We start from the raw sequence: 57,671 nt of genomic DNA, 5'->3' as shown, positions 1-57,671 counted from the left end.
TCTATTTGTAGGGGGTTGACCGTTAGAGCGCGATGTTGGGTTCGTCTCATTTGCATGCTGGACTGCTTGTTGAAGTTTTTTACTCATTTTTTGATTAGGCATGTAGTATCCCTCCTTTGGATAATCTAAAATTAGCATTTCCTTTAAAGATAAAAAAATGCTTAAGTAGTTTTTTGATGTGAATGATTATGTTATATTGGATTTGTAGGAAGTCTGACAACTATTAATTTGAATGGAGGATTTTAAATGAGTATTCATATAGGAGCAAAAGAAAATGAAATCGCAGACACGGTATTATTACCAGGAGACCCACTCCGTGCAAAATATATTGCTGAAACGTTTCTAGAGGATGCACAATGCTATAACGAAGTAAGGAATATGTTTGGTTTTACAGGTACATATAAAGGAAAACGCATTTCTGTTCAAGGTACAGGTATGGGAATTCCATCCATTTCAATCTATATTACTGAATTAATGCAAAGTTACAATGTACAAAAGTTAATCCGTGTTGGTACTTGTGGAGCAATTCAAAAGGATGTAAAAGTAAGAGATGTCATTTTAGCTATGAGTTCGTCCACTGATTCACAAATAAACAGATTAACATTTGGTGGTATTGATTTCGCTCCAACTGCTAACTTTGAATTATTAAAAAATGCTTATGATATTGGTTTACAAAAAGGTTTAAATTTAAAAGTAGGTAATGTATTTACGGCAGATTTATTCTACAATGATAGTGCTGATTTAGAGAAATGGGCTCAACACGGAATTCTTGCTTTAGAAATGGAGACAACTGCATTATATACAATGGCAGCCAAATTTGGTCGTCAAGCACTTTCTGTTTTAACGGTAAGTGACCATATTCTTACTGGAGAAGAAACAACATCAGAAGAACGTCAATTAACTTTCAATGATATGATTGAAGTAGCTCTTGAAGCAGCAACTAAATAATAAAAATGAAAAGGTAAGCTTACAAAAAGCTTACTTTTTTCTTTTCTAAAATAATAATTAAGACCATAGACTCTTTGACGAATAGTGTTAAAATAGTTATATTGCAATTATGGGTAGAATGATTAAGAAAAGCGCGGGGCGCCTTAGACAGCCCCGACAAGCAAATGCTTCGCTAGCCGGAAAGTCGTTCTTTGACTTTTTGGCTGGCGAACATTTGACCTCGAGGTCGACAAGAGCTCGGGCGTCCGGTCGCATTGTCGACACTAGTACATCCTGTACGTCGGGGCTAGGACGCTTGCGCTGGACAATTTTCGAAGTCCGAAAATGTTATACTTTCTTATTTTTTTAAAGAGACAGGTGGAAGACATGAAGAAATTAATGTTATTTAGTACTACAACTATTTTACTCCTTTCATCAGGTTGTACTAGGTTGGATTCATATATTGATAAAATTCCTTTTTTTAGCGCAGAGAAGGAAGGGAAATATGTAAAAGAGGATGAACATCATTCTGCTGAACTAAAGGAAGAAGATTCTAATTCGAAACAAGCAAGTGACCCTACAGAAACGAATTCGAATAAAGAGCCAGTAACTTCTGTTGAAGAAGAAATGGAAAATGAAATCACATTAGAGGGAATCTTTTTTAATCAAATTAAAGAAGTGAATGGTTTGAATATTATTCAAAACCCTGAAAATACGATGGCATTAGTCAATAAACAATTTGGACTCCCAAACACTTTTTTACCAAATGATTTAATGCGTCCAGCAGTCACTTTCTCATTTGGTGACCAAAAGCTTGAAAAGAGTATGCTTAGAAAGAAAGCAGCAGTGGCATTAGAAGCTATGTTTGCTGACGCAAAGAATAATGGGATCGAACTTTTTGCGGTCTCTGGATACCGTTCATATGCCTATCAAGACATGTTATTTAAAGCGGAAGTAAAAAAGGTAGGGAAAGAAAAGGCAATGGAAGCAGTTGCTTACCCAGGTCAAAGTGAACATCAAACGGGACTATCAATGGATATATCTAGTAAAAGAGAAGAAATGCTTCTTACTGAAAACTTTGGAAATACACCGGAAGGGAAGTGGCTTGCAGAAAATGCCCACCGATTTGGTTTTATATTAAGATATCCTAAAGGAAAAGAATCTATCACCGGCTATCAATATGAACCATGGCATTTTCGATATGTAGGCACGGAAGCATCCGAAGATATATACGAAAATCAATGGACCCTTGAAGAATACTTTAACAACGTCAAAAAAATATAATAATTTAACGCGTTAAAGCACTGGGGGTCAGTCCCCCGGTGCTTTAATGTGTTAAAGTAAATGGTGTTTTTTTCTTTTTCATTTTTCTTTTTTATTTTAGGGTGAAAAATGTTATCCTAAAATGTAAGGACATTTTGTCTTTTAGTTTTGTTTGTTGAAAGTGGTGGGATATTTGGAAGATGAGAAATTAGAGAAACAGGAATCTCAAGATAAGCAAGAGCATCATGAACATGATGTGCCAGTCAGTAGCGCAGGTTTCGTGAAAATGAAAAGATTTTATTTTATTATGCTAATCTTTTTTATTATCTTTTTGAGTGCTGGTATTACAACATTTGTTTTAGCTTTTGGTGAGGAGAAAGCAGTTGATGTAGGAACGATAGAAAGAGACGAATTTAACAAGTTATTTTCTGCTTATGATTTGTTAAAAGAAAATTATTATAAACAATTGGATGAAGACAAAATTGTCAATGGAGCCATTAATGGTATGTTAGAAGCACTGGATGATCCTTATTCAGATTATATGAATGTCGAGGAAGCAGAAGGCTTTCATAATAGTATTTCTTCCTCTTTTGAAGGTATCGGAGCTGAAATTCAAGAAAAAGAAGGACATATTTCAATTGTCTCACCAATTAAAGGGTCACCTGCTGAAAAAGCAGGCTTAAAGCCAAATGACATTATCTTATCTGTGGATGGGAAAAGTATTCAAGGAATGAGTTCAACCGAAGCTGTTTTACTTATTCGTGGAAAAAAAGGTACAAAGGTTGAACTTACCATTCAACGCCCAGGAAATGAAGAGCCAATGAAAGTTCCACTTATTCGTGATACGATTCCTTTGCAAACTGTTTATGGTGAAATGGTTGATGATCGAGTAGCTAAAGTCGCGATAACTAGTTTTTCGGAAAATACATCAAAAGAGCTAGTTGAAACTTTGAACGACCTTCAAAAACAAGGAATGAAAGGGCTAGTCTTAGATCTGAGGCAGAATCCAGGTGGATTACTAAAGCAGGCTGTTCAAATTTCTAGCTTGTTTGTACCAGAAGGAAAAGTATTATTTAAAGTAGAAGATCGAAATGGAAATGTGGAAGAATATAAATCCCTTCATAAAGGTGATAAGCTTGATTTTCCATTAGTTGTAATCATTGATAAAGGTAGTGCGAGTGCATCCGAAATACTTGCTGCGGCAGTAAAAGAATCGGCCAATGTACCACTTGTTGGGGAAAAGTCATTCGGTAAAGGTACCGTTCAAAACGCACAAGACTTGCCAGACGGATCGAATATGAAATATACAACAGCTAAATGGTTAACGCCGAACGGAAATTGGATTCATCAAAAAGGAATCGAACCAGATTATAATGTTTCCTTACCTGAATATGCCAATTTACCATTTATTGATCCTGAAAAAGAGTTAACTTTATCCATATCGTCTTCAGATGTGAATTCAGCTGAGCAAATGCTAAAAGCGATAGGATATAATCCTGGTAAAATGGATAGCTTTTTTGATGAACAAATGAAGGTTGCAGTAATAAAGTTTCAAAAAGATAATAATTTGGAAGCTAATGGGATTCTAAAAGGTGACTCAACAATTAAATTGATTGAAAATGTCCGTGATACATTGGTGAAAAATGATCCACAGCTTCAGAAGGCTGTTGAAGTATTAAAGCAACAATTAAAATAATACAAAAAGAACTGTCTTTTTTCGGACAGTTCTTTTTATTATCAATGTATATTAGCTATCACTTTTTTCCAAAATGAATAATAGATCATTTTTGGAGTGATGAAATGAAAAAGTTAGTTCTTGTTCTTTTAGTGGGAGGTTTTATTGCGAGTAATTTAAACGCCCCTCAAAAGGATGTTAGTCAAAAGGATCATCCGCCTTTAGTGGATGAAGTAAATGGTACAGCTATTTTTGAAGGAATACCGGTTGATAATGGGGAACATCATATGCTTTTTGTTACATTAGAAAATGAAAAAGTAAAAAAAGCAGTTGTTTCTATTATGGATAGTAAGGCACAAACAATTGAAGTTGCTTCATTAACGGAAGAAAATATCGCACAATGCTTCGATGAAAAAATTTCAGGAACAAATAGATTAACTAAAAACGATTATTTGAAAAATAATTTAGAACGTTGTTTAGGTATTTCTATAAATAATATTGTTGCAGTAGAAAAGCAAGGATTCTCTGTTATGTATTCAAAAATTTTCCCAAAAGGAATGCCTTTACAATTAACAGCAAATATGAAAAAGGATTTACATATAAATGATAGCTCAGATATGTATTTTGTGGATTCAGATGAATTTATTAAAACGATGAAAATATTAAAACAAAATCCGAATTATAAGGATGAACTACATCAAATCGTGATACAAGCCTTTTACTCTCAATTTACAAAGCCTGAGATCGTTATGTCTATATTTACATTAATATCAGATTCGGATAAGTATCTATTCACTGATTTATCGTTTACAGATCTAATCACACTTGGTGTAAAAGTAATGAAGAATCCTATAAAGGATGTGCAAACATTAGATATACCAAATAAAGGGGAACAAAAAGTTTCTGATACCCTTCCTTCTGAATGGTATAGTTTTTAGAATAAAAGGTTCTCAATTATTAATGGGATGCCTCGCTCACCTAAATTATTTTTTCAGTTAAGATTGATTAAGTAAGTGGATTCCTATACAATTTTAGCGAAAGATTAGTTAAAGGGAGTCCAATAAATGACGAAATCGGAAATATATATATTATCAGGATTTTTAGGAAGTGGAAAATCGACATTACTGAAAAGATTGTTAGAGGATGAAAAGAAGAATAATCGAAAAGTAGCCGTAATGATGAATGAGTTGGGGAGTGTTTCCATTGATTCTAATATTGTAGAAGAAGACGTTGCCTTAAAAGAACTATTAGGTGGGTGTATTTGTTGTTCTATTCAAGATAAATTAGAGGCTCAAATACAATCACTACTATATAATGAAAAACCTGATGTCATCTATATTGAAACCACGGGTGCTGCACATCCTGTTGAGGTATTAGATGCCATCCTATCTCCTTACTTTGCCAATCAATTGCAAGTAAAAGGAATTATTACTATGATGGATGGTGCTAGATGGCTTACCCGCCACTCCTTATCTCCACAATTGCAACAATTATTACTAGAGCAAGTAAAGCACGCTGATCTTATCATTATAAACAAAACAGATACCTTATCGGATGCTGAGCAAGCTAAACTAACATTTGAAGTTCAAGGAATAAATCAAAACGCGAATTGTATTTTAACTTCCTATGCTAATGTGTCAAGTGATCAATTACGGATGCTCACCATGTTTACTAAAAAAGATACCAAAAAAGCAAATGTGAAATCGGATTTGCAATTCAGTACATTTGTGTACTCTTTTAAAAAGGCTGTAGATTTAGATCAATTTGAATTGTTTTTGCGGTCCCTGCCAGATACGATTTACCGAATGAAGGGGTATATTAAATTTAGCGAAGGGGATTATCCATATTTATTTCAATATTCTTATGGCATGCCGATTTATATGAAAGAGGATATGAATTACCCGTTAAATTTAGTTTTTATTGGAGAAAAAATGAATTGGACTGAAATTGAAAATAAACTTAATGAGTTGGAATGTTGAATGTTTTGACTAAGATAGGAGAAAAATAAAAAAAATTAAGGACAAAAGTTGAGTGATCAAAAAATGAAACTTTTTTCTATTATTTATTTTGTTTTCTCTTTCTTGACTGTGGGTCAGCTAGCAAGCACTAATGAGGATATTGGCTTGTCAATTGAAATCATGCCATGGGAAGAGGCTAATCAATTCTTACCAAAGTATAGTAAATTCACTGTCATGGATACCGAAACAGGGTTAAGCTTTAAGGTCCAAAGACGTGCTGGAAGTAACCATGCAGACGTGCAGCCACTTACTAGCAAAGACACGCAGGTTATGAAAAAAATATACAGTGGCAAATGGAGTTGGAAACGCAGGTCAATCATTGTTATACATAATGACAAATGGATAGCGGCTTCAATGCATGGAATGCCTCATGGTGGTGGTGCATTAAAAAATAACTTCCCAGGACATTTTTGTATCCATTTCTTTGGAAGTACTACACATCGAACGAATGAAATGGACCTATCCCATAAGCTTATGGTGCTTAAGGCAGCAGGGAAATTGGATGATCATCTAGCTTCAGCCGATCCATACGAGCTTGTCAATTCCTATATTGCTGGATTTAAACAACAGGATAAGGTTATTTTGAATCTCACTTCTCTGCAAAAAATGAAATGGAAACCAATCATTTCAAAGGTAGAAAACGTTCGAATAAGTCGTGTTTACATGCTTCCGCCTGAAGATTTAACGACTGAATTATATCTTTCAGTCCCAATTGAAGTCGATTGGTCAATTAACGGTATAGGAAGTAGATCCTTCAAAGGGGAAGTTCACTTAGTTCGCTTCACACCAATTGGAGCATGGAAAGTCGATAGCTTTCAATTTTTGAAAGGAAATCCTTTTTTGCAAAAGTAAAACACCTCAGGTTAAAGAGGTGTTTTCGCTTGTCTAAACATTGCGTTCTCCAAACTTTACAAATGTCAATTCATCCTCAATTAGCCCACAAGAACCACATTGAACTTTGTAGGATGGACCTCGGTATGGGATATGAAATGGTTCTAAGTTTTCACTCGTATACTCTTGGATAACATCGCCAGTTCGGGGGTCGATTTTAACCGAATGTGCTTCTTGTATAATCAGATTAAATCGGCTTCGATTTGTTTTACAATTTGGACAACAATAGGGTGCAGTCATAAAATATTCCCTCACTTTGTATGATTTTCCTTTATTTTTAGTAAAGTATCTTGAATTTATGTATGAATTGAAAAGAGGGTTAATTTTGAGTCAGCAATATGATCAATTACTTATTGAATATCGAAAAATATGGAATAATCGTCTCTTATTGTCAGATGAGAAAGATAGTAAAACGATTCTTTTAGAAGCAATAAATCGTGAATTAAACGACGAAAATTCACATCCAAGAATAAGACGAAGCAAATTTGAAAAATATTATTTAGCTACAAGAAGATTGTTAGACTCTCCTATTTCTGATGAATCAAAACTCAAATTAATTCAACTACATAATGAGTTAATGGAAAGATGAAAAAGCAGCCTCAGGCTGCTTTTTCATGTATTATATATCACTATAATGAGTCATTTATCTCAATTTCTGTATATTGCATATCAATTGCTTTCGGGATTTTAATTTCAAGAATGCCATCTTTATATGATGCAGTTGTACCTTTTTTTCGCACGAGTGTAGGCAGTGTGATATTTATTTTTTCATTTTCATCCGGTACATGCTCAACGATTAATTGGTTTGATGTATGATAGAGTTTCATTTGTTTTAACCATGATTCCTGTTTAATTGGAATCCGAATATAGACATGATTATGTGTTTCAAAAACTGAGTAGGGAAGTATTTGATCCGATGTTTTTCGAACTTCTCCTTCATTTTGTTGTGGATTCATTGTTTTCATCCAGTCTTGAGATTTCATCATATTTTGAAGGTTGTTCGGCATCATTTGACCCATCATGTTTTGCACAAATTTTTCTATTTCATTTTGATCAATTTGGCCCATTTGATTATTCATTTTTTTATTAAAAGGGGAAAAATTCCAAGGGAACATCTGATTCATCCTTTCAAGTGAGCCATCTATGCAATATTATCCTATGCAATAAAAATCTTGCCTGTTCATTAAATTTCAACGGAAAATTTTATCGAAATGAATTGCAAAAAAAAACTAGAATTCTTAATATTAGAACATGATACGGATTTTGAATTCCAAAAAGAAGAGGTATACGTATGTATAATAAAACGATTAAATTAACTCCATCTCAGCTTTTAACGCTTGTATTTCTCTTTTTTATTATAATTGGAACTATTTTTCTGAAATTCCCTGTTTCTACCACAAAGGATATAAGTTGGATTGATGCGTTATTTATATCAGTATCAGCTATGACAGTAACAGGCTTAGCAACTGTAGATCCCGGCACTACTTTTACCTTATTTGGGCAAGTGGTCATTATGGTATTAGTTCAATTAGGTGGATTGGGAATCATGTCGTTTGCTGTCTTAATCTTTATTATGTTAGGTAAAAAAATTGGAATAAAGCAAAGACTTATTCTTCAACAAGCATTAAATCAAGTGAATATTGGTGGAGTTATCAAATTAGTAAGAAATCTATTTATCTTCTCTCTTTCAATCGAGTTAATTGCAATGTTATTTCTAGCATTGAGATGGGTTCCAGAATTAGGTCTAAAAAAAGGTTTGTTTTATAGTTTATTTCATTCCATTTCTGCTTTTAACAATGCAGGGTTCGCATTATGGCCAGATAATTTGATTCGTTACGCAGGTGATCCAATCATTAATATTGTAATTAGTTTCTTATTTATTCTTGGCGGAATCGGATTTACTGTTCTTGTAGATTTAAAAGACAAGGGGACATTCTCTAAATTAAGTTTACATAGTAAGATGATGATTTTGGGGACATTAGGAATTAATGTAATCGCCATGTTTTTTGTTTTTATTTTAGAGTATACGAATCCAAAAACAATTGGAAATTTACCTCTATTTGATAAGCTTTGGACTTCTTATTTTCAAGCCGTTTCACCGAGAACGGCTGGTTTCAATACAATAGACTTGGCTAATTTAAATGAATCAACGATATTTCTAATTATTATATTAATGTTTATTGGTGCTGGAAGTGCCTCAACCGGTGGTGGGATTAAATTAACTACCTTTTTGGTTATCTGTCTTTCAACGATTTCTTTCATTCGAGGAAGGGAAGATATTAGGCTTTTTCGAAAGAATATTCCTTCCAATTATATTGCCCGTGTGTTAGCGATTGCGATGACAAGTGTAGTAACGGTCGTTGTCTCGTTATTTATTTTAAATATTATTGAAACGTTGCCATTTTTGACCTTGCTTTTTGAGGTAGTATCAGCTTTTGGAACAGTAGGATTATCGTTGGGGATAACCGCATCCTTAAGCTTTTTTGGCAAACTTGTCATCATCATAACCATGTTCGTTGGAAAAATTGGTCCATTAACATTAGCGTATTTAATGGCTAAACCACACAAAACAAAATTTAAATATCCAGATGAAGAGATCTTAACAGGTTGATGATGGGAAATGAAAAAAACTGGCCTTAAAAAAAGGTCAGTTTTTTTCATTAGAAACAGCGATAAATTTAGTCTTTTGTATTTGAATTAGTCTCGTAGATAAGCAAACGGCACCGACTGCAAGCCCAGCAATGAGTCCTACCCAATAGCCAAATGCTCCCATATCGGTATAATTTGCAAGGTAGTACCCAACAGGTAGTCCAATAATCCAATAGGAGATGAGTGACATAATAAAAGTAATATTGACATCCTTATATCCTCTAAGCGCTCCCTGAATAGGTGCTGCAATGGCATCGGAAAGCTGAAAAAATAAAGCAAATAATAAAAATTGAGTAGTTAATTGTAACACTTCAGGATCTACAGTATATAACCCTGCAATTTCTGTGCGAAGAAGTAATAGTACTAATCCAGATAAAATGGAGATGACAATGGCAATTGAAACACCGAGCCAACTATAAATTTTAGCATCCTTCATTCGTTTCGCTCCGACTTCAAATCCAACAACTATTGTTAAAGCCATCGAAATGCTAAGAGGAAACATATATAAAAAGGAGGCGAAATTTAACGCACTTTGATGGGAAGCAATGGTGACCGTATCAAAGGTACTCATTAAAAGAGTCACTGCCGCAAAAATACTTGTTTCAAAAAAAATGGCAAATCCAATCGGAACACCAATTTTTAATATTTCAGACCATTTCTTTAGGGAAATCGGGTGAAATTGATGAAAAATACGGAAATCAGAAAAAGGTTTCTGTTTTCCTATGATAATAAGAGCAATGATGGTAATCAGCCAGTAAGTAATCGCAGATGCATAACCTGCACCTACGCCTCCGAGCTTTGGAAATCCAAATTTACCGAAAATAAGCAAGTAATTAAATAGAATATTTACTGGTAAAGAAATTAAGGTTATGACCATCGAAACCCGAGTTTTCCCAAGTGCATCTATAAATGATCTAGCAACATTGTAAATAAATAGTGGAATGATTCCCACAGATAATGCGACTAAGTAGCCATGAGCGACTTTTTCTACTTTTGCTTCTAAGCTCATTTTATTTAAAATTGGTTCTAATACAAAGGATCCTAGAATAAAAACAATAATGGCCATTATTATGGATAAATAAATTCCTTGTAGAAAAGAATAAGCGGCATCCTGTTGTTTTTTTGCACCAACAAGTTGAGCAACTATTGGTGTAACGGCTAATAAAATCCCACTTAAACCTGTAAAAACTGGAACCCATAATGAGGAACCAATCGCGACACCAGCAAGATCTTGGCGACTAAAATGCCCAGACATCGTTGTATCAAAGAAATTCATCGAATACATCGTAAGCTGAGTAATTAATAATGGAAATAATATGTGTAAGAGTTGTATAATTTTTTCTTTCATACTGTTTGTTTGATTCATAATCTTTTCCTCATCGTTTCAAATAAATAATGAAATGAATTATACCATAGATATTAAATAGAAAATAGGAAAACATGCGGTATCTTTTGTTCATTCTCCGCATAAAGTGTATGGACAAGCACTTAAGGAGGATGAACTATGGCTTATTTTGGATCAAAAGGATGGTATGTAAAGGAATTAAAAAAACTTGGTGTAAGTAAACATCCTGTCGAACATCGAAAAATAGAGCTATATAAAACATATATCATCAGGAAAATTTATGAGCAACAATTCATAAAAAAATAATTTAACGATAATAATATTATGTAAACAAGAAAACCTTGAATATTTTCATGGTTTTTTTGTTTATAGAAAAATGTAAATTACTCGGATGGGAATCGATTCTTAACTTGTTTTGTCCACTTCCAGCTCCAGTGCCATTTGCTTATCGAGGCTAATCAAGGCTCTTGCGCATTGGTTATTTCAATTTTATGAACAATTTGATAAAGAAGAATGAAATAGATCATTTATGTGGAAAATAGAAATAAAAAGGTGAAGGGGCGATTTCTATGCATTTTAGATTAAATCGAATCAATCCAAATCAAACGCAAGTCTTCTATCACGATGGACGATTTGAAACATTAACAAATGAAGAAGTGGAAGATCTCATGCTACAAATGGGCGTCATCGAATTAGAGGATTCACTTGAACAAGGTTTAATCGATTGATAAAAAATAGCGACCTGAATGTAAAATCAGGTCGCTTTCCAATTTGAAAATTTTCTATTATGCTTCTAATAATTGTGCGGAATCAGTTTGTGGTAAGCCGTTTCTAAGCACATATAATGTATATAAATCCTTTGAAATTTCGTATAGATCGTAAATTTCGCCATCGACATTCAATTGGTCATAAATTGATTGACGTGAATCATTTGCTTTCATAACGTATGGTAGTTTTTCAGCCGCTTTCAGGGAACGGATATTGATTTTACGAATACGCATGTAAATCGTTTCAATACCTAGTTCATAAAAAAGCTCTTGAAAGAAAGCATCCTTTGCTAGCTGATTATAGCCTTTTCCGTGGTACGGTTTTCCGAGCCAAGTGCCTAGGAAGCCGGCATTATCAGCAATGTCAAACAAATTAATTGTCCCAATTGGAGTGCCCCATTCATCAAGAATTGTTCGCGAAATTAATTCACCACGTTCTTCAGCTTCAATTGTTTGTTTCGACAAAAAAAGAAATTCATCATATGAATTTGCCTTTTGACGTACAAAAGGGAAGACTTCTGGATGCGACATTAAGTCGAATAGTTCGTGGCATTCAAATAAATCACGTTTCTTGAGCATGTTGTTCCCCTCCAATTAAGGGTAGTCCAGACTTATCCCATGCCAAAGAGACAGGCCCACCCTCGAAATTTTTTGTATTGCTAAAAAATTTCGGGGTGGGAATCGAACCCACTAGAACCAGTATACCTGGTGGCGCACCATTTGCCTTCCCTAGATCATTTGATTGTAATGTTATTTTATGAAAACAATTCATTCGATAAATATTACTCACTTTACGTATAATACTAAAAAAAAATGTAAAAAGAAATAGTTATTCTATATATTTTTTGCGTCAAATTATTACAAATTTTTTACACCGATTGGTATACGATTTCTCCACCCATCATCGTCCATTTTGTTTTAGCGAGAAAATGAAAAGGGTGGTGAGACCAGAGAACTAAATCTGCATCTTTCCCGATTTCTATACTTCCAAGTCTATCCTCAATTCGAAGATTTCTAGCAGGTAATATCGTTAATCCTTCAAGCGCTTTTACTTCAGAAAGTCCTTCTCTAACAGCAATGGCAGCACAAACATTTAAATACTGAATGGGTGTATAAGGATGATCAGTTGTAATCGAAACCTCAATCCCATGTCTAGTTAATTCTTGATACGTGCGCCAAGTTTTATTTTTCAGTTCAACTTTTGATCTTCTCGTTAAAGTTGGACCGACAGAAACTTTTAGCCCCATTCCGGATAATTCATCTGCGACTAAATGACCTTCTGTACAATGTTCGATTCTAAAATCTAAATTAAATTCTTCCGCAAAACGTACGGCTGTAATAATATCATCTGCACGATGGGCATGGATTCTTACTGGAATTTCCCTTTTTAATGCTTTCACAATAGGTGCGATTCTTATATTATCCGGATTATCCGTATGGATAGCTCCGTAGAATGCTTCGCGAAGTAGTCCCATAATCCCCATTCTTGTCAGTGATTCATTATTTCCATGACTATGAATCCGTTTCGGATTTTCGCCTAAGGCAATTTTTAGTCCTGCCGTTTCTTGAATAATCATATTTTTAATATTTCGACCAGCTGTTTTAATAACAGATGTGGTCCCGCCAATTATATTGGCACTTCCTGGCATAATATGTGCAGTTGTAATTCCGAATTGTAATGCATCACCAAAAGCTGGGTCAAGGGGGTAGACTCCATCGATGGCACGTACATGAGGACTGAGTGCTTCAGTCGTCTCATTTGCATCATTCCCAGCCCAACCGGTTCCTTCGTCATACAACCCTAAGTGTGTATGGACATCAATAAATCCAGGTATTAAATATTCATTTCTACATTCAATCACTTGAGTATCCTCATCAGGTGTCAACCCTTCACCAATAGCAGCTATTTTTCCGTCCTGAATAAGCACGTCTCCGTTTTCAATCATTTTAGAAGTAATTGGGTAAATTTTAGCATTTTTCAAAAGAATTTTAGTCATAATCTTACCTTTCTTGATAATAGTTAATGTTTTTTATATATTTACTTATTTTATCAATTGGGTTTAAGAGAAGCTAATATTTTCTGAAAATATTTATTAGTAAAAAAGGAAAAACGCACCTATTTAGGTGCGTTCAGACTGTAGACAAACTCGAAGAATTTCGAGTTTGTCTACAGTTTTTTTCTATTAAAATAAGTTCATACTCAAAAACCGTTGATTTCCGCTACGGGCGAACGCTTTCCGCGGGGTGTGAGCTTTTAGCCTCCTCAGTCGCTTTGCTCCTTGCGGGGTCTCAAGGCTCACACTATTTCCCGCAGGAGTCGTCGCCCTTCGCTCCAATCAACTAGATAACCGAAAATATTTAAGAGGTTTTGTGAAGGATGTCCGTTTCTATCTCAGTGTACGGAAAGTAAATACCTCCAAAAGCTTATACAACGTCATATTTGGGAAGTTTACTTAGAAGAGGCCGAACATCTACGTCATAATGATGAAATTAAACAAATATACGCAAAACGCAAGGAGATGATTGAACGTATCTTTGCTGATGCGAAAGAGAAATATGGTATGCGATGGACAACCTTATGAGGTCTTAAAAAATTGTCTATGCAGGCGATGCTTACTTTTACTGCCATGAATTTGAAGAAAATAGCAAATTGGACTTGCAACCTGCTTGAGTGGGAGTCAAATTAGTTGATTGGAGCGGAAGGTGCTTGACTCCTGGGGGAGTAGCGTGACAGGCGAGACCCCGCACGAGCGATCAGCGAGGAGGAGGCTCGGCGCACGCCCCCCCCGGAAAGCAAGCACCTGGAGCGGAAATCAACGTATTTTAGCCATAATTCCATCCAGAAAGGACAAAAGACACCGAGAGGGAGTCCTCTCGATGCCTTTTGCCGACAATCTGACGCACTTATTTAGGTGCGTTAAAATGGAAAAGAATTAAATGATTTTAAGAAACTGCAGAGCTAATATGGAAAATCCAAGAGCCCAAACATAATAGGCAAATATTTTTAATGATTTTTGTTTAAGGAATTGAAGCATCCAGACTACAGCAAAATATCCGAATAAAGCAGATGAGATGGTAGCGATTAATAAGCTACTAAACGTCACAGCTTCCACTTTACCACTCAAAATATCACCAAATTCAATGACGATACCACCTGCAATGGCTGGGATGGATAATAAAAAAGAAAAATAAGCAGCTGTTTCTCTGTCCAGCTTTCGAAATAAACCTGCTGCAATTGTTAATCCAGATCTTGATACAGCTGGAAAAATAGCCAATGCTTGAAAACTACCGATGAATAAAGCATCGAAATAACGTAAATCTTCCATTTTCTTTCTTCCCTTTTTTACACTCTCAGCCATCCATAAAATAAATCCTGTAAAGAGAAACTCCCAGCCCAAGGTAATTCCTGATTTAGAAATAGCCTCGAATAAATGACTAAATAATAACCCAACGATGACTGCTGGTACAGTTCCTAAGATTAATAGTAAACTAAGCTTTCCGAAAGGTTTTTTTATGATAGTAAGCAATTCATCTTTATATATGACTAGGACAGCAATTAAGGTTCCAATATGAAGCATCGTATCGAGAAATAGTCCAGCTTCTTTTAATCCAAATAAAGTCCGTCCTAAAAATAAATGACCTGTACTTGAAATGGGGATAAATTCTGTAAGCCCCTGTATAATACCTAATATAAATGCTTCAAGTTTTGACATCATGATTGCATCACCCTCGAAAATAAACTCGACTACTTGTCTAATTAAATATGTATTCAATAACCGAGAAACAAGACCAATTTTGTCAGGTTCATCTAATTTGATAACACAAAATAATGAAATAAATGAAACTTTTCATTTTATTTAGCGTAATATTGGTATAGTAGGAAAAATTTTTTACTGAGAGGAGGAGACATATGCCTAATAATGATGAGCGTCTATTAGCAGCAGCTATTTATGTAAGTAGTTTTTTTACGACGATTATTGGACCTTTAGTGATTTGGTTATTAAAGAAAGATGAATCAGCATTAGTTAATTATCACGGTAAAGAATATTTGAACTTTATCATTTCTTATACGGTTTATTCGATTATTAGCGTGGTATTAATGATTGTCTTAATTGGTTTTATAACGATTTGGGTAGTTGGAATTGCAGGATTTGTTTTTACCATTATCGGTGCAATTAAAGCCTATGAAGGACAGGAATACCGCATACCACTCATTTTTCGCATCATAAAATAATGTTCATGGATCTCCTTTTTGATGAGGAGATTTTTTTTTTGAAAAAAATTTGAACGATTTGGATAGGATAAACGTCACATATTTGTAATTTGAAAAATGGAGGAATGAATTATGGAAATCATCGAAAACATACCTTGGGCGATTTTCGCTCCGATTTTCGCTATACAATTTATTTTATTATTAGTTTCAATTATTGATTTAGTTCGGATTGAGAAAACAAATGGGCCAAAATGGATGTGGGTATTGATCATTTTATTTATAAATATTTTAGGTCCGATTTTGTATTTTGTAATTGGAAGGAGAAATAACTAATGTCCATTGTACAAGTGAATGGATTGAAAAAAAGCTTTCAAGGATTAGAGATTATTAAAGGCTTGGATTTCAATCTTGAGGAGGGCAAATGTATTGCCCTCTTAGGTCCCAATGGGGCTGGGAAAACAACCACACTAAGAATGCTTTCTGGATTGATGAAGCCAAGCACTGGTACAATTAATTTCCAAAACAAACCAATTAATGATGACATTCGGAAGTATATTGGATACTTATCTCAGTACCCTGTATTTTACGATTGGATGACGGGCTTAGAGTTCTTGGAATATGTAGGGAAATTGGGGGGGCTTTCCAATAAAGAAGCTAAAACAAGATCCCTAGAACTATTAGAATTAGTGGGTATCATTGATGCTAAAAACCGAAAAGTGGGAAAATACTCAGGGGGTATGCGCCAAAGATTAGGAATCGCTCAAGCAATAATTCACCAACCCCAATTACTGATGCTGGATGAGCCAGTTTCCGCATTAGACCCATTTGGAAGAAGAGAAGTTCTTGAACTTCTTGAAAAGTTAAAGAAACAAATGACCATATTATTTTCCACTCATATATTAAATGATGCTGAAGAAGTATGTGATGAAATATTATTTTTACATAATGGGCTCATCGTCGAATCAGGGACACTGGATGATTTAAAGAATAGACATCAGAAATCGATGATTGATCTTGAGTTTAAAGAATTACCTGAAAAATATATTAGTCAATTAAATGAAAATAGTATATTTATATCAATGAATACAGATGGAAATCGGGTAAGTTTGTTGGTCACGAATCTAGAGGAAGCAAAAAAAGTTATTTTTCATCTCGCATCCGTTCATGATTGGCCACTAACAAAGTTTGAGATTAGTAGACTTACCTTGGAGGATTTGTTTATGGAGGTCGTGCAAAAATGAGCCAGTTTAGCGTCTTATTTCAAAAAGAAATACTTGAGTCTTGGCGAAATTTTAAATGGATTTGGATGCCTATTACCTTTATCTTATTAGGTGTGATGGATCCGTTAACACAGCATTTTTTACCACAAATACTCAATTCAGTCGGTGATTTGCCGGAGGGCGCTGTAATTGAGCTTCCAACTCCGTCAGCACCGGAAGTACTTACGATGAGTTTTGCTCAGTTTGATTTATTAGGCACACTTATTTTAGTTCTTGCTTCAATGGGAGTGATTGCAGGAGAGCGTAAGAGCGGAGTAGCCGCGATGATTTTGGTGAAACCGGTATCCTATTTTTCCTTTGTTACATCAAAATGGCTTTCTACCCTTTTTATTATGTGGGTTTCCTATTTTGTTGGGTCTATTGCAGCTTGGTATTATATTGGGGTATTATTTGAGTTTGTTCCATTTTCCGATTTTATTGTTGCCTTTTTCATTTATGGAAGCTGGCTGTCATTAGTGATTTCGCTTTCTATTTTTTATAATTCAATCTTAAAGTTACCTGGTTTAGTGGCGTTTCTAACGTTAGCAACCATCATCATTTTGAAAACTTTAAGCAGTACCTTATCAAAATGGTTATCGTGGAGTCCTGCTCAATTAATGAATTATTCGGGTCAATCTTTAGTAATCAGTGGTTTACCTGAAAATACAGTGCCTTCCTTAATTTTAACTTTTCTATTAATCATTATCTTGCTTATTTCGAGTGTCATTATTTTCCGGAAAAATGAACTAGCCGTATAATGGATATATCAAAGAGCAATCAAGTGTTGCTCTTTTTTCTATGTTTTTAATCATGAATCTCCTGAAAAATTAATAGAATAATATATCTATAATAAAAGGAGAAGTATATGGATATTCAAAAAACGTACTTGAAACAAGCTCATTTATTCATTAATTCCAGTATAATCGTGCTCATTCCAGCAATCATTTTGATAGTTTTCATTTTAACTTCCTTAAATAAATCGATTATTTTACTCATCATACCATTTCTTATTTATAGCATCTATTTGTTTCAAAGTTTTCTGTTAAGCTATAAAAGATATTTGAAAGTGGGGAAAAGATTAGAGAAAATGACATTCAAAAAAAATGATTTTATTTCTGATCTCCGATTTTTCCTATACAAAGATCAAGAGGCAAAGGAGTTATTGTTATTTCATGCATCGGGTGTAGTATTAGCAAAATTTATGAAGAAAAAAATGAAACCGTTTAGCAATCAATTTTTCCCATCAGAAATCATTTTAGTAGATGAAAGTGAAAAGGTACTAGCTTCATATTTTATTAAGGATGGGGTCATTGACGTATATCAATCTGAGAATGGATATATTGGTAGTTTTTCTTCCGAAAATGGCGAATTACTAGGATTATCTGGCATAATAATAGGAGTATTAAAAAAGAAAATGATCTTTACGGATGACAGGATTATAAATGAAAATGGTAGAAGTATTTTTCGTATTCAAAAAGGTTGGATGCCTTTGGAAAGCCAAAAACTTTTTCTAAATCCTAATACGCCAATGTTAACGTTAAGTTCGAATCTTCCAGAAAATGAGAAACTTCTCTGTTTTTCTGCAATAGTGAAAAGATATTTTTAACATGTTTTTATTTATTATTTAGAATATCGTCGAAATTTTGAATGAAATTTAATGTAGATGACATTTTTCGGCAAATATTGCACAAAACTTATTTTAATATATAAACTAAGAAATTGCCTCTGGGAGGAAAATACTTTCAGCCTTTCAGTGGTTATAGGGGTGGGTTAGAAATTGGAAGTGTTTGTTGCCAGACAACCGATATTTACTGACCGTGAAGAGGTGTTTGCCTATGAACTATTGTATCGGAATAATCAAAATAATCAATTTCCAGAGATAAACGGAGAAGAAGCAACAGCCGAAGTCATTATAAATAGTTTTTTAAATATCGGAATTGATGAATTATCGAATGGGAAACCATGTTTCATTAATTTTACTGAGAAATTATTGTTTCTAAAACTTCCAACCTATTTTCGTCCACGAGAAATAATTGTCGAAATATTAGAAACAGTAGAGCCAACTATAGAAATGATTGAAATTTGTAAGGAATTGAAAAGCCTAGGTTATAAAATAGCATTAGACGATTATGTATTTAATGGTCATAATGAATTATCATTTCAACTATTATCTTTAGTAGACATTATTAAAGTCGATTTCTTAAATACGACTGTAGAGATGAGAAAAAATATTGAAAGCGTTGCCAAAATGTTAAAATTGAAATTATTAGCAGAAAAAGTCGAGACCTATCAAGTTTTTGAAGAAGCTAAACTAAAAGGCTACGATTATTACCAAGGTTATTTTTTTGCCAAACCGGTTATCATTTCAACACATGATATTCCGACCTATTTTCATTCCTATTTTAAAGTAATCCAATCACTTACAGCTTCAGAGCCTAGTATTGAAACGATTACACAGTTAATTGAAAATGACCTATCTCTTTCCTATAAGCTGCTCAAATTAATCAATTCACCTGCATTTAGACCACGACAAAAAATTAATTCAATTAGACAAGCGATTGTATTATTAGGATTGATTGAAATTCAAAAATGGATCTATGTATTAGCTGTCAGGGATGCGGCTGGCACTAAAAAGGCTATTTCAAAGGAAATTGTTGGACTATGTTTAACAAGAGCAAAATTGTCTGAAAGAATAGCAACAGAAATAAAAAAGTCTTCTACTACTTCAGAGTTTTTTATTACTGGAATGTTCTCGCTTATGGATACTTTATTAAAAATACCAATGGACAAAATTTTGAAGGATCTCCCATTAGATGATCAAATATGTGGTGCATTAAAAGGACAAAATAATTTATTGAAAATCGTTTTAGATTTATCAATTGCTGTTGAAAAAGCAAACTGGTTAGAGGTTTCAACCCTTTGCCAAAGTTTACACTTAAATGAGTCTGATGTGTTTCAAATGTACACAGAAGCAATGTCATGGTCAAAAGACGTTTTAAGTTCAGATGCACAACAAAAACCTGTCTAACAAAATAGGCAGGTTTTTGATTTGAAATTATTTATTCAAGTTAACCTGTTCGAAACCATTTGTTTATTGATTAATATAATAAATTATGTCAATCTAGAGATACAATTTTTGTTTTGGAGGGTAATCGCATTGCAGATTGAAATATTGAAGGTACATGGATCAAGTAATGATTTTCTTTTAATAGATGAAATGACAAATCAATATTCATTTTCAGAAGAAGTGAGAAGAGACCTTGCCATCTTTCTGTGTGATCGTGAAAATGGTATTGGGGCAGACGGAATCCTGTTTACGATGAGTAGCAAGAGTGCTGATGCAAGAATGAGAGTATTTAACTCTGACGGTTCGGAAGCCTCCATGTGTGGGAATGGTTTACGTTGTGTTGCCCGCTATGTTTGTGAACATTTAGAAGTGGATAAGGCAATTATTGAAACAATGAAAGCGAATCTTTTTGTCAAAAAGCAGGAAGATATTTTTCCTAATGTTCCTACCTATCAAGTAGAAATCTCACCAGTTTCATTTCAACTTGAAGACTTACCTTTGAATATTTCGAAAGAAACGCTTATCAATGATAAAATTGAAGCTCTATCGAATGAATTAACATTTACAGCTGTCGCTGTTCCAAATCCTCATCTCATTTCAATAGTAGATGATCTAGATGAACAATATGATTTCCAAAAAGAAATGAGTGAATATGTAAATGGCCCGAATGATTTATTTCCCGATGGAGTTAATGTTAGTTTCGTAAAATCGTTAGAAAAGGGTCATATTTATGTTCGTACATTCGAAAGAGGAGTCGGCTTTACGAATGCATGTGGGACTGCGATGTCTGCTTCAAGTTTAGTCACTTGTTTATTGGATTTTAATCATGTAGAAGAAAAAATTCATGTTTATAATGATGGTGGTATGGTTAATTGTGTCGTACATAAAAATGGACAGTCTTTCCAAATTGATTTGATTGGAAATGCGACTTACGTTTTTAAAGCAAATGTTCAGATTGATGGTATGAAAACAATTCATATTACAGATAAAAATGAATTTGCAGGAGAAAATGAAAATTATAAACAATTACAGCAATTTGCTAGAGATTTTTTAAACGGCTTTAATAAAGGTCAACAATAGTTGACCTTTCAGATTGTCGACAAAAGGCATTGAGTACGTACTCTCGATGTCTTTTGTCATTTTTGATAGGATTTGAAGGTGAAATCGTTGATTTCCGCTCCAGGTGCTTGCTTTCCGGGGGGCGCTCGCTGAGCCTCCTCGTCACTATCGCTTCCTGCGGGGTCTCGCCTGAAACGCTAATCCCCCAGGAGTCAAGCGCCTTTCGCTCCAATTAACTTAGTATGCTGCTAATATTTGACTCGAAAACCTGATAAATATGACTTTTGAGTCCATATCAAGCAACTTGCCATGTCCAAGTCGCTAATTTCTTTAAATTCATGGCAGCGAAAGTAAGCATCGCCTGCATAGACAATTTTTTTAGCCCTCGTAGGGTTGTCCATCGCATACAATGCTTTTCCTTTGCATCTGCAAAGACGCGTTCAATTGTTTCTTTGCGTTTAGCATATATTTGTTTTATCTCGTCCGTGTGGCGTAAATGTTCTGCCACTTCCACATAAAACTCCCAAATATGACGTTGTATGAGCTTTTGATTATTTTTACTTTCCGTACACTGTGAAATAAACGGACAGTTGGCACAAATCGTTGGTTTCGATTTATATTGCCGATAACCTTCCTTCGTTGTTGTCGTGTATTTTAATTCCTGCCCTTGCGGGCAGAGATAACAATCATAATACTCATCGTAAACATAATCATTCTTTTTGAAGAATCCATCTTTTGTTTTTGGACGTGTATAAGGAAGAGCAGGGAGCATTTCATTCTCTAACAGAAAGTTCGTGATTGCCGGTGTTTTATAGGCTGCATCAGCTGCCACAGCTTGTGGCTTCTGTACTTTTTCTATCACTTTTTCAACAAGTGGCTGTAACACTTGACTATCATGTACACTTCCTGGAGTAACGATCGTACCTAATACGAATCCCTTTTCATCGGTGGCCGTATGAAACGAATAAGCAAACTGTTTGGTTCGTTCATCTTTTACATAGTACCCACTCTCAGGATCTGTCGTACTTTCCTTCATTTCTTTCCATTCGTCTTTTTCAAATTTCTCTGGAGGAAATGGCTTTTTACCGTGTTCCTCACGATCAAGATTAAGTTCCAACTGGAGTTTCTCTTCATAAGCACGAGCTTCCTTACGAACTACTTTCTTAACATACTTACGTTTATTAGCACTAGCTTTTACATGTGTGGAGTCCACGAATACATGATCAGCAGACAACAATCCTCTATCCATAATCACTTTTAGAATATGATAGAAGATGTTTTCAAATACATCGTTTTCATGATAGCGACGTTCATAATTTTTACCGAAAGTAGAGAAGTGAGGGACTTCTTTGAAGAAGCCATATCCTAAAAACCAGCGATATGCCATGTTGTATCAATTTCTTTAATGGTCTACCGCATGGAACGGATGCCAAATATGTATTGTATGAATACCATCTTAAACAAAACGACTGGATCGATACTTGGACGACCGATCTCTGAGTAAAGATTTTCAACCAAGGGATAAATGAATGAAAAATAAATGACAGACTCAAGTTACGTACTAGGTGATCTTTAGAAACTAAATGATCGATAGTCAACATTTCTAATTGTTCACGTTCTGTGGATTGATTTTTCGTCATCATGGTAGGACACCTCTTAATTATTTCTGATTACTTAGTTGATGGAGAGGAGGGCGACGACTCCTGCGGGAAATAGTGTGAGTCTTGAGACCCCGCAAGGAGCAAAGCGACTGAGGAGGCTAAAAGCTCACACCCCGCGGAAAGCGTTCGCCCGTAGCGGAAATCAACGGTTATTTAGTATAAACTAATTTTAATAGTAATAAGACTGTAGGCAATCTCGAAATTCTTCGAGTTTGTCTACAGTCTGAAAGGTCAACAATAGTTGACCTTTTTAGTCTTGATTTGTATCTATATATTTTGTTTTAAAAATTGTAAAACAGGTTTAAAGGGCTGTTGTTTTTTCAGCTTAAAATACTCTCTAAATGGACAACCTTGATTTTTGACTCTTCTTACTACGTTTTGGATTGTAAATTGTTCGATTTGTAGTTGTTCATCGACTTCCTCCCAAAATAATGGGGTTGCTACTGTTGCTTGTTCTCTTCCTCTAGCTGAATAAGGAGCAATAATTGTTTTTCCTTCCGCATGCTGAATATAGTCGATATACAGTCGATTGCCGCGATTTTTTTTCATTCGTTCAATTGTAAATAATTCTGGTTCCTTTGTAACAAGATACTCCGCGATAAAAGTTGTAAATAATCGTGTGTCATCATAGCTAAACGTATTTTCGGGTAATGGGATATGAATCTGCAATCCTTTACTACCAGATGTTTTTATAAATCCGATTAATTTTAGCTCATCAATGATTTCTTTAATATACTTAGCGGCTTTAATTGCTAAAGGAAATTCATTTTTTGAGGGAGGATCTAAATCAAAGACAATTTCACAAGGTTCTTTACTTCGAATGGTTTGAAAAGGAATATGGAATTCAATTGCCAACTGATTTCCTAACCAAATGAGCGTTTTTAAATCATTACATAGAATATAATTAATTTCCTCATGCAAATATGTTTCGATAAAGGGTGGAGCATAATCGGGACAATTTTTTTGATAAAATGGCTCCCCAAATAATCCATGCGGATATCGAATAACCGTTAGAAGATGATCTTTCAAAAAAGGCAGCATATAAGAGGATATTTCCCTTAAATAAAAGAGATATTCCATCTTATTAATCTTAGGTTTTTCCCAAAGTGGTTTTTCGGGATGTGTAATGGTTAATGCTTTCGGCAAGTTTTTTTGTTGAAAATAAAATTGTTCATATGTGCATTGATCTGGTGTCAAATCAAAGCGAAATTGGTGGAAATGTGGTTCACGTAATTGATTCTCATACCATTCTAAATATTTTATTTCTAAACAAATTCCAGGTGGTGCATAAATAAACTTGGCATCTTCATCATGTTTATTTTGTTTAACAGTTTGGGCTAATGCTTGCTTTTCCTCAGGTTTAAAACCAAACAAAACTAATCCTATCGGGAAAATAGAAGTCTCATGATAAACAGCTACATGAAAATAGCCATTCTCTTTATCATAAGCTGTGACAAAGCAAGATACCATTTTCCAATTCTTATGCTTGATCCATAAAGAACTCCGTTTTCCCTCTTCCCAAATACTATCCTCACGTTTGGCAATGATTCCTTCACCATCATAAAGGGTTATTTGATCCCACAATTTTTCTAAATCATTATGGCAGGGGATCATTTGTAAATTTTGATTACATTCCATGTTAGGATTTAAGGGCAATTCTAGTTCGGTAAATAATTTATGTAATAATTTTTTACGTTCTTTGTATGTCTTACTGAAGAGCTCTTTCCCTTTTAGCGATAACAAGTCAAAAACTAAAAGGGCTGCAGGTCTTTTTGCCACTTCTTCATTGATTTTATTTACTGAACGTAATCTACCCCTAATTTGAAGTCCGCCAAAATCAGCCTTATATACATTATCAAATAGAACGATTTCTCCATCTAAAACTAAAGGTAAATAGGGGTCCATTTTATTTTGAATGGAAGAAATATACTGTTTGATTTCTGGAAATTGTGGTAGTAATGTTTTTTCATTTCTACTATTTAGTAAAATGTCTTTTTGACTAATTGTGCAAATACAGCGGAACCCATCGTATTTGGTCTCATATACCCAATCTTTACCTTCTGGAGGGGCGAATTGTAAATTTGGCAGCATTGGTTTCATTAGCTCTTCCCTTTCTAAAGAGAATACTTGTATTTTGCCTTTTCGACATCTGAATTACTCATCTTCCAATTATTTATAAGAATGATGAACGTTATATTGTGAATATTAATAACAAAAGGATGGGATCAATATGCATACGATGTGGAAAGGTAGTATTAGTTTTGGATTAGTTAATATTCCTGTTAAACTTCATGCTGCAACAGAGGATAAAGATGTTAAATTGCGGACATTGCACAAAGAATGTCATTCACCAATTAAATACGAAAAGGTTTGTTCTTCATGTGAAATTGAAGTCAAACCAGAAGATATTGTAAAGGCATATGAATATACAAAGGGTAAATTTGTCGTTCTAGATGAAGAAGATTTAGAAAAAATTCGTAAGGAGAATGAAGAGAAGGCAGTAGAAATTATTGATTTTGTAAAAATTGCCGAAATTGACCCTATTTATTTTCATAAAAGCTATTACATGTCACCAAGCGAAGGAGGAGGAAAAGCTTACTCCTTATTACGAAAGGCATTGGAAGAGTCTCAAAAGGTAGGTTTGGCAAAAATAAATATTCGTTCGAAAGAGCAAATGGCTGTCATTAGGGTATATGAAAACACACTTGTAATGGAAACGATACATTATCCAGATGAAGTAAGGTCTGCAGGGGATGTTCCCAATGTACCGAATGAAGACAAGGTGACAAAAAAAGAACTAGACACTGCAATCTTACTCATTGATCAATTAACTTCAGTATTTGAGCCAACAAAGTATACAGATGAATACCGTACTGCCTTATTAGAATTAATCGAATCAAAACGAACGGAGAAGGATACAGTTACTCCAACAGAAAAAACGTCAGCAGTTTCTAATGTGACAGACCTAATGGCTGCACTGCAGGCATCAATTGATCGAACAAAACCAAAAGCTCCTGCGGCTAAAGCGAAAAAGAAATCTGCTACCCAAAAGGTACGAAAACAGGCATAATGATAAAAACCGATTTCCGAATAGGAGTCGGTTTTTAACATGTGTAAAAGCGCAAAAATCGTTGAATGATATTCATATTGTGAAAATCATTCATATGGTATTCTTTTGTTAAGGAGTTGCAAGAAATGGAGGGAGTTTGAGAAATGAAGTATAATATCCTCATGTTTGTAGATTCAGGTATAGATGATTCTTTTGCCCTCATGTATGCTTTATTAAATCCTAAATTAAATGTTGTAGGTGTGGTAAGTGGTTACGGAAATATTACAAAAGAGCAATCCATTGGTAATACTGCTTATTTGTTAAAGCTAGCAGGTAGAGAGGATATTCCTATCATAGCTGGAGTGGCAGGCCCTCTTTCAGGAGAAACATCTACGTATTACCCAGAAATTCATGGGGAAAAAGGGTTAGGTCCCATTCAACCACCACCTAATTTCGAAGGATTAGATGTATTTGACATTAATAAAATCATTGAAATCGTCAATAAATATAAGAATCATTTAATTATTGTTGCAGTAGGGAGACAAACAGATTTAGCCTTACCTTTTATCATTTATGGAAAAGATGCTTTAAAGGATGTATTAGCCTTTTATATCATGGGAGGAGCATTTTTAGTTCCTGGGAATGTTACGGCTGAAGCAGAAGCGAATATTTATGCAGATCCAATAGCGGCAGATTTGGTCTTTGAAAAGGCTCATAACATATTTTTACATCCACTAAATATAACAAATAAAGCTTTATTAATGCCAGAGGATATTGATTTCCTAGCTCAACATACAAAATCCCCCTTTAAAGAATTACTCAAACCCGCTTACGATTATTATTATAAAGCTTATCAGAATCTTGTCCCTGGAATTAAAGGGGCACCCCTCCATGATGTCGTTCCATTATTTGCGTTAACCAATCCAGGTGCTGTTCAATATGTACCGAAACGGGTACGTGTAGAATTATTTGGCAAATCTAGAGGAAAAACGATTGCTGATTTCCGGCCGAAACCAGATGTTGTAACAGAAGGTCAAAAAGACTGGATTGGAATGACAATTGATTTAGATAAATTTAAAGAAGATTTTATGCAAATTATTTTGGGGAAATAAGGGTTAAAAAAATTTACCGAGATTATTCGGTAAATTTTTTTCATTTTACAGGAATATTGTTTGAATTTGGCGAATTTTAGAGAGAAGAAAGAAAAAGGGGAGTTTAATAATATGAAGCAAGTACTTGTTTTAGGTGGAACGAAGTTTTTTGGTAAGAAGCTGGTCCAACTCTTGTTAGAAAAAGGGGCAGAGGTTACCATTGCAACAAGAGGAAAGGAATCAGATGAATTTGGTCATAAGGTAAAGCGGTTAATGATTGATCGTGAGAATAAAGCTTCCTTAGAGCAATCCTTCCAAGATCAAAGCTGGGACGTTGTATATGATCAATCCTGTTATTCACCACAAGAGGCGTTGGATACCGTTCAAGCATTAAATGGGAAGGTAAAACGTTATATTTTCACCTCTACAATGGCTGTATATGATTTTGGGCTGAATCGAATCGAGGAAGATTTCAATCCATATGAATTCAATTTTGAATATAAGTCTAGAAGTCAGTACCCTGGTTTTTACGGATATCAAGAAGCTAAACGTGCAGCAGAAGCAGTACTTTTTGCACAAAAAGATTTAGATGTCGTGGCAGTGAGGTTTCCAATCGTCATTAGTAAGGATGACTACACCGAGAGATTAAAATTTCATGTAGATAAAGTGCTAAATGGTGAATCAATTGGAATTCCGAATGTGCACGAGAGATTTAGTTTTATTTTGGCAAATGAGGCAGCACAGTTTTTGTATGAAATCGGAGCCTCTTCTTATACAGGACCAATTAATCCAGGTTCAAAAGGAAGTATTTCTTTAGCGGAAATTCTAAATAAAATCGAAACTGTTACCAATAAAAAGGCACTAGTTGAAGAGGAATTAACGAAAGAAAATGCATCCCCGTATGCAATGCCAGGTTCACTTGAAATTAATACAGATAAAGCAGTGGGAATGGGATCCCGTTTTTCGAATTTAAATGAAACGATCGATGAATTAATAGCTTACTATATAGAGAATCGATAGAATAAAAAGGCTCATCCATTATGATGAGCCTTTTTAATTTCCAAACTTAATTGGTAAAAAAGAATAAATTAAGAAGGTTAAATAGCTATGATTACTTTAAAGGTTCTTTAGTGTGTTACTCATATGTTTCTGTCTTTCAAATGATAAGTAACGTGTTCCTTGAAATGTTAAATGTCCATAATCGCCTTCTACGATTTGACCATAGTCGTGATCTTTGACCATAAACTCTAAACGATCCCCACTTTCAAATTCAAAGGTTAAATAATAACTAGTACTCGAATGATGGTGAATATGATTATTATTGTTATGGGAATGCCTACTTACATGTGTTCTTTTAGAAACCACTTTTGAATTTACCGTTAATACAGGTTGATGATTATTATAATTCCATTGCTTAACTCCTCTAAATAATTGAAAAAGAATCATGCCAAAGACAAAAATAAAAAAGAATGGAAAAATCGTTTGAAAGAAACTAAACATTGGATCAAAACCCACTTAATCTGCCCCCCTTTATAAAGGTCTATAATACATACGAAGAATATTTAGAAAGGTTTCAAATAGAGGGAAATCGGTTTTAAAAAAATAAAAGGCATAACAAAGGACAAAAGTTGTCCCATATGTTATGCCTCTAATTGTTTATCGCACATTTCTTTCACTAATGCTTCCTCATCATCTTCAAGACCAATATCAATAAACTTATTCGTCTCTTTTTCGTAAATGTGATAATGGGAAACTCGAGATCCTGTTTCATCAACAATATACAAAACTTTTATTAATAATCCATTTTCATGGAAAAGTTCATCATCTTCTGGTATTTCAAGATTAAAGAAAATCTCATACCGATCACCTGTTAATATTCCAAAAGGATCATTTAATTTTTCAACGGAATGTAAAGTTAAATTCATAATCATTTCCTTTCAATGACAAGTTCTTAAAATGATTTTTGTCTACACTCCATCATACATAATCTGATTGATTATTTCAAATGAACTTTAATTATAAAATAAACGATAGACGAAAGAATCATTACGTTCTATAATTTGTATATTCAAAAATTCAAATATACAACTATTCGAAAGAAGGATTAGAAAATGAAGGGAGTCAATTTAAAGCGTTTAAGCAATTATTCTTTCCAACATTTCAAAAAGGACCTATTTTCTGGTTTAATTGTTGGTATTATTGCCATTCCGCTTGGTATGGCATTTGCAATTGCTTCAGGGGTTAAGCCAGAGTATGGTATATATACAACAATTATTGCAGGTATTTTGATCTCACTTCTTGGTGGCTCGAAATTTCAAATTGGGGGTCCAACAGGTGCATTTGTCCCGATTTTACTTGGAATTGTAATGACATATGGGTATGAAAATTTATTAGTGGCTGGGCTTATGGCAGGAGTGATTTTATTATTAATGGGTCTTTTTAAACTGGGTTCATTAATCAAATTTATTCCACGTCCAGTAACGCTTGGATTTACTGCGGGAATTGCGATAATAATTTTCACCGGACAAATTGCTAATTTCTTAGGCTTAGTTGGGATCAAAAAACACGAAGATTTTATATCAAATATGAAAGAAATAATTTTTCATTTGGATTCTATAAATTTATACAGTTTAATGATTTCAATTATTTGTTTCGTATTAATCATTCTTACTCCTAAATATTTTCCTAAAGTACCCGGTCCGTTAATCGGTCTCATCATTACTAGTATAATAGCGACTTACTTGTTTCCAGAGAAGGTTGCCACGATCGGTTCAACTTATGGTAATATTCGGAGTGAACTTCCTAGCTTCCATTTACCTGAAATTACTATAGAGAAAATCCAGCAATTGCTACGTCCTGCCTTTGTTATTGCCATTCTTGGTGGAATTGAATCCTTGCTCTCAGCCGTTGTAGCTGACGGGATGACTGGTAATAAGCATAATAGTAATAAAGAGTTAATTGGACAAGGAATTGCGAATATGGTTACACCTCTTTTTGGCGGGATTCCTGCTACGGGTGCAATAGCGAGAACCGCAACCAATATTAAAAGTGGGGCAGTATCACCAATATCAGGGGTCATTCATGGGTTAATCGTATTAATCATATTATTGCTATTTGCCCCATATGCTTCAAAGATTCCATTAGCTAGCATGGCGCCGATACTCATGATTGTCTCTTGGAATATGAGTGAAAGAAAGGAATTTATTCATGTTCTTAAGACAAAAACTAGTGATTCTTTTATTCTTTCAATTACGTTTCTTTTAACCGTCTTTACGAACTTGACGATTGCAGTTGAGGTGGGGCTAATTTTAGCAGCTTCCCTTTTTGTAAAGAGAATGAGTGAAATTCTAACTGTTGAAAAAGTATTACCAGACCCATCAGAAAAAAATATGAAGGTAAGATCGAATGTTGTAAAAGACGGCCATGATTGTCCGCAAATTAGTATTTATACGATTGAAGGGGCACTTTTCTTCGGTGCAGCTCAATATTTTGAAAGTTCTATCTCAAGTGCCATTCATCACCAGCCAAAAGTATTAATTTTACGTATGGGTAAGGTTCCTTATATGGATACGACAGCTGAGGCAAATTTACGAAAGATCGTCCATCATTTTAGAAAAAATGGTGGAATGATTATGATTTCTGGAATTCAAAAGCAACCAAAAGAAGTTCTGAAAAAAACAGGTTTATTAAATGAAATAGGCAACCATTTTATCTTTGAACATACAGGGGATGCCATTCAAATAGCTATCTTAAATATTGAACAAAACAAATGTTTAGGCTGTAGGCATTTTGCTTTTCAAGAATGTGGCCATCTGTCTAGTGATAAAAAAATAGAATTAAAGGATTATGTAAATTTTATAAAGGTTAGATCCTAAATAAAGATTGGAGAGAACGATGAATTTAGAACTTCAACAATTTAAAGCAGATTTCTTTAAAGCCCTTGCACATCCACTGAGAATAAGGATACTTGAATTGTTGGCTGAGGGAGATAAAAATGTCAATGAGCTACAAACTTTGATTGGATCAGAGGGGTCAGCTGTATCCCAACAATTAAGTATTCTAAGGAATAAAAATATCGTGTATGGAACAAAAGAAGCAAATCGTGTCACATATTCACTTAGAGATCGTATGATTGTAGATTTGCTTCATATTGCTAGACAAATATTTAATAATCATCTTATCGATACGGCTTCAATGCTAAATAAATTTAGTGATGATTTTATTAACGACATCGAAGAGAAATAACACTAGTTTATTATTATTGATAAATTATCTTAAATTTTAATGTACACAAATCTTTTGAATACAGGATAAATCAAGTTTCCTATGTAAATTCCCAGCATATTCAAAATGAGGTCATCTACATCCAAGCTTCCACGATGGGTAGTAAATTGCATCAATTCAATCATTGTAATGGAGATCAACGGTAGAAAAATAATCTCAAATGGTGAGGCACCGAATTGTCTTTGTCTAATCATTAGAAATGTTCCATAGGGAATGAATAGCCCTATATTTGCAGCCAGATTATAAAATGAGACTAACCAATTAATTTCTCCAAAAAGGAATAACTCTATCGTGGAGAATGGGATTAGGTTCACTGAATGATAATTGGATCCGTTTGGACGAAAAAAAAGTAAGATCATTAATGCAATGGAATATACACTTAAAAGTTTCACTAATAATGAATAAGAAAGATGAATTGATTTTTTCTTTATAAAAAGCAATATAAAAAGCACACAAATAAATATACAAAATAATACAACGATTAAAACAATTGGATGAAGGTAATTGACTAATTTTATTAATATAGGAGATAAAAGTAGAAATGCTCCCAATGATATTAGGGAGGATAGAAATATGTTTTTTTTCATTTTAAAAGCACCTCAAGTTCATTATAACAATGATTTCTTATGAAAATCTTTGTGGTATTGACTCAAATAACTTTTTCCGCCCATTCTTTGGACTTCTATCCCGCATATTGTACATAAGGGAAGGGTTTATAGAAAGGGAGATGCTAAATATGTACAATAGTAGAAATTTTTCTAGTGGTTATCATGGGGGGCATCACGGAGGCGGACATGGAGGATCTCATGGAGGAGGACACTATGGGGGACATCACGGTGGAGGATATGGACATCATGGACATGGATACGGCGGTTTTGGTGCTCCATTTGTAGGAGGATTATTAGGTGGGTTAACTTTAGGAGCATTAGCATCACCTGGAGTTGGATATGGTGGATATCCTTATCCATACCCTACAACTTATCCTTACCCAGCACCTTATCCATATTCGACACCATATTATCCTTATAGCGGCTATCCATATTAAGAGTTCCATTATATTCCAACAATTTCGAGAGATTTCCTATTTATTAAGTTTATTTCAAGGCACTAATTACCTGGTAGTGTCTTTTCTTTTGGCTCTTTTCGTAAAGTTTGTGGCTTTTGTTAAGTTGAACAATAATAAAGGAAAATTATTACATTTAGTAGTATAATATTTATTAAGTTTGTTCAAGTAAAGTCAATAGACATATAGGAGGGGAATATATGAGGGTCTATATTAAACTTTTCTTACTTTCTTTAATATTGATGGGGGTAATTACTGGTTGTAGTAATGAAACTGTGAAACCTGATAATCCCGAAAATACCGCTCGGTTAATGAAATCAGCAATAGAAAATGATGATTATGCTAGTTTTGACTCATTGTTTGTTGACGGAAGGAAAGGCAGTATTTCCGAAAGTGATTTTAAGGAACTTAAAAAAATTACAACTACTCGTGCTGGTTACACAAGGTACCAATTAGTAACTTTTGATAATGGAGAAATGCTTTTGGTAAAGTTAAGCATTCCAAACCCTAATGAAAACAACGAAATTGAAATAGAAGATGTAATTGTTGTTCCAGATGATATGACGGAATTATTCAAATACTAAGAATTGATTGGCGAATACGGACTACAAAAAGTCATATCATTGATAAGGCTTTTTGTTTATACCTCTCGCAAATAACTAACTGTGATGTAATTCACTTTTTGGCAGGCACCTAAAAGCATACCCTTCACTCTTTCGTTTGTTGGTAACTTCTTATTCTGTTGTAAGAATTTGAACCAATAGAGATAGTTGTCGAGGTACTTAGTGGCTACTCCATTAAACCTATCCATCCACTCACCAAGTCGTTTATGAAAGTTATTAACATGCTGAACATGATATATTCCCATTTTGACATATCCCTCTTTGCTAACGTTAATTGTTTCGTGTTTTAGTCCCTTAACCAGAGCAAACTTTTTATAGTTCGTAGCTGTAACTGTGCATAACAAAGCAGAGGGGTCTATATATTCCACAATCACAGCATCTATTTCATCTGCTCTAACACGCCCACGACCAGCCTTCTGAACAACTACTTGACCATTGCGGTCTTGTGCTACCACAACCGCAATCTTAAGACCACTTATGCCTCTTTTTGGGTCTTTCCCACCACGTTTTTTAGGTTCTCTACTTTCAACTTTTCTCCCTTTAAAAGACTCCTTGAAAAAAGTCTCGTCACTTTCAACAATTCCCTTTAACCCTTGAAATCCTAACGAACGTAGTGCGAACAAAATCTTATGTCTCCAATAGAAACAAGTAGATATGTGGATTTCAAGCTCCTCAGCAATTTTGGGCAGGGTGTAACCCTCAATCATCATACGGAAGTATTTAGACCATTTTCCAAGATAACGTGAACCTGAAATTGGGGTATTGGTTAAGTCATTAAATGACTTGCAACAATCGCGGCAGAAGTAACGCTGTCTTCCACGATATTTACCATTGCGTTTAACCTTCACACTTCCGCAATGAACACAACCAAGACCTTCACTGAAACGAGTTTCCCTGATGGTGATATATGTATCTTCCATCTCATTTACTTCGTTAGAGAAGAACTCTTCCTTTAGACGATTAAATAGCTTAATTTGGTCTTGCTTAGGTAAAATCCGTAAAGTAAGCATAAACATCTTCTAGCATTCTTTAACCCCTCCCAAATCAGTATTTTAGTACCCTTTAGGAATATGGTCAAAAAAGCAACAATCTAGACGAAAAGAGCCTTTCTTTTTTATTCATAAACTGCACCTATCGCGAATACATATAATTGGTTCTTTCATTATCAGGGATAAGGGGGAGTAGTTTTGGCAAATCAGTATGAGGGTACAGCTCTATTCGAAAATGGATTTTGGCTTCAAATCTTAGGAGATCATGCAAGATTTATTCATGATTCATTAGCAGCAAATGAAGAAGATTCAATTGAAAAGGCAACCTATTTTATCAATGTGTTTGATGAACTTTTGCAAAATGTAAAAAATATAAATCCGATTGAACTAAGTCAATTGGCTGAAAGAGAAGTACTTCTACTTAAAGAGTTCAAATTAAACCTACTGGAACGATCACTTATTGGTAAAATAAAAATACATCTACCACCGACATTCATTAATCATATGATCAATGAACTTGAAGAGTATCAAAGAATATTAAACTATTTAAAAGCAGGGAAAGTTCCACCTATGATTCATGAACTCCACCATCACTTAATCTGGCTTGTTGATGCTGCTGGTCATGCAGGTGCCATCAATGATAATTTAGATAATGTTGAGAAGGTATTAAAGAAAACAACACATGAGTTTACAAAAACCTTTGAGGATTTTTACTTAAAAGCGGTAGAATTAACAGGATATTTACGAACAAATTTAGCTTCGTTCCCTGCATTGAAGAAATTTAATTCTGATGTTTATTTAGAGATGAAACTATTTAAAGGATTTCTTCATGAAATCGAGGAAATGGGTTTGACGAAAGAGATGTTAGGAACATTTGCACCGCTTATGGCTGATCATATGGCAAGAGAAGAATGTTATTATTTAACAAAATTATCTGAAGCGACAGAATTACCTCAGCCTGACTGTGACCCAACAAAGCCAAGATTAAAAGAAAGCTAATAAATGGAAAAAATCGCATTGAAGATCAATGCGATTTTTGTGCGCTTGGCTTTATTGCAAATAGAGTAATGATTGCCCCCAAAATACTTATACCACACAAAACAAAAAATAAGGCTTTTTCGTTATGCTTCATTAAAATAGCAATGATTGGTGGTCCCGCAGCGACACCAATAAATCGCATTGAACTGTAGATAGAAGTAATCGTCCCGCGTTCCTCTTTTTCAATACCAGCGGTAATTAAAGCATCTAAACATGGTAAACCAGCACCGATACCAATTCCACTAATAACAAACATTGAAATTAGATACCAAAGATCCTTGGAAAAGATTAATAAAGCACTTGAACCAGCTAACAGAACGATTCCAACTAATACGATCCATTTCATTAATAATTTATTCTTTTTGATGATTTTTCCTGTTATATAAGATGATAAACAGAGCGCCCCTAAGGGAATCGCTAAAAATAATCCTTTTTTGACATCCTTTATATTATATACTTTTTCAAACGTATCCGATAAATAAAAAAGAATCCCAAATAGGACGAACATTAAAACAGCGCCTACAAAAAAGATGGCATATAGCCAACGTCCTTTTTCGGTAAAAGTGTTTTTCACATTTGAAAAAAATTCTTTAAAAGGGATCTTCTTTTGATCATTTTTTGGTGAATTTACTAAAAATATCATTAAAATAATTGATATTGTACAAAAGATAGGAAAAGCAAAAAATGGGAGAAACCAAAAAAAACCAGCCAAGAAGGCTCCTAATATTGGGCTTAACACTTTACCAAGCGTATTAGATGTTTCAATAAGTCCCAATGTACTACTTACGTCTTCGTCATCTTTAAACATATCACCAATGAGTGGTAAAACAATCGGAGATGCACCTGCTGCACCTACTCCTTGTAAAGCTCTACCAACTAATATAAGCCAATATCCATCATTTAATTTCCATGAGGCGAATCCAGAAATCAGTCCACCAATTGCTGCAAAGATTAAACTTGGGATAATGACCTTCTTCCTCCCAAGATGGTCAGATATATAGCCAGCAACAGGGATTAGTAAAATAGCGACGATGGAATAAACCGTAATAATCATGCTAGCTTGAAAAGGAGAGATATTGAGTTTCTTTTCCATCGTTGTCAGAACGGGAATAAGCATCGAGTTTCCTAAAGTCATGATAAGTGGAATGGATGAAATAGAAACAATAGCCCATTTCTGTTTTCCAATTTCCCCGCTTGAAGAAGACTTATCTCTTCCCGTTATATTTAATTTTTCAATGTGTTCCATATCGTTTTTAACCGCCTCCTGCAATTATGTAACACTGTTCGTATTATCTGCAATAAACGTGTAAAAAACCTTTCAGACTAGCTGGTAATTTTTCCAGCATGTTATAATGAAAAATGAATGATTTTGTGGGGGAATGTATTTATGACTATAAATAAGCTTTCAATTGGTGGAATTAAAACGTATGAATGGAAAAATAGAATGGAGGACTCAGCGATTGGAAAAGAAGTAGTTCGTGAAGCGTTACTAACTTATAATGGATTTGTAGGTGATACGGTTGCCAACACTGATTTTCATGGTGGTCCAGATCGAGCTGTTTGTTTATACCCGTTGGAACATTATTCGCAATGGGAAAGAGAATTTGGACATAAAATAAATTCACCTGGTTTTGGTGAAAATATTTCTATCTTAGGAATGAAAGAAGATGAAGTTTTTATTGGTGATACATATGAAATAGGGGATGCAGTCATTCAAGTTTCTCAAGGCAGAATACCGTGTTCAACGATTTCAAAGTTCAACCAAATTGACGGATTATTAAATCGAGTTGTAGCAACTGGATTTACAGGTTATTTTTTCCGTGTATTAAAAGAGGGAACAATCAAAAATGATGATTTATTTAAGCTTGTCGATCGAAATGAACATCAAGTATCTGTCCTCTTTGCCAATCAAACATATTTTCATGATCGTGCAAATAAAATGGCCATTGAAAAAATACTTAAAGTTGATGAACTAGCTGAAGTTTGGAGAAATAAGCTTACAGCATTATTTTTGAAACAAAACAGTTAAAAAGAACTCTTTTTCAAAATAAGCGTGCAATTTATTTTGCACGCTTATTTTAGCCAATTTCGATGTCTTCCTTTAAGAAAGTAGTCTGAATTTTTTTTGCAAAAGCAACGGCGTGTTCTCCATCGCCGTGTAAGCAGATTGTGTCAGCCTGAATAGGGACAATTTCTCCTGTAACAGACGTAACATGCTTCTCTTTCACCATTTGTATGGTTTGAAGGATCGCTTGCTTTTCGTCTTTAATTAATGCATTGCTTTCTGTCCGTGGTGTTAATGTTCCATCTGGTTGATATGTGCGATCCGCAAAAACTTCTTGTAAAACGGTTAATCCATATTTCTTACCGGCAGAAACTAATTCGCTGTTAGCTAGTCCATAAAGTATAAGCGTAGAATCAAAATGATGGACGGCTTTTGCAACAGCATCAGCAAGAAGCGGATTGACTGCACACATATTATAAAGTGCACCATGAGGCTTTACATGGTTGAGTTTGGCACCTTTGGCAATGACAAAAGAATGTAGGGCACCAATCTGATAAAGAACAATGGCAAACACTTCATCAGGAGTAAGATTCATATTCCTTCTACCAAAGCCCATTAAATCGGGGAATCCGGGATGAGCACCAATCTTGACACCGTTTTGAAAAGCTAAATCCACTGTTTTTTGCATGATATAGGGATCTCCAGAATGAAAACCACATGCAATATTTGCAGAGGAAATATATTTCATCATTTCACTATCATGACCTACTTGGAAAACACCAAAACTTTCACCTAAATCACAATTCAAATCAACCTTTAACACTTATTTATGCACTCCTTCCATATATTCAAAATGATTTTTCGTAATGCTTTCAGCTCTTTCTCACGCTCGTATGCAAGCGCTTGAGCTTGCTTCATGGAAATTTCTGAAAATGAAACAGAATCACCAGGCTTAAGCTGAGCCAGTCGGGGGAGATCACAAGCTATAATTTGAGCGATTTTAGGATATCCCCCAGTCGGTTGTCTGTCTGCCATTAAGATGATTGGTTTACCGTTTGCTGGTACTTGAACTGAACCAAAAGTGACACCTTCTGTTAACATTTCTTGTTGATTAGTTAAAAGTAGCTCAGGTCCATTAAAACGATATCCAATACGATTAGCATCCTTTGATAAAATATAGGTTGATGTCGTAAAATTTCTTTTGCTTTCTTCTTTAAATAAATGGTATTGGCGACCTTTAATAAAGCGAATGGGATCCTGATTAAATACTATTTGTTGATAGTAGGAAGACAATCGCCATTTATGTATCGGTACATTTCGGTAATCAAAAGACTTTATGGTAAGAATGGCATTCCTCGTTAAAGGACCGCCATTTAACCCACCAAACTTTGCGGTAAGATGAGTACTTCTACTACCAAGCAGCTTAGGAACATGAATTCCACCTTTAAAAGCGACATAACTTCGGCAGCCAGATTGAATCGTGCCGAATGTTAATTTATCACCACTTTTAACAAAAATCGGTCGATGCATTTGGATCGGTATTTGGTTAATCATTGGGGATATATGAGCTCCGGTAATGGCGATAAAAGTATCGATGGTGAAAACAAGGGTAGGACCAATCAAAGTCACCTCTAAAACAGCTTCTCCATCATCATTGCCAACAAGAATATTCGCGAGTCTCATGGAAAGGGTATCCATTGCCCCAGAAACCATAATACCATCTCGTTGATAGCCACTTCTTCCTAGGTCTTGAACAGTAGTCAATAGTCCTGGCTTTTCAATGATTACTCCCACAGCGTATCCTCCCATTGCGTAAATTCCTTTTGTGAAATTGGGTAAAATTTGATTTGATCACCTGCTTTTATAAGGGTAGGGGGATGATGCTGAACATTAAATAATCTGACAGGCGTCCGTCCAATAATCTGCCAACCTCCAGGGGATGTAATTGGATATATTCCTGTCTGATTTCCAGCAATCCCAACGGACCCTTGTTCCACTTGTAACCGTGGACTTGTTTTTCTAGGAAAATGGAGTTTCTCATCAAGGCCAGTTAAAAAAGGAAAACCAGGTGAAAATCCAATAAAAACAACATCATAAATCATCGTTGTATGCATTTGTATCATTTCTTCAGAAGTGAGTCCTTTACTGATGGCTAACTCTTCTAAATCTGGTGCGAATTTAGCTTCATAGCACACTGGAAGTTCAAAATATCGTTTTTTGACGTATGAAATTTGATCATGTGTATGTAAAATTTGTTCAATTTGTTTTTTGACTATTTCGTAGGGAGAATAGTCATTCATTACATATGGGTCATAATAAATAGTTAATGTATTATAGGCTGGTACAAGTTCACGAAACCCTAGAAATGGTTTAGACTGAATCTTATTCATCGCTTTCTGAACATCGTGAATTTGTGCTTTTAAATTTTGATTTTTTGTCCCAAACTGTATGATGATTGAATCTTCACTTAATGGAAAAACCATGTATTGCAATTTAATGTCACCACCTGAAAATAATCCTACTTTAAAGATAACAAAAAAACATCGAAAATACTTACATTTATTTTCATGTAATCTTTGATTAAAATAATGATAGTTCATTATGGAATTGGTGAGGCGAAAAAATGTTTATTGAAATGACTGTAGAACAATTTTTAAAAGAAGATCGTGCAATTGCCGTGGATGTTCGTTCACCTATAGAATTTCATGAAGGTTCGATTCCTGGGGCAATTAATTTACCATTGTTTTCTAACGAAGAAAGAGCAGAAATAGGAACAATTTATAAACACAATGGGGAGGAAGCAGCTAAGTGGAGAGCTATGCAAATCGTTTCTCCTAAAATTCCATACTTGATGGAGTCTATAAAGAAGTTAGGTGAAAATGATCAAGTTCCTGTCATTCACTGTTGGCGTGGGGGAATGAGAAGTAAGGCGGTTTGTACTTTTTTGGAATTTTCAGGTATCCCTTCTATCAAATTAGCAGGAGGATATAAAAATTACCGTCAATATATTTTAGATAAGGTACAAGAGTATTTTCCAGAGAAAGCTATTGTCATTCATGGGAAAACAGGGGTAGGTAAAACAGAAATTCTCCATCAATTAAAAGCCAAAGGTTATCCCGTATTAGATTTAGAAGCCATCGCAGGACATCGTGGATCCATATTTGGTTCGATCGGATTAGGGAAAGGGAATAACCAAAAGAATTTTGATGCCTTGCTATTTTTAGAAATATCTAAGTTTAAAAAGGCTCCTTTTTTTCTAATGGAAGCTGAAAGTAAGCGGATTGGTCGAGTGGTCCAGCCTCAAGTACTTTTGAATAAGAAAGAAAGTGGTTTTCATTTACTTTTAGAAACATCGATTCCTAATAGGGTCAATCATATTATGAATGAATATGTTGAACCATTTTATAAATTTCCGTGGTTTAAAGAACAAGTTCAGAAGGGTATTGAAAAAATCACCAAAAGACTCCATGTAAATAGTCAAAAGGATATTCAACAATGCTTATTTGCTGAAGATTGGTTCACTCTTATTCAGAAATTATTAGAGGATTATTATGATCCGAGATACGATTATAAACGATCGGATTATAAAGGTGAATTTATTAACTTGAAATTTGAATCTATCGACAAAGCAGTAGAAGAAATTGAAAAATATTTATTACATATTGAAAATTCGATAAAAATATTTTAAATAGAAAAACCGCTGTTGAAAACAGCGGTTTATTACATTTACTTTCGCTTTTTAATCGGCTTTAATCCTCTTCTTCGAATCTCATCTTTTAAAACTATTATCCATTCTTTTTCCTTACCCGACTTTAATGCATCTCGATACGAAAACACCAATTGCTCGTTACTTAAAATTTTCACTTGCAAACCTCCTCGGATAGGATTGAATATTCAGTTTTTTCTATTGTAATCCTTTTATCCATGTTTGAGAACCCCTAATTTGTATATACCTAAAAGATTTTTCAAGGACAATTATAATTATCGAATATTGAATATTCTGACATATACGTGTTACGATTAATAAATATAAAATAATGAATCAAATCGTTGGGAGGAAACACAATTGCCAAATTTACTTCATACGACCATTGGAAAATTACTCGAAGAAAAGGCGAAGCTTCATCCGAATCATGAAGCTGTTGTTTATGCCGATCGAAATTTACGAATGACATATCTTGAATTTGATCATTACTGCCGAAAAATAGCCAAAGGCCTAATGAATCTTGGAATTGAGAAAGGTGAAAATATTGCTATCTGGGCATCTAACACACCAGAATGGCTAGCCTGCCAATTTGCTACTGGTAAAATGGGTGGAGTTTTAGTAACGGTTAATACAAATTATCGAAAGTCAGAATTAGAATATTTATTAAAGCAATCAGATTCAAATACGATTATTTTAATGGACCAATTTAAAGATACTTCATACATAGACATGCTGTATCAGATTGTGCCAGAATTAAAAAATTCAACACCTGGCAAACTGAAAAGTTCAAAACTGCCATTTTTAAAAAATGTCATAGTTTTAGGCAATCATTCTTATCCAGGTACGTTCAATTGGGATGATATCGTCAGAGTGGGTGAGAAATACCTTGATGAAAAATTGGATCAAAGAATGGCTTTACTCGATCCACACGATTGTATTAATATGCAATATACTTCAGGGACTACAGGTTTCCCGAAAGGGGTTATGTTGACCCATTCTAATATTATTAACAATGGCTTTAATATTGCCAATTGTATGAAATTAACAGTTGAAGATCGACTTTGTATTCCTGTGCCATTTTTTCATTGTTTTGGCTGTGTTCTAGGAACTATGGCATGTGTTTCAGTTGGTGCAACAATGGTTCCAGTTCAAGAATTCAATTCAAAGAAAGTATTACAAGTCGTTCAAGATGAAAGATGTACAGGATTACACGGGGTACCAACCATGTTCATCGCTGAATTAAATGATCCAGAATTCGACTCCTATGATCTATCCTCTTTACGTACTGGCATTATGGCTGGATCAAATTGTCCGATTGAAGTAATGAAGGCGGTGATTGAAAAAATGGGTGCAAGAGAAATAACAATCGCCTATGGACAAACGGAAGCATCCCCCGTCATTACTCAAACACGGACAGATGATCCAATTGAGATAAGAGTTGAAACGGTCGGACGCGCTCTACCAAATGTCGAAGTGAAAATTGTTCAGCCAGGTACTACTCATGAAGTAGCTAGAGGGGTTCAAGGTGAATTATGTACACGGGGTTATCATGTCATGAAAGGGTATTACAAGAATCCAGAAGCTACATTGGAAGCAATTGATGAAGACGGCTGGTTACATACGGGTGATTTAGCCGTTATGGATGAAAACGGATATTGTAAAATCACAGGCCGTCTAAAGGATATGATCATTCGTGGAGGTGAAAATATATACCCAAGAGAAATCGAAGAATTCCTATATCAGCATCCAAAAGTATTAGATGTTCAAGTTGTTGGCGTTCCTGATGAAGTTTATGGTGAAGAAGTGATGGCATGGATAATTTTAAAAGAGGGACAACATGCCACAAGTGAAGAAATAAGAGAATACTGTCAAGGAAAGATATCTAAACATAAAATTCCACGATATTTTCATTTTACAAGTCAGTTTCCAATGACAGCATCAGGTAAAATACAAAAGTTCCGTTTACGGGAAGATGCTTTGGAATTACTTCATTCAATGAAACCTCAGTCTTAAGTAGGAAAATTTTAACACCAAAGGTAGGAGTTACAATCATCCTCTTTGCCAATGTTTTCATTTTGTATTTTTCATATGATTAGAGTACAAATAAGAAAACATTTTAAAGGAGCGATTCGAATGTATGATCATTTCTATGTGATAGAAGAATTACAAAAACAAAGAGAACGCGAATTAATGAAATTAGTCGCTGAAACGAAGATGATAAATAATAGACCTTTCATCTGTTATGTACCAATATTAAAACAAAATAATCAGTGTAATTGTTATTAAGAGGCAGATTATTCTGTCTCTTTTTTTCTGGAAAAATGTTATTCTAGAGAAAAAGAGGAGTAGTGAGCATGGTTAAACAATTCGTATTTGTATATGGTACACTTCGGAAACATGAAAGAAATCATTTTTTACTAAAAGGTGCAATCCGTATTTCTGAACAAGCTTGGACCAATGGTGAATTATTTGATACAGGTAGAGGGTATCCAATGATGAGGCCTTCAGAAGATCAAAAGGTTTATGGTGAATTGTATGAAATAAACGGGGATCAATTAGAGAAACTTGACGAATTGGAAGATTATCAGGTTGGTAGAACGAATAATCTTTATGATCGAGTCGTTCAAATGATAAGAACGGATATTGGAGATTTTGAGGCCTTTGTTTACCTTTCGGAAGCAGAAAATGAAATTCGAATCCCTAACGGAGATTGGAAAGTCTATCAATTAACAGTGCAAAAACCTGAAACGGTTTATTATTATGCCTATGGTTCTTGTATGGATATGGACCGTTTTCAAAAGGCGAAAGTGGATCAATATTTCGAGAAAGTGGTTGGGGCAGCTACATTGGAAAATTATTCAATGAAGTATTTATTTACTTCAGCTGATGGTGGTCGTGCTGATATTATCGAAGATGGTGGTCTTACGGAAGGAATTCTTTATGAGACACCATATGATGCCGTCGAATATTTGTTTCATCGAGAAGGCTATCACACAGGTTGGTATAGAGCAACATTTGTAGATGTTCTTGTGGATGGAAGGGTCTACCAGGATGCGCTGACCTTCCATGTGTATGATAAAAAAGAAGAAATCGCTCCACCAGAACATTATGCAGTGGAAATATTAAGAGGTAGTAAGAATCGAGTAAGTGCTGGTTACTATAAAAAACTAGTTAAACAATTAAAAGATTTGAATACGCCTTTTGATTTAAGCGATTGGGAATAACCTCATTCTAAAGACCGAGAACAAGTTCAACCGTGCTAATGATTTTTTCAGTTTCGATAAGATTTATCATTAGAATAAAGATAAAGAAAGGAATGAAAAAATGATGAATGTGAACTTGTTTGAGGCACATTTAGGTACGAATAATTTAGAAAAGGCGATTCAATTTTATGAAAATTTAGGCTTAACTCTTGTGTACAAATTAGAAGAAAGAAGAGTAGCCTTTTTCCAATTTAATAAGGATAAGAAAATTGGCCAAATGTTAGGGATATGGGAAAAGAAAGAACCAATAATGCGTAATCACATTGCGTTTGGAGTTACATATGAAGAAATAATTAATGCGATTGATTGGTTGAAAGAAAAGGGAATTGAAGCGAGTGAGTCATTTGGCTTAGCACCTACTGAACCTGTTGTTCACTCATGGATGCCAGCTGCTTCTGTTTATTTTCCAGACCCAGATGGAAACTCATTAGAATTTATCACTGTGTTGGACGGAGAATCGAAACCTGAGCTTGGTGTCATTTATTTAAGTGAATGGCATTCGAAAAATAATATTGCGCATAGGTAATAGCATTCATTATACTAGGATAAAGAAGAAAGAGAAGGAGTGTCATCCATGTTACATCAAATATGGCAAAACAAAGAAACGGTTAAAAAGGTAAAATGCGTCCATACGGATGCAAAGAAATATATTGTTAACCATGCTTTAACAGTTGGTAAAGAATATGAAGTGAAAAACGAAACAGAGGAATTCTACTTTATAATCGATAACTCTGGTAAGGTAGGAGGCTTTTATAAGGAGTACTTCCAAGAAGGATAATGAAGTTTAACTAAAATTGACTAAGTCAGTATGCAAACACTTGCGTACTGATTTTTTTTGCTTAAAAGGTTGTATTTTCAAAAGAAACGAATATAATTAAACTGTACTAAGATATATAATACAGTTAATACACGTATAACAGTTATTTTGAGGGGAGGTTATTCGGTGTTTGATTTAGATGTGAGAAGTCGGATTCCCATTTATGAACAGCTTGTTGAAAAATTGAAGGAACTTATTATACATGAAGTGTTTAAGGTAGATGAACAATTACCTTCTGTAAGGACTTTATCGAAAGATTTAACGATTAATCCCAATACAATCCAGAAGGCATATCGAGAGCTTGAGTTACAAGGGTATATTTATTCGGTTCCAGGTAAGGGCAGTTTTGTCGCACCAACATTAAAAATGACAAATGAAAAGGTGGAGAAAATGAAGGAAGCTTTAGCAAAGCTCATATCGGAGGCATTATTTTTAGGAATTAAAAAGGAAGATATTGTTTCCTTACTTGACCAAGCTGTGGAAAGTATTAAAGGTGGTGAAAACCATGATTAAAGTAAGTGCTTTACATAAAAAATTTGAAGATATTGATGCTCTGAAAAATATTAATTTTCAAGTAAAAAAAGGGTCTATCTATGGTTTACTTGGAACAAATGGTGCTGGAAAAACAACGTTATTAAAAATTATTGCAGGGATATATAAAGAAGATAGTGGAGAAGTCAATATTGACGGGGAGCAAGTTTTTGAAAATATTTCATTAAAAAATCGAATCATTTATTTACCCGATTCACTTTACTTCTTCTCGCAATCAACCATTCGTCAAATGGCACATTTTTATCAATCGACTTACTCTAATTGGAATCAAGATCGTTTTGAATTATTGAAAGCTTCATTTCCAATCAACATCGATAAAAAAATTCATCGCCTTTCTAAGGGGATGCAGCGTCAAGTAGCATTTTGGTTAGCTTTTTGTGCAATGCCGGATATTATGATTCTTGATGAACCTTTAGATGGACTCGATGCTGTAATGCGTCAAAAAATAAAAAATTTACTTATTCAAGATGTGGCAGAACGAGAGATGACGATATTAATATCTTCCCATAATTTGAGAGAAGTAGAAGATCTTTGTGACCATATTGGCATTCTCCATAATGGCAAATTAGTTATTGAAAAAGAGTTAGATGAGTTGAAATCAGACATTCATAAAATTCAAGTGGCCTTCTCAAATCCAGTACATGCTTCCTTCCTAAAAGATTTTCAAATATTACACCGGGAAAGCAGAGGAAGTGTATCAATTTGGATTGTAAAAGGGGATCGAAATCAAATAGATACCTATGTTCGTAATCAGAAACCAGTAATCTTTGATTTATTGCCACTAACATTAGAAGAAATATTCATTTACGAAATGGGGGATATGGGGTATGCCATTGAAAACATTGTCGTTTAATAAAGGACTAATGCAACAAAATATAAGGAGTCTTAGCTGGATTGGAGTCATTTATTTTCTAATTCTACTCTTTATTTTACCGCTGCAGTTTATTTTGTCGTATGACGCTGAGCAAAGCCAATTCCGTAATTATTATGAAGAAAATTTATTTTACATTATGGATCCTATACAAGCATTTCTCATGTTTATTGTCCCTGTCATCTTAGCGATGGTGTTATTCCGTTATTTGCATATGAAAGGATCAGCTGATTTCTTCCACAGTTTACCTGTAAAACGTGAAGAGTTTTTTATCCAAAATGTATTATATGGAATGTTTATTTTGATCATTCCGGTTCTGATTACTGGGATAATATTAATTATGTTTTATGATGTAATCCATGTTTTCCCAACTATAACAGTTGGTGAGATCTTGAATTGGATAGGAATTACCATTCTTTTTAATCTTTTTGTTTTTTTTATAAGTGTATTTGTAGCCATGGTTACGGGAATATCAGCCGTACATGCTGTAATTACTTATATCCTATTCATTCTGCCTTTTGGGATATTTTCATTATCAGTCTTTAATCTTAAATATTTCTTTTTTGGCTATTCTTCTGAATATTATTTGAATGCAAATATTGAAAGACTTGTTCCTTTTGTAAGAGCAGTTGAACTTTCAAGACTGCCATTTACAGGCAAAGAAGCATGGGCTTATGGTGGAATAACGATATTATTGGCTATCTTTGCACTAGTCATATATAAATATCGAAAAATTGAATCAGCCCAACAACCAATTGCCTTTCGCAACTTACAGCCCATTTTTAAATATGGAGTGGCATTTTGTAGTTTACTTCTTGGTGGGTTTTATTTTGGAGGATCCAAAAACGAACTAGGATGGGCCTTATTTGGTATGGTAGTTGCTTCTCTAATTGGTTACTTGATAGCTGAAATGGTATTAGCAAAATCATGGAGAGTGTTCAGAAAGTGGAAGGGATATGTATTTTTCCTCACTTTTGTTGCTGTACTTGGGGTTTTATTCCAACTTACTGGTGCAAAGTTCGAACAAAAAGTGCCCGATTTAGCTAATGTCGATAGAGTTTACTTTGGGGATACAGTCTATTTTCTAAAAAACAAAGACAATCGAATCATTTATGATTATGATACAAATCAAACCTTTTTCCTTAAGAATCATAATAATTTAGTAAAAGTGCATGAATTACACAAAGAAATTATTAGTAAGAAAGAGCAATTAGAAGAAGCGCCTATTTATCAAACAAGGTCCGTCGTGATTGGATATGAAATGAAAAATGGTAAAATGCTTGTTCGTGATTATCGTATTCCAGTGGATATGTATAATGACTATATGAAAGAAATCGTTGTCACTGATGAATATAAGTATAATAACAATCCGCTTTTACACGTGAAGGATGTAAATGAAATAAAAAGAATTAGCTTCCATCCGAATGAATATATTCATAATTCTGTAGTTATAACGGATCAAACAAAAATATTCGAACTTGCGAGCATATTACAAGAAGAAATGTTAAATGAAGGTGCAGCTTCAATCCTAAATCCACAAGAATCATGGGCAGCAATGGAATTATTTATTTCACCTAAGAAGCAACTCCATTTGGATTGGAAAAAATCATATGAAAAAGTAGATAAATGGTTAAAAGAAAATGGACTGCAACAGCAAGCACGGATGACTGCTAGTGACATTTCTAAAATTATTGTCGATGTAAATGAGAATAATCAATATGATGTAAATAAGATGCCTTCTACAGAAGAATTACTGGATGAACTTGAGATGAAGCAGAACACACTTGTCATTACAGATCATAATAAAATCGAAGAATGCTTAAAAAAATCCAAATGGTATAATGAAGGTGATTATTTAGTTGGCATTTATTTTAAAGATGATAAACATAGACCAATGATCCAAAGTTTTTCTAAAAATAATTTACCTGAATTTGTCCGTGAACATTTTAAGTGAAAGCGTCATAGCTATCGGCCTATAGTGAATGATGTCTAAAACAACGGTTTGCAACCCAACCATATCGATAGAAAGCTGACTATTTAAGTCGGCTTTCTCTAGTTTTTAGAAAATTAATAAGATAGTTAAATAATAAATATGGTAAAATTAGTTTTATTTTATGGGAGAGCGATAGAGATGAAAATGTGGAGCGAAATTTTTGAGCTTATTGGGAATACTGTTAAATTAATACCAATGGAAGAATCTCACGTTTCTGATTTATGGGAAGCAGCGAAGCCTGAAGAAATTTGGGCATTTACGGCAGGGAAGATTAGGAGTTTGGGAACCGCTCGTAAAGTGGTGGAAAGCGCCATTGCTGATAGAGAACAAGGAATATCTTATCCGTTTGTCATCCAAGAGCAAGACACAAATCGTATGATTGGGAGTACAAGATTTTTGGATATTTCGCCAACACATAAAAGTGTTGAAATAGGTTGGACTTGGTATCATCCGAGTGTATGGCGGACCAGAGTAAATACAGAATGCAAATTTTTATTACTCCAACATGCTTTTGAAACATGGGATTTGAATCGGGTTCAGTTGAAGACAGACTTGCGTAATATTAGATCGCAAAAAGCGATTGAGCGGATTGGTGGAGTAAAAGAAGGTGTATTCCGCAAGGATCGTATCATAGATGATGGTTACATAAGGGATACTGTGTTTTATAGTATTTTAAAAGAAGAATGGCCAGAAGTTAAAGCTCAACTTTTGATAAAATTGCAAAAGTGATTCTGTGAAAATTCGAGGTGGTAAAAATGATTTATGTGTATGTAGGATTAGGAGGTGCGATCGGAAGTTTTTTAAGATTTTTTGTGTCGCATATCTCACTACCGCACTGGAATCAATTCCCTCTTGGGACACTTATCGTTAATTTACTTGGATCTTTTATACTGGGGTGGTTTGCTGCTCGAATGATGCCGCTACATACGATTAGTAAAGAGTTGAAAACGGCTTTTTCAACGGGTGTAATCGGTTCTTTTACTACTTTTTCAACTTTAAGTGTAGAGTCAGTTCAATTATTTGAAGAATCACATTTTGGAATATTGTTTGTTTATTTATTCTTAAGTATATTCGTTGGAATGCTGATTACGGCTTTTGGATATTTTCTAGGTATTCGTAAGGCGGTAAGTCAATGACGATTTGTTACGTTTTACTGGGTGGATTTCTAGGATCAATTTCAAGATTCTATATTACAAAAAAATTAAATCATCGACTGCCATATGGCACTTTTTTAGTTAATATGATTGGTTCATTTTTATTAGGGTATTTCATTGGAGAAGGATATTCGAAAACGACGTTGGCTTTTTTAGCTAGTGGATTTTGCGGAGCATTTACCACTTTTTCAACATTAAATTTAGAATCATTTAAATTATATATTGAAAAGCGTCAAATCTCAGCGATTGCCTATTTATTATTAAGTTATATTGTTGGAATATTATTAGCATTTGTTGGATTGATGCTTGGTAAATAAGAAGAGCCTGCTACAGGCTTTTCTTTTTTTATGGACAATCTTGTAAATACTTGATCATTTCACAAAATGGGTTCTTTCATCATATTTTACTTAGAGAACTTTAATATTGGAGGATGCCATGATTATACATGTTGTACAAAGAGGAGAAGCTTTATGGCAAATTGCTAATCGGTATCAAGTAAGCATTGCACAAATGGTAACGGTTAATGGCTTAGAAAAGCCAAATCAGTTAGTTGTCGGTCAAGCATTAATTGTACCAATAAACGATTTAATTCATACCGTGAAATCCGGTGAGGCTTTATGGATGATTGCCGGGAGATATGGAACAACCGTTGATGCGATAATGAGAGCAAATCAAATCTCGAATCCAGCAGTCATTTATCCAGGAGCAACATTACGGATTCCTCCAACTCAACATACCGTTCAATCAGGTGAAACGCTTTGGCAAATCGCTCAACGCTATCAAACGACCATCCAAGAAATAATAAAAGCCAATCGAATTCAAAATCCCAATTCATTATATATAGGTATGGTTTTGACGATACCGAAAAGAAAGCCAATAATTGAATCCAATGCTTTTACGTATCATTCAGGCGAAGCCGCCGTTCAGATGGTTGGAGAGGTAGCAGAACATTTAACCTACCTTGCTCCCTTTGCATATGTCATTCAAGAAGACGGATCTTTGGTGCTTTATATGAAGGATGATACACAAGCAATTCAAACTGGGTTATCAAAACATGCAGTTCCAATGATGTCAATTACGAATTTCACCTCCTCTTCCACAGGGCATAATATTGCACATTCAGTTTTGGCAAGTGAGGAACATAGATCAAAATTATTAGAAAATATTTTAAAAATAATGAAAGACAAGGGATATAAAGGATTGAATATTGACTTTGAGAATGTTCTTCCACAGGACCGTGAATTATATAATCAATTTTTACAACGTGCGGTTGATGTTTTACACAAAGATGGCTATTTTGTTTCGACATCATTAGCACCAAAGGAATCTGCTGAACAAAAAGGATTATTATATGAAGCGCATGATTATGCCGCTCACGGTAGAATCGCTGATTTTGTTGTGTTAATGACTTATGAATGGGGTTATAGATTCGGAGCTCCACAAGCCGTTTCTCCTTTGAATAAAATTAAGCAGGTTTTAGATTATGCAGTAACCGTCATTCCGAGAAATAAAATTTTAATGGGCTTTCAGTTATATGCTAGAGACTGGGTCATTCCACATGTTCAAGGAAAGGAAGCAGAAACATATAGTCCCCAGGAAGCAGTTGCACGTGCGGTAAAATACGGAGCAATAATTCAATATGATCCTGTTGCGGCATCACCATTCTTTAATTATAAAGATGAACAAGGTAGAAACCATATTGTATGGTTTGAGGATGCTAGAAGTGCTCAAGCAAAATTTGATACGATAAAAGACTATAATTTAAGAGGAGTTAGTTATTGGGTATTAGGCTATCCTTATCCGCAAAATTGGGTGTTGTTAGAAGATAATTTTACGATTAAAAAATTAATGTGAAAATGCCAAGGCTATGCCCTGGCATTTTTTCTATGATTGTTGTTTTTCAGGTAACTCCTCTTGTTTCACTGATGGATACATTTTTCTACCTATTATCGTTTGAATAATTAAGAAAACTCCACCGACTGTCCAATATAATGGAAGAGCAGCTGGTGCTTTAAAGGAGAAAACAACGATCATAATAGGTGAGAGAAGTCCCATAAATTTCATCTGTTGTTGCTGTTGAATCGGCATATTTGCTTGAGACACTTTGAACTGAAAATAATAAGCGACTCCTGCAATTAGAGTAATCACGATATCTGGTTGCCCAAGACTAAACCATAAAAAGGAATGAGAGGCAATTTCTTCAGAACCGCGAATAGCATAGTAGAAGCCCATAAGAATTGGCATCTGTAATAATAACGGCAAGCACCCAATTGACATGGGATTGACATTGTGTTTTTTATATAATCCAAACATTTCCCTTTGGATTTCTTGTTGTTTTAATTTGTCTTTTTCAGCTTTTAATCGTTTTTGGATGTCATCCATTTCTGGTTTTAAACGATCCATTTTTCCCTTCATTTCCGCCTGATTTTTATACTGTTTTAGCATCAATGGTAGAAGGGCAAAACGAACAGCTAAAGTTAGTAAAATGATTGCGATCCCAAAGCTTCCACCAAAAAGGTTTGCGGTAAAATGTATCGCTGATTTAAATGGCCCGACTAAAAAGTGTTGAAAAAATGATGGATCGTTTCCACTTTGTGCTGAGCAACCTGTAAGGGTGAAGATAAGAATTGTCATCATTACTACGTAATATTTTTTCATATGTTTCCATTTCCTCCTAAAATAAAATAATTTTAATAGAAGAAAATAGAGTGGTTCGTTTCGTCAGAAGATGTTGCGTCTTTTCGACGGACGATTTGAATGATCCATATGAATAATAAATGGGATTTAGTTCGGAACTTTTTTAAAATGATTTGATGATCGTTTTTTTTATATTCGTAAGATTGATTTGCAAAGGAAGTATCTTCCCAGCTTTCAAAATTGATTGTCCAAATATATTTTAAGATAAGACTTAGAATTATCCCTGTATAGATGGCATAGATGGCATTGAGTTCAGTTAATTCACCAAAAAGTTCTAAAATAAGTCTCACCTCATTATTACACGAATGTATATAGTGTAATCGCGATCAAGAAATTATACAATAGAAGATTTTTACCTTTTACTTTAACACATTAAAGCACCGGGGGACTGTCCCCTAGTGCTTTAATGTGTTAAAGAGTTAATCTTCTATTTTTTGAAGCTTGCGATTTAGGGTTTGATAAAAACGATCTGCTTCGTCAACGGAAATCAGAAGACGATCTACTTTTTTTGTAAAGCCATATAGAAGGCTAGCTGTTATTTGATTATTTAATGCAATTTCAAACATCGGTTTCTCTTGAATGAAATCATTTACACGTGCATCAAAAGTATGTTCAAGCTCCTTTTTACTTAATTTCTCAGGACCGTTGTAATAGTTAAATTGAGAAATCGCTTGGAAAGGAACTTTAATTCTTTTCATTAGTCCAATCTGGACGATAAGATAATCTGAATTTATTTGAATAGGGGAGAGACGTGTCGCTTGAATCTCTGCCAAAAATAATAAAACTGAATACACGTTTAAAAATAAAAGTATATACGAAAGAATTGGATTTACTTGATGTAAGAAATAATGAATTCCAATCGTTTCAATAACAATGGCATGTATTAACATGATGTTTAATGCAATAACACTTGTTTTTTGATGATATGTAAAGGTTTCAACATTAACAGGTGCAAAAGGCTTCTTCCGATACGAAAATAATGAATAAAAATAAATAGACATTTCTGTTGACATTATTTTTTTTATTTGAGATTTTGGCATAACTGATTCTAAGGTAATGCTTATATTTTCGAAAAAATAAATCCCTTCAGTTGTACGTTTCTTAAAATCATTAATAAGAGTCGGCAGTTTTGTGAGGACTTTATAGAGAATAAATAATTCAAGTCCTATAATACAAACTTCGATTCCAATAACAATCCAAGTAATCTGTGAATATGTTTGCAGTAAGTCTTGTGGAATAATATAGTGTGCCGCTGCATAACCGCCAAGTATGGGAATGCAGATTGCCTTTATCGAATATTTTTTACGAATAATGAAAAAATATGTCATGATCGGAATGACAATAATAAAATCAATGAGAGAAGCAATAACGACATTTTTATCAAAAGGTAAGAAAATTGGTTGATGATACAAAGTGTAATTGGCAATTAAGATTAAAAATAATAAAGTTAGATAGATCCCCCATTTAGTCTTAGAAGTCTGATAAACCATATAAATCACCTCTATTTCCATTATATAGAATATGTATAAGGAATCAAATAAAAAAAGCTACACATTTTATGTGCAGCATCTAAATAGGGGGAGTTAAACAAATTAAGAAGTAAACTGACACTTCTTAGATAAGATATGCAGAGCGTTTTCTACTTGTGCATCAGTAGGTGGTTCAACATCTTTCAAAGGGTATTCTAGACCAAGTGCCTCCCATTTATAAACTCCCAACTTGTGATAGGGGAGAACTTCGATTTTCTGCACATTTTTTAAAGTACTGATAAAATCTCCCATCTTATTCAAATCCGTTATATCGTCTGTGACACTTGGAACAAGTACATGTCTAATCCAAATAGGTACTTGTTGTTCTGAAAGATGATGGGCAAATTCCAGAATATGATCATTGGGCAATCCAGTAAGTTGAATATGTTTTTTTCGATTAATATGTTTTAAATCTAGTAATATTAAATCCGTGTATTGGAGTAATTCCGATAATTGCTCTTGGAAGAGCTTTGCGTTTGAATAACATCCACCTGATGAATCTATGGTTGTATGGATTCCTTTTTTTTTGCATTCTTTAAAAAGCTCAATTAAAAAAGGAATCTGTAAGAGAGGTTCACCTCCACTTACTGTAATACCACCGTTTGAAGCTTGAATAAACGGAAGATAAGAAATCAAATCGTTCATGATATCGGAAACAGACATTTGCTTTCCAGTCCCAATTTCCCATGTGTCTGCATTATGACAAAACTGACAGCGTAAGAGACACCCTTGTGTAAAAACGACATATCGGATTCCCGGTCCATCTACTGTGCCTAGTGTCTCAATTGAATGAATGTTTCCGTTCATGATGAAAATCTCCTTTCGTTTAACAAGATGTGGACATTTATTTAGTCTTTTTTATAACGATTCATGGAATGTTCGATTAATCACATCTAATTGCTGTTCACGTGTTAGTTTAATAAAGTTTACTGCGTATCCAGAGACACGTATCGTTAATTGAGGATACAATTCTGGATGTTCCATCGCATCCATTAATGTCTCACGATTAAATACGTTTACATTTAAATGATGACCAGACTTTAATGAATATCCATCTAAGATAGATACGAGATTTCGAATTTGGCTTTCTTCTTCTTTTCCTAACGCCTTTGGTACAATAGAAAATGTGTTTGATATTCCATCTAATGCGTAATCATATGGTAACTTGGCAACCGATGACAGTGAGGCTAAAGTTCCTTTTGTGTCACGTCCGTGCATAGGGTTCGCACCAGGTGCAAATGGTTCTCCAGCTAAGCGTCCATCAGGAGTATTCCCTGTTTTCTTTCCGTAAACGACGTTTGAAGTAATCGTAAGAATAGATAAAGTATGGACAGAGTTACGGTACGTCAGATGTTTCCGAAGTTTTTTCACAAAGCTTTTAACCAATTCGACTGCTATTTCATCTACACGATCATCGTTGTTTCCGTATTTCGGATAATCACCTTTTGTTTCAAAATCAATGACGATACCATTCTCATCTCTGATTACTTTCACTTCACCATATTTTATTGCGCTTAAAGAATCGGCAACTACACTAAGGCCAGCGATGCCAGTTGCCATTGTTCTCATCACTTCAGTATCATGTAGGGCCATTTCAATCCGTTCATAGCTATATTTATCATGCATATAATGGATGACGTTTAAAGTATTTATATATAAATCAGCTAACCATTCCATCATTTGATCGAATTTTTCCATTACCTCATCATAGTTTAATATTTCTGAAGTGATTGGAGCATAATTTGGACCCACTTGAATCTTTATCTGTTCATCCATTCCACCATTGATCGAGTATAGTAGCGCTTTGGCTAAATTAGCACGTGCTCCGAAAAATTGCATCTGCTTACCGATTTCCATCGCGGAAACGCAGCAGGCAATACCGTAATCATCGCCATATTCTGGACGCATAATATCATCATTTTCATATTGGATGGAACTTGTTTTAATAGACATTTTCGCACAATATTTTTTAAAGTTTTCTGGTAGCTGTGGCGACCAAAGAACCGTTAAGTTTGGTTCTGGTGCTGGACCGAGATTATTTAAAGTGTGTAAAAAACGGAAGCTATTCTTTGTTACGAGTGGGCGTCCGTCTAATGCGATTCCGCCAATTGATTCTGTCACCCAAGTTGGATCACCGCTGAATAACTCGTTGTAATCTGGTGTGCGGGCAAATTTCACAAGCCTTAGCTTCATGATGAAATGATCAACCAGCTCTTGGGCAGCTTCTTCTGTTAAAGTGCCGTTCTGTAAATCACGTTCAATGTATATATCTAAGAATGTAGACACTCTTCCTAGACTCATTGCAGCTCCATTTTGTTCTTTAATTGCAGCTAAATAGCCGAAGTATAACCATTGAAATGCTTCCTTTGCGTTACAAGCTGACTCGGAAATATCAAATCCGTAGATATTTGCTAATTGTTTTAATTCATTAAGTGCACGAATTTGCTCCGAAATTTCTTCTCGTAGACGCATATTCTCTTCAGTCATAACTTTACTTGTTGTGGCAAGGTCCTTTTTCTTTTCGTTAATTAAGAAATCAACCCCATATAGGGCGACTCGACGGTAATCCCCAATAATACGTCCACGTCCGTATGCATCTGGTAGACCTGTAATGATACCAGCTTTCCTTGCAAGCATCATTTCATCTGTATAAGCATCAAAAACACCTTGATTATGGGTTTTGTGATAATCTGTAAAAATCTTTTCAACTTCTTTATTTAATTGATAACCATAAGCTTCACATGCTGACTTTGCCATTCGGATTCCACCAAAAGGCTGAAGCGAACGGTTAAAAGGTTTATCCGTCTGAACACCTACAATTTTTTCTAGCTCCTCATTTAAATATCCTGCTCCATGCGAGATGATGGTAGATACTGTTTCGGTATCCATCTCGAGAACTCCGCCTTTTTCTCGTTCTTGAGCTGTTAGCTCCATTACTTGTTCCCATAGCTTATTTGTAGCGGTAGTAGAACTTGTAAGAAAACGATCGTCACCATCGTATGGTTGGAAATTTTTTAAAATAAAATCTCTTACATTTACTTCATTTGTCCAAGTACCCTTAACAAATCCTGTCCACATATTCATGCATTCCACCTCATTTTAGATATAACAGATTTGATGGTTTTATCATAAAACTTATACTACAGATTATAGGTGATAAAAGTCACAATATACGATTGGAATTGTTAACAACTTGTGAAGTCAAAGTAAATTTCACATTTCAGACAAAAAGTCTTTATTATAACGAATGAAAACTATTAATTTCCTGAAACTGTACCATTATTTTTTTAATCAATTTATCTCTTCTGTTATATTTAAATTGTTTTAATAATTGCAAAAAGAAGAGACAGGAATAACTCTCCTGTCTCTTGTGTAAAAATTAGTCGACGACGATATAGGCAATCATTGGACCATTATGGTCTTTATCGGAATGTGTATCGCAAATTAAACGATAAGTACCTTCTTTATCAAAACTTAAAGGGACAACCGTTTCTTCACCTTTTTTAATCATTCCATTAATATTTGTTCCTTCGATTCTAAAAGGGTGTTCGTTCCCATTTACTCCGTAAATAATAAGATGAACTTTTTCGTCTTTCTCAAGGAAAATGGTTCCCGGATCCCAGCGGTAAGCTTCAATTACTTTTCCCTTGCTCGTTGTTGCTTTAAATTCCCCTGTGACCATATGGATTTCTCTAATCGCTTTTTCCGTATTTACGTTTGAAGCTGGAAGATCAGGTGATTTAATGATTAACCAAATTGATGCTGAAATAATGGAAATCCCAATTAAAAGGAATAAAAAGACAGTTCTTTTTTTCAAAACTAAAAATCCCACTCTATCACCTCCGTTCACTTGCTTTCTTAATGAAACTTCTTTAGCCATACATGTTGCTGTAATTCTTAAACTGCTTGTCTTTTAAACTATATGCTTAAAGGGTAGGGAAACTTGTCTAAGTTTTTCTAAAGATTCTTTACAAAAATGGTTTGGCAGATTAATAATGATGGAAGAAGGGGGGATCCGATGATTCATATCCTTATTGCAAATCGAGAACGTTATGAAACAAATGGGATGGAATGGTTGTTAAAATCAAATGACGCCTCGTTAAATATTGGACAAGCTAATAATCTATCCGAGTTGATTCATAAAATGGAAAGT

At 34.5% G+C, this 57,671-nt stretch carries 62 protein-coding genes and 3 pseudogenes (2 of these 65 running past the window's edge); 41 read left to right on the top strand and 24 right to left on the bottom strand.

The features are described 5' to 3' along the window. Window positions 1–102: the 5' portion of a hypothetical protein gene (locus ACFSO7_RS17190; RefSeq protein ID WP_377878568.1), read on the bottom strand. It extends 24 nt beyond the left edge of the window; only the first 102 of its 126 coding nucleotides appear in the window; the start codon lies at window positions 100–102; the stop codon falls past the left edge of the window. Window positions 103–246: 144 nt separating this feature from the next. Between ACFSO7_RS17190 and deoD the strand changes: the two genes are divergently transcribed. The 6 genes from deoD to ACFSO7_RS17160 all read left to right on the top strand — a co-directional run bounded on the left by deoD (window position 247) and on the right by ACFSO7_RS17160 (window position 6,735). After that, complete coding sequence (gene deoD / locus ACFSO7_RS17185; RefSeq protein ID WP_377878567.1) at window positions 247–948, top strand: purine-nucleoside phosphorylase; 702 nt, start codon at window positions 247–249, stop codon at window positions 946–948. Between the two features lie 366 nt (window positions 949–1,314). Next, window positions 1,315–2,211 (top strand): M15 family metallopeptidase, encoded by an 897-nt coding sequence (locus ACFSO7_RS17180; RefSeq protein ID WP_377878566.1) that lies wholly within the window; start codon window positions 1,315–1,317, stop codon window positions 2,209–2,211. A 172-nt stretch (window positions 2,212–2,383) separates the two neighbouring features. Beyond that, window positions 2,384–3,886, top strand: a complete 1,503-nt coding sequence (locus tag ACFSO7_RS17175) for a lmo1851 family serine protease (protein ID WP_377878565.1) — start codon at window positions 2,384–2,386, stop codon at window positions 3,884–3,886. Window positions 3,887–3,990: 104 nt separating this feature from the next. After that, on the top strand, window positions 3,991–4,803 hold the full coding sequence (locus ACFSO7_RS17170) for an LCP family protein (RefSeq protein ID WP_377878564.1): 813 nt from the start codon (window positions 3,991–3,993) through the stop codon (window positions 4,801–4,803). Window positions 4,804–4,929: 126 nt separating this feature from the next. Next, window positions 4,930–5,844: a CobW family GTP-binding protein gene (locus ACFSO7_RS17165; RefSeq protein WP_377878563.1), complete on the top strand. Its 915-nt coding sequence runs from the start codon at window positions 4,930–4,932 to the stop codon at window positions 5,842–5,844. A 63-nt stretch (window positions 5,845–5,907) separates the two neighbouring features. After that, window positions 5,908–6,735: a hypothetical protein gene (locus ACFSO7_RS17160; protein WP_377878562.1), complete on the top strand. Its 828-nt coding sequence runs from the start codon at window positions 5,908–5,910 to the stop codon at window positions 6,733–6,735. Between the two features lie 33 nt (window positions 6,736–6,768). On the opposite strand, the gene ACFSO7_RS17155 is transcribed toward ACFSO7_RS17160, so the two are convergent. Beyond that, on the bottom strand, window positions 6,769–7,014 hold the full coding sequence (locus ACFSO7_RS17155; RefSeq protein ID WP_377878561.1) for a DNA alkylation repair protein: 246 nt from the start codon (window positions 7,012–7,014) through the stop codon (window positions 6,769–6,771). 85 nt (window positions 7,015–7,099) lie between these two features. On the opposite strand from ACFSO7_RS17155, the gene ACFSO7_RS17150 reads away from it, so the two are divergent. Then, the gene (locus tag ACFSO7_RS17150; RefSeq protein ID WP_377878560.1) at window positions 7,100–7,363 is read left to right on the top strand and encodes a hypothetical protein; all 264 of its coding nucleotides are present in this window, start codon (window positions 7,100–7,102) and stop codon (window positions 7,361–7,363) included. 40 nt (window positions 7,364–7,403) lie between these two features. On the opposite strand, the gene ACFSO7_RS17145 is transcribed toward ACFSO7_RS17150, so the two are convergent. Further along, window positions 7,404–7,889: an Hsp20/alpha crystallin family protein gene (locus ACFSO7_RS17145; RefSeq protein WP_377878559.1), complete on the bottom strand. Its 486-nt coding sequence runs from the start codon at window positions 7,887–7,889 to the stop codon at window positions 7,404–7,406. A gap of 176 nt (window positions 7,890–8,065) precedes the next feature. Here ACFSO7_RS17145 and ACFSO7_RS17140 point away from each other — a divergent pair, with 176 nt between their 5' ends. Further along, window positions 8,066–9,385, top strand: a complete 1,320-nt coding sequence (locus ACFSO7_RS17140; protein WP_377878558.1) for a TrkH family potassium uptake protein — start codon at window positions 8,066–8,068, stop codon at window positions 9,383–9,385. A 36-nt stretch (window positions 9,386–9,421) separates the two neighbouring features. On the opposite strand, the gene ACFSO7_RS17135 is transcribed toward ACFSO7_RS17140, so the two are convergent. Then, window positions 9,422–10,789, bottom strand: a complete 1,368-nt coding sequence (locus ACFSO7_RS17135) for an MATE family efflux transporter (protein WP_377878557.1) — start codon at window positions 10,787–10,789, stop codon at window positions 9,422–9,424. A gap of 138 nt (window positions 10,790–10,927) precedes the next feature. Between ACFSO7_RS17135 and ACFSO7_RS17130 the strand changes: the two genes are divergently transcribed. Both ACFSO7_RS17130 and ACFSO7_RS17125 read left to right on the top strand, forming a co-directional pair. Then, on the top strand, window positions 10,928–11,074 hold the full coding sequence (locus ACFSO7_RS17130; protein WP_377878556.1) for a DUF2639 domain-containing protein: 147 nt from the start codon (window positions 10,928–10,930) through the stop codon (window positions 11,072–11,074). Window positions 11,075–11,337: 263 nt separating this feature from the next. Next, window positions 11,338–11,496, top strand: a complete 159-nt coding sequence (locus tag ACFSO7_RS17125) for a hypothetical protein (protein WP_377878555.1) — start codon at window positions 11,338–11,340, stop codon at window positions 11,494–11,496. 57 nt (window positions 11,497–11,553) lie between these two features. On the opposite strand, the gene ACFSO7_RS17120 is transcribed toward ACFSO7_RS17125, so the two are convergent. Beyond that, entirely contained in the window at window positions 11,554–12,114 is a 561-nt protein-coding gene (locus tag ACFSO7_RS17120; RefSeq protein WP_377878553.1) for a GNAT family N-acetyltransferase, read from the bottom strand. A gap of 290 nt (window positions 12,115–12,404) precedes the next feature. Then, window positions 12,405–13,532: an amidohydrolase gene (locus tag ACFSO7_RS17115; protein WP_377878552.1), complete on the bottom strand. Its 1,128-nt coding sequence runs from the start codon at window positions 13,530–13,532 to the stop codon at window positions 12,405–12,407. Window positions 13,533–13,904: 372 nt separating this feature from the next. Between ACFSO7_RS17115 and ACFSO7_RS17110 the strand changes: the two are divergent. After that, window positions 13,905–14,222 (top strand): annotated as a pseudogene (locus tag ACFSO7_RS17110) (transposase); the annotation flags it as partial. 246 nt (window positions 14,223–14,468) lie between these two features. Here ACFSO7_RS17110 and ACFSO7_RS17105 read toward each other — a convergent pair. Beyond that, window positions 14,469–15,248, bottom strand: coding sequence for an undecaprenyl-diphosphate phosphatase (locus ACFSO7_RS17105; protein WP_377879459.1), 780 nt, complete (start codon window positions 15,246–15,248; stop codon window positions 14,469–14,471). 197 nt (window positions 15,249–15,445) lie between these two features. Between ACFSO7_RS17105 and ACFSO7_RS17100 the strand changes: the two genes are divergently transcribed. The 7 genes from ACFSO7_RS17100 (at window position 15,446) to dapF (ending at window position 21,154) form a co-directional block, all read left to right on the top strand. Continuing rightward, complete coding sequence (locus tag ACFSO7_RS17100) at window positions 15,446–15,769, top strand: DUF4870 domain-containing protein (protein ID WP_377878551.1); 324 nt, start codon at window positions 15,446–15,448, stop codon at window positions 15,767–15,769. 111 nt (window positions 15,770–15,880) lie between these two features. Then, window positions 15,881–16,081: a PLD nuclease N-terminal domain-containing protein gene (locus ACFSO7_RS17095; protein ID WP_377878550.1), complete on the top strand. Its 201-nt coding sequence runs from the start codon at window positions 15,881–15,883 to the stop codon at window positions 16,079–16,081. Continuing rightward, complete coding sequence (locus ACFSO7_RS17090; protein WP_377878548.1) at window positions 16,081–16,989, top strand: ABC transporter ATP-binding protein; 909 nt, start codon at window positions 16,081–16,083, stop codon at window positions 16,987–16,989. The genes ACFSO7_RS17095 and ACFSO7_RS17090 overlap by 1 nt, the downstream gene beginning before the upstream one ends. After that, window positions 16,986–17,765 (top strand): ABC transporter permease, encoded by a 780-nt coding sequence (locus ACFSO7_RS17085; RefSeq protein ID WP_377878547.1) that lies wholly within the window; start codon window positions 16,986–16,988, stop codon window positions 17,763–17,765. The genes ACFSO7_RS17090 and ACFSO7_RS17085 overlap by 4 nt, the downstream gene beginning before the upstream one ends. A 107-nt stretch (window positions 17,766–17,872) precedes the next feature. Then, entirely contained in the window at window positions 17,873–18,613 is a 741-nt protein-coding gene (locus tag ACFSO7_RS17080) for a hypothetical protein (protein WP_377878546.1), read from the top strand. Window positions 18,614–18,790: 177 nt separating this feature from the next. Further along, complete coding sequence (locus ACFSO7_RS17075; RefSeq protein WP_377879458.1) at window positions 18,791–20,035, top strand: EAL and HDOD domain-containing protein; 1,245 nt, start codon at window positions 18,791–18,793, stop codon at window positions 20,033–20,035. A 129-nt stretch (window positions 20,036–20,164) separates the two neighbouring features. Continuing rightward, entirely contained in the window at window positions 20,165–21,154 is a 990-nt protein-coding gene (gene dapF / locus ACFSO7_RS17070) for a diaminopimelate epimerase (RefSeq protein ID WP_377878545.1), read from the top strand. A gap of 274 nt (window positions 21,155–21,428) precedes the next feature. Here dapF and ACFSO7_RS17065 read toward each other — a convergent pair. Both ACFSO7_RS17065 and ACFSO7_RS17060 read right to left on the bottom strand, forming a co-directional pair. After that, a pseudogene (locus ACFSO7_RS17065) lies at window positions 21,429–22,776 on the bottom strand (IS1182 family transposase). Window positions 22,777–23,061: 285 nt separating this feature from the next. Continuing rightward, the gene (locus ACFSO7_RS17060) at window positions 23,062–24,894 is read right to left on the bottom strand and encodes a DNA ligase D (protein ID WP_377878544.1); all 1,833 of its coding nucleotides are present in this window, start codon (window positions 24,892–24,894) and stop codon (window positions 23,062–23,064) included. Between the two features lie 130 nt (window positions 24,895–25,024). Here ACFSO7_RS17060 and ku point away from each other — a divergent pair, with 130 nt between their 5' ends. The 3 genes from ku to ACFSO7_RS17045 all read left to right on the top strand — a co-directional run bounded on the left by ku (window position 25,025) and on the right by ACFSO7_RS17045 (window position 27,954). Continuing rightward, window positions 25,025–25,864, top strand: a complete 840-nt coding sequence (ku, locus tag ACFSO7_RS17055) for a non-homologous end joining protein Ku (protein ID WP_377878543.1) — start codon at window positions 25,025–25,027, stop codon at window positions 25,862–25,864. A 143-nt stretch (window positions 25,865–26,007) separates the two neighbouring features. Beyond that, window positions 26,008–26,955 carry a nucleoside hydrolase gene (locus tag ACFSO7_RS17050; protein WP_377878542.1) on the top strand — a complete coding sequence of 316 codons (948 nt, stop codon included), beginning with the start codon at window positions 26,008–26,010 and terminating at the stop codon, window positions 26,953–26,955. A gap of 111 nt (window positions 26,956–27,066) precedes the next feature. Continuing rightward, complete coding sequence (locus ACFSO7_RS17045; protein WP_377878541.1) at window positions 27,067–27,954, top strand: NAD-dependent epimerase/dehydratase family protein; 888 nt, start codon at window positions 27,067–27,069, stop codon at window positions 27,952–27,954. A 96-nt stretch (window positions 27,955–28,050) separates the two neighbouring features. On the opposite strand, the gene ACFSO7_RS17040 is transcribed toward ACFSO7_RS17045, so the two are convergent. Both ACFSO7_RS17040 and ACFSO7_RS17035 read right to left on the bottom strand, forming a co-directional pair. Then, window positions 28,051–28,449 (bottom strand): DUF2500 domain-containing protein, encoded by a 399-nt coding sequence (locus ACFSO7_RS17040; RefSeq protein WP_377878540.1) that lies wholly within the window; start codon window positions 28,447–28,449, stop codon window positions 28,051–28,053. Between the two features lie 125 nt (window positions 28,450–28,574). Further along, the gene (locus tag ACFSO7_RS17035; protein ID WP_377878539.1) at window positions 28,575–28,859 is read right to left on the bottom strand and encodes a DUF6509 family protein; all 285 of its coding nucleotides are present in this window, start codon (window positions 28,857–28,859) and stop codon (window positions 28,575–28,577) included. Window positions 28,860–29,045: 186 nt separating this feature from the next. Between ACFSO7_RS17035 and ACFSO7_RS17030 the strand changes: the two genes are divergently transcribed. Further along, complete coding sequence (locus ACFSO7_RS17030; protein ID WP_377878538.1) at window positions 29,046–30,809, top strand: SulP family inorganic anion transporter; 1,764 nt, start codon at window positions 29,046–29,048, stop codon at window positions 30,807–30,809. 19 nt (window positions 30,810–30,828) lie between these two features. Then, complete coding sequence (locus tag ACFSO7_RS17025; protein WP_377878537.1) at window positions 30,829–31,179, top strand: ArsR/SmtB family transcription factor; 351 nt, start codon at window positions 30,829–30,831, stop codon at window positions 31,177–31,179. A 29-nt stretch (window positions 31,180–31,208) separates the two neighbouring features. Here ACFSO7_RS17025 and ACFSO7_RS17020 read toward each other — a convergent pair whose 3' ends face one another. After that, complete coding sequence (locus ACFSO7_RS17020; protein WP_377878536.1) at window positions 31,209–31,805, bottom strand: VanZ family protein; 597 nt, start codon at window positions 31,803–31,805, stop codon at window positions 31,209–31,211. A 149-nt stretch (window positions 31,806–31,954) separates the two neighbouring features. Here ACFSO7_RS17020 and ACFSO7_RS17015 point away from each other — a divergent pair, with 149 nt between their 5' ends. Beyond that, entirely contained in the window at window positions 31,955–32,263 is a 309-nt protein-coding gene (locus ACFSO7_RS17015; protein ID WP_377878535.1) for a hypothetical protein, read from the top strand. Between the two features lie 218 nt (window positions 32,264–32,481). Further along, entirely contained in the window at window positions 32,482–32,865 is a 384-nt protein-coding gene (locus tag ACFSO7_RS17010) for a hypothetical protein (RefSeq protein WP_377878534.1), read from the top strand. Window positions 32,866–32,921: 56 nt separating this feature from the next. Here the strand turns inward: ACFSO7_RS17010 and ACFSO7_RS17005 are convergent. After that, window positions 32,922–33,930 (bottom strand): annotated as a pseudogene (locus ACFSO7_RS17005) (IS1595 family transposase). A 161-nt stretch (window positions 33,931–34,091) separates the two neighbouring features. Between ACFSO7_RS17005 and ACFSO7_RS17000 the strand changes: the two are divergent. After that, window positions 34,092–34,892, top strand: coding sequence for a DUF2935 domain-containing protein (locus ACFSO7_RS17000; RefSeq protein ID WP_377878533.1), 801 nt, complete (start codon window positions 34,092–34,094; stop codon window positions 34,890–34,892). A 25-nt stretch (window positions 34,893–34,917) separates the two neighbouring features. Here the strand turns inward: ACFSO7_RS17000 and bcbE are convergent, their stop codons facing one another. Next, on the bottom strand, window positions 34,918–36,177 hold the full coding sequence (gene bcbE, locus ACFSO7_RS16995; RefSeq protein WP_377878532.1) for a bacillibactin exporter BcbE: 1,260 nt from the start codon (window positions 36,175–36,177) through the stop codon (window positions 34,918–34,920). Window positions 36,178–36,318: 141 nt separating this feature from the next. On the opposite strand from bcbE, the gene ACFSO7_RS16990 reads away from it, so the two are divergent. Beyond that, entirely contained in the window at window positions 36,319–36,960 is a 642-nt protein-coding gene (locus ACFSO7_RS16990) for an MOSC domain-containing protein (protein ID WP_377878531.1), read from the top strand. Window positions 36,961–37,009: 49 nt separating this feature from the next. Here ACFSO7_RS16990 and ACFSO7_RS16985 read toward each other — a convergent pair whose 3' ends face one another. From ACFSO7_RS16985 to pxpB, 3 genes are read right to left on the bottom strand one after another with little or no spacing between them, the layout of a single operon-like run. Further along, window positions 37,010–37,759: a 5-oxoprolinase subunit PxpA gene (locus ACFSO7_RS16985; RefSeq protein WP_377878530.1), complete on the bottom strand. Its 750-nt coding sequence runs from the start codon at window positions 37,757–37,759 to the stop codon at window positions 37,010–37,012. Next, on the bottom strand, window positions 37,753–38,730 hold the full coding sequence (locus ACFSO7_RS16980; protein ID WP_377878529.1) for a 5-oxoprolinase subunit C family protein: 978 nt from the start codon (window positions 38,728–38,730) through the stop codon (window positions 37,753–37,755). The genes ACFSO7_RS16985 and ACFSO7_RS16980 overlap by 7 nt, the downstream gene beginning before the upstream one ends. Further along, window positions 38,721–39,419 (bottom strand): 5-oxoprolinase subunit PxpB, encoded by a 699-nt coding sequence (gene pxpB / locus ACFSO7_RS16975; protein WP_377879457.1) that lies wholly within the window; start codon window positions 39,417–39,419, stop codon window positions 38,721–38,723. Before pxpB ends, ACFSO7_RS16980 begins: the two co-directional genes overlap by 10 nt. A 140-nt stretch (window positions 39,420–39,559) precedes the next feature. Here pxpB and mnmH point away from each other — a divergent pair, with 140 nt between their 5' ends. After that, a complete protein-coding gene (gene mnmH, locus ACFSO7_RS16970; protein WP_377878527.1) occupies window positions 39,560–40,624 on the top strand; it encodes a tRNA 2-selenouridine(34) synthase MnmH in 1,065 nt (354 codons plus the stop codon). Window positions 40,625–40,662: 38 nt separating this feature from the next. On the opposite strand, the gene sda is transcribed toward mnmH, so the two are convergent. Then, window positions 40,663–40,800, bottom strand: coding sequence for a sporulation histidine kinase inhibitor Sda (gene sda, locus ACFSO7_RS16965; protein ID WP_377878526.1), 138 nt, complete (start codon window positions 40,798–40,800; stop codon window positions 40,663–40,665). A 202-nt stretch (window positions 40,801–41,002) separates the two neighbouring features. Between sda and ACFSO7_RS16960 the strand changes: the two genes are divergently transcribed. The 12 genes from ACFSO7_RS16960 (at window position 41,003) to ACFSO7_RS16905 (ending at window position 51,146) form a co-directional block, all read left to right on the top strand. Further along, window positions 41,003–42,655, top strand: coding sequence for an AMP-binding protein (locus ACFSO7_RS16960; protein WP_377878525.1), 1,653 nt, complete (start codon window positions 41,003–41,005; stop codon window positions 42,653–42,655). A 120-nt stretch (window positions 42,656–42,775) separates the two neighbouring features. Next, complete coding sequence (locus tag ACFSO7_RS16955; protein ID WP_377878524.1) at window positions 42,776–42,928, top strand: hypothetical protein; 153 nt, start codon at window positions 42,776–42,778, stop codon at window positions 42,926–42,928. A 68-nt stretch (window positions 42,929–42,996) separates the two neighbouring features. Further along, the gene (locus ACFSO7_RS16950) at window positions 42,997–43,866 is read left to right on the top strand and encodes a gamma-glutamylcyclotransferase family protein (RefSeq protein WP_377878523.1); all 870 of its coding nucleotides are present in this window, start codon (window positions 42,997–42,999) and stop codon (window positions 43,864–43,866) included. A 100-nt stretch (window positions 43,867–43,966) separates the two neighbouring features. Then, a complete protein-coding gene (locus tag ACFSO7_RS16945) occupies window positions 43,967–44,431 on the top strand; it encodes a VOC family protein (protein ID WP_377878522.1) in 465 nt (154 codons plus the stop codon). A 48-nt stretch (window positions 44,432–44,479) separates the two neighbouring features. Further along, a complete protein-coding gene (locus ACFSO7_RS16940) occupies window positions 44,480–44,683 on the top strand; it encodes a DUF6501 family protein (protein ID WP_377878520.1) in 204 nt (67 codons plus the stop codon). A gap of 165 nt (window positions 44,684–44,848) precedes the next feature. Further along, window positions 44,849–45,235, top strand: a complete 387-nt coding sequence (locus tag ACFSO7_RS16935; protein ID WP_377878519.1) for a GntR family transcriptional regulator — start codon at window positions 44,849–44,851, stop codon at window positions 45,233–45,235. Continuing rightward, window positions 45,228–46,127 carry an ABC transporter ATP-binding protein gene (locus tag ACFSO7_RS16930; RefSeq protein WP_377878518.1) on the top strand — a complete coding sequence of 300 codons (900 nt, stop codon included), beginning with the start codon at window positions 45,228–45,230 and terminating at the stop codon, window positions 46,125–46,127. The genes ACFSO7_RS16935 and ACFSO7_RS16930 overlap by 8 nt, the downstream gene beginning before the upstream one ends. Beyond that, window positions 46,102–48,099: a DUF6449 domain-containing protein gene (locus ACFSO7_RS16925; RefSeq protein ID WP_377878517.1), complete on the top strand. Its 1,998-nt coding sequence runs from the start codon at window positions 46,102–46,104 to the stop codon at window positions 48,097–48,099. The genes ACFSO7_RS16930 and ACFSO7_RS16925 overlap by 26 nt, the downstream gene beginning before the upstream one ends. Window positions 48,100–48,276: 177 nt before the next feature. Continuing rightward, entirely contained in the window at window positions 48,277–48,867 is a 591-nt protein-coding gene (locus tag ACFSO7_RS16920; RefSeq protein ID WP_377878516.1) for a GNAT family N-acetyltransferase, read from the top strand. 26 nt (window positions 48,868–48,893) lie between these two features. Continuing rightward, window positions 48,894–49,274 (top strand): fluoride efflux transporter CrcB, encoded by a 381-nt coding sequence (gene crcB, locus ACFSO7_RS16915; protein ID WP_377878515.1) that lies wholly within the window; start codon window positions 48,894–48,896, stop codon window positions 49,272–49,274. Next, the gene (locus ACFSO7_RS16910) at window positions 49,271–49,609 is read left to right on the top strand and encodes a fluoride efflux transporter FluC (RefSeq protein ID WP_377878514.1); all 339 of its coding nucleotides are present in this window, start codon (window positions 49,271–49,273) and stop codon (window positions 49,607–49,609) included. The genes crcB and ACFSO7_RS16910 overlap by 4 nt, the downstream gene beginning before the upstream one ends. Before the next feature lie 118 nt (window positions 49,610–49,727). Continuing rightward, complete coding sequence (locus tag ACFSO7_RS16905) at window positions 49,728–51,146, top strand: LysM peptidoglycan-binding domain-containing protein (protein WP_377878513.1); 1,419 nt, start codon at window positions 49,728–49,730, stop codon at window positions 51,144–51,146. Window positions 51,147–51,176: 30 nt separating this feature from the next. On the opposite strand, the gene yidC is transcribed toward ACFSO7_RS16905, so the two are convergent. The 6 genes from yidC to ACFSO7_RS16875 all read right to left on the bottom strand — a co-directional run bounded on the left by yidC (window position 51,177) and on the right by ACFSO7_RS16875 (window position 57,350). Next, window positions 51,177–51,950 (bottom strand): membrane protein insertase YidC, encoded by a 774-nt coding sequence (yidC, locus tag ACFSO7_RS16900; RefSeq protein WP_377878512.1) that lies wholly within the window; start codon window positions 51,948–51,950, stop codon window positions 51,177–51,179. Window positions 51,951–51,982: 32 nt separating this feature from the next. Next, window positions 51,983–52,279, bottom strand: coding sequence for a hypothetical protein (locus ACFSO7_RS16895; RefSeq protein WP_377878511.1), 297 nt, complete (start codon window positions 52,277–52,279; stop codon window positions 51,983–51,985). Window positions 52,280–52,408: 129 nt separating this feature from the next. Further along, the gene (locus ACFSO7_RS16890) at window positions 52,409–53,479 is read right to left on the bottom strand and encodes a hypothetical protein (protein WP_377878510.1); all 1,071 of its coding nucleotides are present in this window, start codon (window positions 53,477–53,479) and stop codon (window positions 52,409–52,411) included. 102 nt (window positions 53,480–53,581) lie between these two features. Continuing rightward, window positions 53,582–54,325: a pyruvate formate-lyase-activating protein gene (pflA, locus tag ACFSO7_RS16885; protein ID WP_377878509.1), complete on the bottom strand. Its 744-nt coding sequence runs from the start codon at window positions 54,323–54,325 to the stop codon at window positions 53,582–53,584. A gap of 51 nt (window positions 54,326–54,376) precedes the next feature. Further along, the gene (gene pflB / locus ACFSO7_RS16880) at window positions 54,377–56,602 is read right to left on the bottom strand and encodes a formate C-acetyltransferase (RefSeq protein ID WP_377878508.1); all 2,226 of its coding nucleotides are present in this window, start codon (window positions 56,600–56,602) and stop codon (window positions 54,377–54,379) included. A 295-nt stretch (window positions 56,603–56,897) separates the two neighbouring features. Then, the gene (locus ACFSO7_RS16875) at window positions 56,898–57,350 is read right to left on the bottom strand and encodes a cupredoxin domain-containing protein (protein ID WP_377878507.1); all 453 of its coding nucleotides are present in this window, start codon (window positions 57,348–57,350) and stop codon (window positions 56,898–56,900) included. Between the two features lie 186 nt (window positions 57,351–57,536). Here ACFSO7_RS16875 and ACFSO7_RS16870 point away from each other — a divergent pair, with 186 nt between their 5' ends. Next, window positions 57,537–57,671: the 5' portion of a helix-turn-helix domain-containing protein gene (locus ACFSO7_RS16870; protein WP_377878506.1), read on the top strand. It continues 1,329 nt past the right edge of the window; the window shows 135 of its 1,464 coding nt (coding positions 1–135); its start codon is at window positions 57,537–57,539; the stop codon falls past the right edge of the window.

Origin of the sequence: Bacillus sp. CGMCC 1.16607, assembly GCF_042683745.1 — a bacterium.
Taxonomy (GTDB): Bacteria; Bacillota; Bacilli; order Bacillales; family Cytobacillaceae; genus Pseudoneobacillus.
This window is presented reverse-complemented; position numbering and strand designations above follow the sequence as displayed.

Coding starts and splice junctions, on each gene's coding strand:
- deoD (WP_377878567.1), top strand. CDS start 247: ATGAGTATTCATATAGGAGCAAAAGAAAATGAAATCGCAGACACGGTA.
- ACFSO7_RS17180 (WP_377878566.1), top strand. CDS start 1,315: ATGAAGAAATTAATGTTATTTAGTACTACAACTATTTTACTCCTTTCA.
- ACFSO7_RS17170 (WP_377878564.1), top strand. CDS start 3,991: ATGAAAAAGTTAGTTCTTGTTCTTTTAGTGGGAGGTTTTATTGCGAGT.
- ACFSO7_RS17165 (WP_377878563.1), top strand. CDS start 4,930: ATGACGAAATCGGAAATATATATATTATCAGGATTTTTAGGAAGTGGA.
- ACFSO7_RS17160 (WP_377878562.1), top strand. CDS start 5,908: ATGAAACTTTTTTCTATTATTTATTTTGTTTTCTCTTTCTTGACTGTG.
- ACFSO7_RS17155 (WP_377878561.1), bottom strand. CDS start 7,014: ATGACTGCACCCTATTGTTGTCCAAATTGTAAAACAAATCGAAGCCGA.
- ACFSO7_RS17145 (WP_377878559.1), bottom strand. CDS start 7,889: ATGTTCCCTTGGAATTTTTCCCCTTTTAATAAAAAAATGAATAATCAA.
- ACFSO7_RS17140 (WP_377878558.1), top strand. CDS start 8,066: ATGTATAATAAAACGATTAAATTAACTCCATCTCAGCTTTTAACGCTT.
- ACFSO7_RS17135 (WP_377878557.1), bottom strand. CDS start 10,789: ATGAATCAAACAAACAGTATGAAAGAAAAAATTATACAACTCTTACAC.
- ACFSO7_RS17130 (WP_377878556.1), top strand. CDS start 10,928: ATGGCTTATTTTGGATCAAAAGGATGGTATGTAAAGGAATTAAAAAAA.
- ACFSO7_RS17125 (WP_377878555.1), top strand. CDS start 11,338: ATGCATTTTAGATTAAATCGAATCAATCCAAATCAAACGCAAGTCTTC.
- ACFSO7_RS17120 (WP_377878553.1), bottom strand. CDS start 12,114: ATGCTCAAGAAACGTGATTTATTTGAATGCCACGAACTATTCGACTTA.
- ACFSO7_RS17115 (WP_377878552.1), bottom strand. CDS start 13,532: ATGACTAAAATTCTTTTGAAAAATGCTAAAATTTACCCAATTACTTCT.
- ACFSO7_RS17105 (WP_377879459.1), bottom strand. CDS start 15,248: ATGTCAAAACTTGAAGCATTTATATTAGGTATTATACAGGGGCTTACA.
- ACFSO7_RS17100 (WP_377878551.1), top strand. CDS start 15,446: ATGCCTAATAATGATGAGCGTCTATTAGCAGCAGCTATTTATGTAAGT.
- ACFSO7_RS17095 (WP_377878550.1), top strand. CDS start 15,881: ATGGAAATCATCGAAAACATACCTTGGGCGATTTTCGCTCCGATTTTC.
- ACFSO7_RS17090 (WP_377878548.1), top strand. CDS start 16,081: ATGTCCATTGTACAAGTGAATGGATTGAAAAAAAGCTTTCAAGGATTA.
- ACFSO7_RS17085 (WP_377878547.1), top strand. CDS start 16,986: ATGAGCCAGTTTAGCGTCTTATTTCAAAAAGAAATACTTGAGTCTTGG.
- ACFSO7_RS17080 (WP_377878546.1), top strand. CDS start 17,873: ATGGATATTCAAAAAACGTACTTGAAACAAGCTCATTTATTCATTAAT.
- ACFSO7_RS17060 (WP_377878544.1), bottom strand. CDS start 24,894: ATGAAACCAATGCTGCCAAATTTACAATTCGCCCCTCCAGAAGGTAAA.
- ku (WP_377878543.1), top strand. CDS start 25,025: ATGCATACGATGTGGAAAGGTAGTATTAGTTTTGGATTAGTTAATATT.
- ACFSO7_RS17050 (WP_377878542.1), top strand. CDS start 26,008: ATGAAGTATAATATCCTCATGTTTGTAGATTCAGGTATAGATGATTCT.
- ACFSO7_RS17045 (WP_377878541.1), top strand. CDS start 27,067: ATGAAGCAAGTACTTGTTTTAGGTGGAACGAAGTTTTTTGGTAAGAAG.
- ACFSO7_RS17035 (WP_377878539.1), bottom strand. CDS start 28,859: ATGAATTTAACTTTACATTCCGTTGAAAAATTAAATGATCCTTTTGGA.
- ACFSO7_RS17030 (WP_377878538.1), top strand. CDS start 29,046: ATGAAGGGAGTCAATTTAAAGCGTTTAAGCAATTATTCTTTCCAACAT.
- ACFSO7_RS17025 (WP_377878537.1), top strand. CDS start 30,829: ATGAATTTAGAACTTCAACAATTTAAAGCAGATTTCTTTAAAGCCCTT.
- ACFSO7_RS17020 (WP_377878536.1), bottom strand. CDS start 31,805: ATGAAAAAAAACATATTTCTATCCTCCCTAATATCATTGGGAGCATTT.
- ACFSO7_RS17015 (WP_377878535.1), top strand. CDS start 31,955: ATGTACAATAGTAGAAATTTTTCTAGTGGTTATCATGGGGGGCATCAC.
- ACFSO7_RS17010 (WP_377878534.1), top strand. CDS start 32,482: ATGAGGGTCTATATTAAACTTTTCTTACTTTCTTTAATATTGATGGGG.
- bcbE (WP_377878532.1), bottom strand. CDS start 36,177: ATGGAACACATTGAAAAATTAAATATAACGGGAAGAGATAAGTCTTCT.
- ACFSO7_RS16990 (WP_377878531.1), top strand. CDS start 36,319: ATGACTATAAATAAGCTTTCAATTGGTGGAATTAAAACGTATGAATGG.
- pxpB (WP_377879457.1), bottom strand. CDS start 39,419: ATGGTTTTTCCATTAAGTGAAGATTCAATCATCATACAGTTTGGGACA.
- mnmH (WP_377878527.1), top strand. CDS start 39,560: ATGTTTATTGAAATGACTGTAGAACAATTTTTAAAAGAAGATCGTGCA.
- ACFSO7_RS16955 (WP_377878524.1), top strand. CDS start 42,776: ATGTATGATCATTTCTATGTGATAGAAGAATTACAAAAACAAAGAGAA.
- ACFSO7_RS16950 (WP_377878523.1), top strand. CDS start 42,997: ATGGTTAAACAATTCGTATTTGTATATGGTACACTTCGGAAACATGAA.
- ACFSO7_RS16945 (WP_377878522.1), top strand. CDS start 43,967: ATGATGAATGTGAACTTGTTTGAGGCACATTTAGGTACGAATAATTTA.
- ACFSO7_RS16940 (WP_377878520.1), top strand. CDS start 44,480: ATGTTACATCAAATATGGCAAAACAAAGAAACGGTTAAAAAGGTAAAA.
- ACFSO7_RS16930 (WP_377878518.1), top strand. CDS start 45,228: ATGATTAAAGTAAGTGCTTTACATAAAAAATTTGAAGATATTGATGCT.
- ACFSO7_RS16925 (WP_377878517.1), top strand. CDS start 46,102: ATGCCATTGAAAACATTGTCGTTTAATAAAGGACTAATGCAACAAAAT.
- ACFSO7_RS16920 (WP_377878516.1), top strand. CDS start 48,277: ATGAAAATGTGGAGCGAAATTTTTGAGCTTATTGGGAATACTGTTAAA.
- crcB (WP_377878515.1), top strand. CDS start 48,894: ATGATTTATGTGTATGTAGGATTAGGAGGTGCGATCGGAAGTTTTTTA.
- ACFSO7_RS16910 (WP_377878514.1), top strand. CDS start 49,271: ATGACGATTTGTTACGTTTTACTGGGTGGATTTCTAGGATCAATTTCA.
- ACFSO7_RS16905 (WP_377878513.1), top strand. CDS start 49,728: ATGATTATACATGTTGTACAAAGAGGAGAAGCTTTATGGCAAATTGCT.
- yidC (WP_377878512.1), bottom strand. CDS start 51,950: ATGAAAAAATATTACGTAGTAATGATGACAATTCTTATCTTCACCCTT.
- ACFSO7_RS16890 (WP_377878510.1), bottom strand. CDS start 53,479: ATGGTTTATCAGACTTCTAAGACTAAATGGGGGATCTATCTAACTTTA.
- pflA (WP_377878509.1), bottom strand. CDS start 54,325: ATGAACGGAAACATTCATTCAATTGAGACACTAGGCACAGTAGATGGA.
- pflB (WP_377878508.1), bottom strand. CDS start 56,602: ATGAATATGTGGACAGGATTTGTTAAGGGTACTTGGACAAATGAAGTA.